The following is a 55,261-nucleotide window of genomic DNA, read 5'->3' on the forward strand; positions in this document are numbered from 1 at the left end:
TCACGGGCAGCATCCTGCATGCGGACCTGTTTGAAATTTCGATGGACAAGCCGATTCGAGTCAAGGTGCCGGTGCATGTGGTGGGTGCGGTGCCAGCCGGTGTGAAGGAAGGCGGTGTCTTGCATCACAATGTGCGTGAGCTGCACGTCGAATGTTTGCCGGCGGTCTTGCCGGATCAGATCGAAGTCGATGCGTCTTCCTTGGCCGTCGGCCAGGGTATCTACTTGAAAGACCTCGCCAAGCGTGAGGGAGTGCGGTTCCTGGATGATGCCGACCAGATGATTGTCAGCGTGGCGGCGCCGATTTCCGATGCCAAGCTGGAAGCTCTCTTGACGGCGGGCGCGGGCGGGCCGGCCGAGACGGAAGTTGCAGCCAAGGGGAAGGAAGCGGCTGAAGGGGCGGAGGCCGGGAAAGCCGGAGCTGGAGCGGCTGCGGGAGAAGCCAAGGGCGGGGAGAAGAAGGAAGCCGGCAAGGAAGCCCCGAAGGCTGAAAAGAAGGACGCGAAGAAGTAGTCACGGTGCGGCTCATCGTCGGGCTGGGCAATCCTGGTACGGCCTACGCTGGAACACGCCACAATGTCGGGATAGGAGTCATCGAGAGGGCCGCGGCTCGATGGGGCATTTCACTCACCAGGCGCGGCATCGCCCTTCGAGGGTCCGGACGGCTTGGCGCGGTTCGACTAGAGCTTGCCGGTACCCTCGACTGGATGAATCTGACAGGCCCGCCGATCAAGGGCCTGCTACGCGAATTCAAGCTCACCCCAGAAGACCTCATCCTTGTTCACGATGATCTTGATTTAGAGCTAGGACGCCTGCGGATTAAGCAAGGCGGCGGCCACGGCGGCCACAATGGGATTAAGTCGGTCATCGAGGCCTTGGGGACACCTGATTTTGTCAGGGTCAAGATTGGAATCGGTCGGCCTGCTCCAAGGCAGGATTCTGCCGACTATGTGCTGGAAGTATTCTCGAATGATGAAATTGAGGTCCTGACACCCTGTATCGAGCGTGCCGTGGATGCGTTGGAATGCCTGGCCCATCGAGGTGCGGCGGTTGCCATGAACCAGTTCAACGTCCGGGAGAAACCGACGGATGCGGATGCGCGATAGTGAGGTTGTGACTTTCGGGGCATCCTCGGGTTGTCGATTGCGGGCAAAATCTCATCACCCAGCGTCTAGTGCCGTCACGAGTCATCAGTTTACTCCGAGCAATATGAATAAGGCAGGTGCTGTGCACACAGTCTGCCCTAATTCCGCTGGATGGGATCTCCAGCTTTGGGTGTCGTAAGCCATTCATTTGACAGGTTCTTCAACGCTATGGTACCGTCACCCGTTCATCGCGCCAAATAGGCGCCCTACACCTTGCTCCCGACAGGTTCGGGGGCCTTTGTCCAGGAGGATCGCTGCATGGAGCTCTACGAGTCTCTGTTCATTATTCGTCCGTCCGTCTCCGACGAGGAGACCAAGGCGCTCATCGAGAAGATGAAGGGCGTTGCCGATAAGACCGGCGCGCAATTCATCAAGGCCGAAAATTGGGGTAAGAAGAAGCTCGCCTATGAGGTGCGGCGTGAGCGGAAGGGCACCTACGCCTACTTCTACTTCAAGGCGCCGAACAACACTGTCGGAGAATTGGAGCGGGCCTACCGGTTGGAAGACAACATCATCAAGTTCCTCACGATCCATCATGAAAAGGAACTGGTAGAGAGACGTCCGCTGGAGCCCACGGCTCAGGAGTCTGACGGTGGCCGGATTTAATAAAGTCATTCTCATGGGGAATCTCACCCGGAATCCCGAGTTGCGGTACACGCCGAACGGGACGCCGGTTGCGAGCTTCGGCCTGGCGGTGAGCCGCCGGTTCAAGCAGGGTGAGGATCTCAAGGAGGAAGTGTGTTTTGTCGATATCGTGGTGTTCGGCAAGCAGGCCGAGCACTGCGGGCAGTATTTAAGTAAAGGCAACGGGGCGATCATCGAGGGCCGCTTGCAACAGCGCCGTTGGGAAACGGAAGACGGCCAAAAGCGCAGCAAGCACGAAGTGGTCGCGCAGAGCGTGACGTTCATGCCCAAGCGGCAGGATGGCGGCGGGGCTGGAGGCGGCGAGGCGCCGGTCCACGATGATCCCAGCTATGAGTTCGACGAACAGGCATAATCGGGACGAATGAGGAGGCAGTGATGGAACGAAGCGGGAGTATGGGTGGCGGTGACCGGCGCGACAACGGTGGCGGAGGCGGGCGGTTGTTCCAGCGTCGGCGGCCTTGCCGGTTTTGTCTGGACAAGGCGCCGATCGATTTCAAGGATGCCGGTTTGCTGCGGAATTTTCTGACGGAACGGGGCCGTATTGTCCCGCGCCGGATTTCAGGAAACTGTATGGGCCATCAGCGTGAACTGACCGTGGCGATCAAGCGGGCCCGGCATATTGCGATCATCAGCTTTGCTGAGGAGAGATAGAGCGCGTGACGGAGCCCTGCGGCATGAAGGCGTGGGAGGATGGCGCATCGCCTGGAATCACGATGGATCTGCTCACACCAAATCTTGCAGACATTACGCCCGAAGGGTTGTCGCTGACAGGCGACGTCACCGGGGACGAGATCGGATTGACTCGCGAAGATACGATTCTGAGCGGGCCGCTGGCCGTCGGTTTGGACCTCACGAAGGTGGAGAATACCGTCTGCCTGACCGGGGTGGTCGAAGGCACCGCCGTACGGGAGTGTGTGCGATGCCTGAAGGATTTCGAGGAACCGGTCGCGTTTTCGCTGCGCGTGGTATTCGAGCCTGAACCCAAGGCCAAGCCCAAGGCGGGGCCTCCTGCGGCGAAGCGCGTTGATGCGCGAAAGAAACAGCCTGAGCCGGTTGAGGCGGAGGCTGAGGAGACGGCCGACGAGATTTATCACTATCAAGGCGATCATCTTGATCTGGCTCCGATGTTGCGCGAGCAAGTCATTCTCTCGGCGCCTATGCACCCCTTGTGCAAGGATGACTGCGCGGGGCTGTGTGCCCATTGCGGAAAAGATTTGAACGAAGGGCTCTGTCGGTGTCCGGTGGAGCCGGCGAGTAATCCGTTTCATGTGCTGCGGGGCTTGAAAACTGAACCGAAGTGACGCCGAGCCGAAGGCTCCGGCGTGTTGAACGTGGGAAGGAGTTGCCATGCCTAATCCGAAACATAAACATTCACGGGCCAGACGCGACAAGCGACGCACCCAGAAGCTGCGCATGACGCCCCCGGGCATGTCCGTGTGTCCACAGTGTCACGAGCTGAAGTTGCCGCATTACACCTGTTTGAACTGCGGGACCTACAAGGGCAAAGCCGTCATTCAGGTCGAAGAGTCGTAACCCGGATCGACGAGGAAGGGCCGCGAGACCGCTCGTGTCTCGCGCCCTAGTCACCCGTCCTGTTGTGCGCCTCGTCCGTCTGCGTTAAGCTTTCGGCGCAGTTCTGACCATTACGGGTGTCACGCGTGTTCAGCCAGCTATTCCAATTTTGAGCACATTATCCCGCATGAAGATCGCGCTTGATGCGATGGGGGGGGACCACGGTCCCGCGCCCTGTATCGAAGGCGCCCTCCAGGCCGCGAAAGAGCTTGACGTCGATGTCGTGCTCGTCGGCGACGAGGTGACGCTCAAGCAGGAGTGCGCCCGCCTCGGATTAGCGGATGCCCGCCTGACCATTCGTCATGCGCCTCAAGTCGTCGAAATGCATGAATCGCCAGCGACGGTCGCCAGGAAGAAACGCGACTCGTCGATCTGGATCGCAACTGAGCTCGTGAAGAGCGGCGAGGCCAGCGCCATCGTGAGTCCCGGCAATACCGGCGCAAGCATGGTCGCGTCATTTTTTGTGCTGGGCCTGACCAAGGGCGTCGAACGTCCGGCGATTGCCACCAGTCTGCCGACGCTCACCGGGGAAGCCATCATGCTGGATGTGGGGGCCAACGTCGATTGCACGGCGAAGCACCTCGAACAGTTCGGCTTGATGGGGAATGAGTACGGCAAGCATCTCTTTCGCAAACCCAATCCCCGCGTCGGTCTCCTGAGCATCGGTGAGGAAGACAGCAAAGGCAACGAAGTCACCAAGGAAGCGTTCAAGCTGCTAAAGGCCAGCGCGTTGAACTTCATCGGGAACGTCGAAGGACGCGACGTCTATAGCGGCACGGCGGATGTCGTCGTGTGCGACGGCTTTATCGGCAATGTCGCATTGAAAATTTCAGAAGGCGTGGCCGATACCATCAAGAAACTCCTGCTCAAGGAAATTTCCAGCTCGTGGCTGGGTCGGTTGGCCTATCCGCTCATTGCGACACCGCTGCTCAATTTAAAGCGCAGGATCGACTACGCCGAGTTCGGCGGGGCTCCGTTGCTCGGGGTCAATGGTATCACGATCATCTGTCATGGCCGGTCGTCGGCCAAAGCCATCAAGAACGCCATCAAGCGCGCCAAAGGCATGGCCGAAGGGCGTGTCCACGAGTTGATCCAGCGCGATATTGAAGACAGCCTCAGCGGTACCCCCCCCGTGGAGTCACCGTCATGAGGGCGCGTATCACCGGCACCGGTTCCTATGCTCCCGCTCGGATTATGACCAACGCGGACCTTGAGGGTTTGGTTGCCACGTCCGACGAGTGGATCCGCGAACGGACCGGGATTCGCGAGCGCCACATCGCCGCGACCGGTGAAGCCTGTTCCGACCTAGCGGTCCAAGCCGGCAAGCGCGCACTGGCCGCAGCCGGCGTGGCGCCGGCTGATCTCGATATGATTCTTGTCGCCACCTGTACGGGGGATTACCCCCTTCCTGCTACGGCTTGCCTGGTGCAATACCAATTGGGGGCGACTAAAGCGGCTGCCTGTGATTTGGCGGCCGCCTGTTGTGGCTTTGTCTATGCGCTGTCGGTGGCCGATGCCTATGTGCGCACCGGTATGAAGCATGTGCTGGTCATCGGGTCGGAAGTGATGTCGGCGATTACCGATTGGACGGATCGCAATACCTGTGTGTTGTTCGGTGACGGTGCCGGGGCAGCGGTCATCAGCGCAAGCGATGGCGAGCGGGGGATTCTTTCCACCCATCTGCGTTCGGACGGGGCGCTCTGTGACTTGATCGCGGTGCCTGCCGGCGGATCGAGACAGCCGGCGTCGGAAAAAGTCGTGGGCGAGCGTCTGCAGTATATCAAGATGAAGGGGAATGAGACGTTCAAAGTGGCCGTCCGATCGCTCGAGGAAATCGCCCGCGAAACGTTGGCTGCTAATCAGCTCACGATCGATGCGCTGGATTTGTATGTCCCCCATCAAGCCAACATGCGTATTTTGAATGCCGTGTCCGACCGGCTGGGTCTTCCCAAAGAGAAAATCATGTTGAATCTCGATCGGTACGGCAATACGTCCGCCGCGTCGATTCCGATTGCACTCGATGAAGCGGTCCGTGCCGGACGGGTGAAGGACGGCTCACTGGTGATGCTGGGAGCATTCGGTGCCGGTCTGACCTGGGCCTCGGCATTAATCAGGTGGTAGGGGGAAGCACCGGCTACGGTCCATTTTCAGCAACTTTTCCCGTTGACATTCCACGCCATTTCTAAGATATCTAGCTCCCTATGAATTCAGGAATCGGGTTGGTTTTTCCAGGGCAGGGTTCACAGTCGGTCGGCATGGGGAAAGCGCTCTGCGAGGCCCATCCGATCCTAAAAGAGGTATACGCCGAAGCCTCTTCCGTCCTGGGCTACGATAGCGCCGCGCTCTGTTTCGAAGGCCCGGCAGAGCGGTTGAATCTCACGGAGAATACCCAGCCGGCGCTGCTTGTGAGCAGTATTGCCGCGTTGAAAACATTGGACTCGGCGGGGCTCAACCCGATCGCGGTAGCCGGTCACAGCCTGGGAGAGTATTCTGCCCTGGTCGCGGCGGGGGGGCTCTCGTTTCAAGATGCGGTTGGGTTGGTGCAGAAGCGCGGTCGGTATATGTCTGAGGCCGTGGCGCCGGGAACCGGCCAAGTGGCGGCGCTGCTCGGGTTGACGCCGGATGTGGTGCGCGAGGTATGCTGTGAGGCGTCTTCGGTCGGTGTGGTCGCTGCCGCCAATTTCAATTCCCCTGGGCAGGTGGTGATTGCAGGAGAAAAAGCCGCAGTGGAACGGGCGATTGAATTGGCAAAGGGAAAGGGTTGCAAGAAGGCGATTCCCTTGCCGGTCAGTGTCCCGGTTCACACGCCACTGATGCAAACGGCGGCGGATCGCCTCGCGAAGGATCTTGCGGCGGTGCAATGGTCCGATCTCAAGATGCCGCTCATCAACAACGCCGACGCGAAGGCGATCAGCCGGGCCGCAGATATTCCACCCTCCTTGGTTCGCCAACTGCCCTCTTCCGTTCTCTGGGAGGATTCGGTCCATGCGATGGCGAAGATGGGTGTGACCACGTTTGTCGAAGTCGGGCCTGGCACGGTGTTGACAGGATTGATCAAGCGCATTGTGCCCGAGGCCAAATTACTGAACGTCAATGATCCGAAGTCGCTGGATGCCACGCTGCAGGCGCTGAGCGCGACGCATTCAGCCTGAAGTCTCACGTTAAACAAGGAACTCGGTATGTCATTGCAAGGACGAGTCGCGATTGTCACCGGGGCTGCCCAGGGTATCGGACGGGCCATTGCGGAAGCGTTGGCGCAAGCGGGCGCGGATATCGTGGTGGCGGATCTCGATCCCAGCCGCTCCGAGGATACGGTGAAGGCCATCGAGGCAGCGGGTCGGAAGGCGCTGAACGTGAAGGTCAACGTCGCCGATGCCAACGATACCAAGGCGATGGTTGAGCAGGTGATGAAGGCGTGGGGGAAGGTCGACATCCTGGTCAACAATGCCGGCATCACGCGCGACGGGCTGCTGCTGCGGATGAAGGAAGAGGATTGGAACCTGGTGATGCAGGTGAATCTGAACGGCACCTTCAATTGCACGAAGGCCGTCTTGCAGCCGATGACCAAGCAGCGGTATGGTCGCATCGTCAACATTGCCTCGATCGTGGGCGTCATGGGCAATGCCGGTCAGGCGAATTATTCGGCCTCGAAGGCGGCGGTGATCGGGTTTACCAAGACCGTCGGCCGGGAATATGCCAGCCGCAACGTCACGGTGAATGCCGTCGCGCCGGGGTTCATCGATACGGCGATGACGCACGGGTTGCCGGCGGATGTCAAAGAGACCTTGCAGAAGCAGATTCCGTTGGGACGGCTCGGGACACCGGCTGATATTGCGGCAGCGGTGCGGTTTCTTGTCTCGGAGGAGGCTGCGTATATTACCGGCCATGTTTTGCATGTGAATGGCGGCATGTTAATGGTATAGATGACAAGCGGGCTTCGAGAGGTTGGGCTGCAGCATATCCCCATGCTGTAGTGCAGGGTCAGTCACATTGGGGAAGGAGGTAGGCAGATCGATGGCAACTGTTGATGAGCGTGTGAAGAAGATCATCGCCGAGCAGCTCGGTGTTGAGGAAGATGAAGTGACTCCCGAAGCGTCCTTTGTGGAAGACCTTGGCGCCGATTCGCTCGATACCGTCGAGCTGGTGATGGCGCTCGAAGAAGAATTCGAAATCGAGATTCCCGACGAAGATGCGGAAAAGATCCTCACGGTCGGGAAGGCGCTGGACTACATTAAAGAGAAGGCCTAAGCAGGCGCATTTTCTATGGCTGATCGAACGACACGTCGCATCGTCGTGACCGGTTTGGGGCTGATCACGCCTCTTGGCACCGGTGTGGAGAAAACCTGGACCGCACTTTGTGCCGGGCAATCCGGGATCGGGCGGATTACTAAGTTCGATCCCACCGGCTATGATGCCCAGATTGCGGGCGAGGTGCGAGATTTCGATCCCGGGCGGTTCATCGAGAAAAAAGAAATCAAGAAGATGGACACGTTCATCCATTATGCCGTGGGTGCGGCCCAATTGGCGGTGGATGATGCCGCGCTGAAGGTCGCTCCGGAAGAGGCGACCAAGGTGGGGGTATACATCGGATCGGGCATCGGCGGCCTTGGCTCGATCGAGCACTATCATGACGTGCTCAAGGAGAAAGGGCCGGGTCGCGTGTCGCCATTTTTTATTCCGATGACGATCATCAATCTGGCCTCCGGCCAGGTGGCGATTCGTATCGGCGCCAAAGGACCGAACTCCTGTGCTGTCACGGCCTGCGCGACCGGCAACCACTGCATCGGTGATGCGTTCCGATTGATCCAGCGGGGAGACGCCGATGTCATGGTGGCGGGCGGCGCCGAAGCGGCGATCACGCCGTTGGGAGTGGCCGGGTTCGCTGCGGCAAAAGCCCTGTCGTTCAGAAATGACGAACCGACGAGGGCCAGTCGGCCGTTCGATAAGGATCGGGATGGCTTCGTGCTCGGCGAAGGCGCCGGCGTGGTCGTGCTGGAAGAACTCGAGCATGCGCGCCTCCGCGGTGCGCGGATTTATGCCGAGCTCATCGGCTATGGCATGAACAGCGACGCCTATCACATTACGGCACCGCCGGAAGAAGGGGAAGGCGCCGTTCGCTGCATGGAACTGGCGTTGAAGGACGCCGGTATTGCGAAAGATCAGATCGGCTACATCAATGCCCATGGCACGTCAACCATGGCTGATGCGATCGAGACGCGGGCAATCAAGCAGGTGTTCGGCGAGCAGGCCTATAAGATTCCCGTGAGTTCGACCAAGTCGATGACGGGCCATTTGCTCGGCGCCGCCGGAGGCATTGAGGCTGTGTTCAGCATTCTCGCGCTCCACCACGGGATACTTCCTCCGACGATCAACCTCGAGAATCCTGATCCGGCCTGCGATCTCGACTATGTTCCCAACAAGGCGCGGGCGGTTCCCATCAAGGTTGCGCTCTCCAATTCGTTCGGATTCGGGGGCGTCAATGCCTGCCTGATTTTCAGGCGTCTGGAAGCGTAGCGCGAGACTATGACACCGGCTTTACCAGCCGACTCCTCTCCCCATCCCTTCGAGTACCGCTTCAACAATCCCGCGCTGCTTGAGGAAGCGCTCACGCACAAGTCGTCTGTGAATGAGCGGAAGGGGGCCGCGCGTCCGCATAACGAGCGGCTGGAGTTTCTCGGCGATGCCGTGTTGTCGCTCATTATCAGCGACCATCTTGCCCGGTTGTACCCCCAGTTGAGCGAAGGTGCGCTTTCGAAGCTGAAGGCGACGCTCGTGAGTGAGTCCTCACTGGCTCAGGCCGCGCGCCGGTTGAAACTCGGCTCATTGCTGCGACTCGGACGGGGGGAGGAACGGTCGCAGGGGAGGGAAAAGAATTCGTTGCTGGCCGACGCGTTGGAGGCGGTGATTGCCGCCGTCTACTTGGACGGCGGGCTTGAGGCGAGCCGGGTCTTTACGGAGGGCGTGCTTGCATATGAACTCGCCCAGGCAGACGCACAGCAGGGGGCACCGGGCGGAGAGGATTACAAAACACGGCTTCAGGAATGGTGTCAGCAGCGATATGACGAGTTGCCCCGGTATGACACCGTTCGAGAGTTCGGGCCGGATCACCAGAAGTTGTTTGAGGTCGAAGTGCGGGTCAAGGGAGATCTTATGGGGAGCGGTCGGGGGTTCAGCAAGAAAGAGGCGGAGCAGATGGCCGCGCAGCAGGCACTGGAGCGGCTGGCGTCTTGAAGCCTGCCCGGTTGATCGCAATAGTCGGCACGTAATCCGGATAGGGAAGGAGGAGGGATGATGCAGAGACGATTAAGCGGGTTGTTAGGCTGTCTCGTATTGGCCTGGGGGATTCCGTTCTTTGTGATGAGTGGCATCGTGGCGGCTGCAGACAAGGCGCCTGCTCCGAAGGTAGAGGCACCCAAGGGGCCTCGTGCCATTATCAAGACCAAGTTCGGGGACATCGAGATCAAGTTCTACCCGGACGTGGCCCCCAAGCATGTGGAGAACTTCATCAAGCTTGCGAAAGAGGGGCTCTATAACGGGACGATTTTTCACCGGGTGATTCCCGGGTTCATGATTCAGGGCGGAGATCCCAATACCAAGGATTCGTTGAAGAAGGAATTGTACGGTCAGGGTGGACCGAAAGATGAAAAAGGGAACCCGATCCATGTGCAGGCGGAGTTCAGCGATACCCCGCACAAGCGAGGCATTGTCTCGATGGCCAGGGCCGCCGATCCTGACTCGGCAGGCTCGCAGTTCTTCATTGTGGTGGAGGACTCGCGGTTTCTGGATCGCAAATATACGGCATTCGGCGAAGTCACGAGAGGCATCGGTGTGGCTGACAAGATTGTGAATGTGCCGCGGGATGAGCGGGACAATCCGAAAGAACGCATCGAGATGACCGTGACCATCGTGGAGTAGCGGTTTCGTTATCACGCCTTCCTGCCCCGCATTTCCTTTCCGCTCCTCCCATTGTGATGGGAGGAGCGTCTGTTCTATCAATCCGTTCCCTTCCATGTGATTGAGGATTCCGTGATTCCGGCGATGCTGATGCGGCGCGAGTGCCCAAGACTCGGCGCTGGGGCAGAGGCCTATCGGCTAAATCCTACTTTGGAGGGGGAGCTTTTCCAGGGATGTTCTTGAGCGGGTGCCTCACAGTATTCTGAACTCATCCCGGTACGGCCAGTGATGGAAGGAGTAGGTCACCTGCCTGAAGGAACGACGCGCCGTATGTACCGTCGCGTGCAGACAGACTGCGAGGGCTGTATTTTGACCGCTCAGAGGGTAAGCCGGTGCTGTGTTCAAGACCTGTCGCTTAACGGGTTTCGTGTTCAGGTAGATATGGCTCTTGTCCCAGGCTCTTTTGTGATGGTGCGGATTTGGATTCTCTGCGGACTCAGCCGATTGATATCGATCAGGCGGTGATCCGCTGGGCAAGCAAGCATGAGGAGATCGGACTACAGGTCGTGGCGCTTTCCAACGGAGCGGACTTCCAACTGGCGCGGTTCGTGGAGCGGTTATTGGCGCAAGGGCCTGTGTCCGGAGGCATCCCGCACGCGAGCGGGGATCTCTGGTTCAATGGTGGTGCTGGCATTCCGGTCCATGCACATGCTGCTCGGGGGCAGGCGGAGGCATGAACGATTGGCCGGGCAGCACGATGTGCCCCGGTTCGTGTTTCTTCTTCAAATGGTCCGCGAGTTGAGGATGGTAGGTGGTCACATAGCCGATCAGTCCGTTGAGGAAACGCCGGGACTGGAAATCCTTCCCTGAAAAATCCGAGACAAACTTAATGGCGCGATCGAGGATCTCCGGTGCATTGGATGAATCCGCGATCTGTTTCGGGTTTTGCTTCTTGAAGGTCTCGTATTCCTTGACCAAGTGCTCAGCGAAGACCGGCATAGGTGCCGACGGCACGTGCAGGGGGCTGAGTGTGCGGCGAAGCCCCTGTATGGCAGCAACCACTTCGGCGTCTTGTCCGTCTCGCCGTCCCTGGAAGAAACTGAAGCTAATTACTTCAACCAGGTTGAAGAGCGCCACGGCTTGCTCTCCACCGAATTCACTCAGCTCCCGGTAGAAATCCCGCCGCACCGGCATGAACTGCTCACCCAGGCGCTTCTGTTGATAGTCGCTGCCGCTGTCGAGGTAGGCGCAGTCGGTGGGGCAGTTGACGCGCACGAGACGATGTTCGCCGCAGCAGGAGTTACAGATGAGCCCGCCCAGGGCCGGGCAGGGGCGCTTGCCTTTGCGTTGCTTGCAATAGAGACACTGGCTCATTTCTTGGGCGATCCTTCCGCTGCAGCCTTGGGAGGCCCCGCCGCGCCGAATCCATAGTCAGCGAGAGTCCGCCGGGTATCACGGCTCTTGCCCTCCGAGGGCGCTTCTAAGCCGTTGATTTCGGCCGTATGGGCATAGTGATAGGGGACGAGAATGAGGTTGTTGGCGCGGTCGATGCTGATGTCCGCGGGGGCCGGGAGATATTCCGCAATGACTTGAAAGTGATTGTCACGGGTCATCCGCCAGATTTTTCCTTTGGTGAAATCAGACACATACATGTTGCCCCACCGATCGAAGTCCACGCCGCTCAGATTTTGGAAACGGCTGGTAAAGAAGCCGTTCGAGACGAGTTCGGTCAACTGCCCTTCCGGCGTGATCTCCAGAATCCTGCCCTTCTCCCAACTGACGGCAATGATGTGACCGGTCCGCGGATGGACTGCGATTCCTGCCGGGCCAGCCAGGCGTTCGTCGTGTACCAGCAGGCTCACACGATGGTCAGCGGAGGAATCGATACGGTAAATCGCATTATTCGATTGATCGGAGGCGTACAGCATGCCGTTCGGTCCGGCCGTGACATCGGTGAGCGAGACGGGTGCTTTTGTCCCCTGAGGCGGGAAGGAGACCGTGACCAGGGATTTTCCCGTTGCCTTATCGAATCCCTTCAGTTGATCGAGATCGGCGACATAGAGCGTGTTCGCCAGCAAAGCCATGCCTTTGGGGGCATGCAGCATCATGTCGGAAATCCCGCCTTGAATGAACTTGAGGTTCAGCACTTTGCCTTCGGCGTCGACTTTCGTAATAAATCCGTTGTTGTCGCGGGCATCTGGATCCCCATTGATATTGGAGATGAAGAACTCTTTGCCCTGCGGATCGCTGACAAAGCTATTGGGCGATTCCAGCCCGGTAATCTGGGCGGCATCCGAGGTGGCCGGCCACACGAACAAGCTGCTTGCGATCACAATGGCCGCAAGGACGCTGTTCAATCGACTGTAAGCAGTTGGAAGGCTGTTCAAGATTGGATCATCAAGCAAGAAGATTACCGGCATCGTAGCGAACGGTGGAAGAGCCTGTCAAGGAAGGCGGAATGCAGCGAAAGGTCTGCGGTACGGGGTGCGAGACGAGGGGTGGGAAATGATCACAGGATCTCAATTCTTTTGCCTCTCGCCTGGTTCCTCGGTGCATGGAGAAGCAGAGCGTTGACTTGCATAAAAATGCCCTGCTAAGGTGCCATCGGTTTTCTAGCCAACCGCTTGAATTCAGGGAGGGAAATTGTGGGAGCACGACTCATTGACGGGAAGGCATTGGCACAGCAAGTTCGCGACCGGCTGGCGATTGAATCTGCGGCGGTCTTGGCAAAGACCGGGACCAAGCCGGGTCTCGCCACGATTCTCGTGGGTGACGATCCTGCGTCACATCAGTATGTGAAGAGTAAGCAGAAAGCCTGCGAGGCGGCAGGTATCTATATCGACGATTACAAATTGCCGGCCAATACCACGCAAGCGGATCTGTTGGCACTGATTGAAAAAAAGAACGTCGACCCAAAGGTTCACGGGATCTTAGTTCAGCTGCCCCTTCCCAAGCACATCGACAGCCGCGTCGTGCTTGAAGCGGTGTCACCGGACAAGGATGCCGACGGGTTTCATCCTTACAACTTCGGCCGGTTGGTCGAAGGCAATCCGGTGTTCGAGGCCTGTACCCCCAAGGGAGTGATCAAGATGATCGAGTCCACCGGTGTCGGCATTGAAGGCAAGCGTGCGGTGGTCTTGGGCCGCAGCAACATTGTGGGGAAGCCGTTGGCGCTGATGCTCTTGCAGCGCAACGCGACCGTGACGATCTGTCATTCCAAGACCAAAGATCTGGCGGCAGTCTGTCGGGAGGCGGAGTTGCTGCTCGTCGCGATCGGGAAGGCCAAGTTCGTGACGGCTGACATGGTGCGAGAAGGCGCGGTCGTCATCGACGTAGGAACCAATCGGTGGACGGATGGGAAGCTTTGCGGCGATGTCGATTTCGAACCGGTGAGCCAGAAGGCCGGCTGGATCAGCCCAGTCCCAGGTGGCGTCGGCCCCATGACGATTGCGATGTTGCTGGAGAATACGGTGGAGTCTGCCAAGAGAATGGCGGGGATGAAGTGAGGGAGCGCGGTGCGTGGCAGATTCTTTGCTCGCGCCCCGCGCGCACGGGAATGGGTTGTAGATGCGATCTAGGGCGGTGCTCGGTGCATGCGCGCAGGAGAACCTGCCACGCACCACATAGGGAGATGAGAAAAGAGAACAGGGCGGAGCGTTGGAGAGGATGGTTGAATGAGTAAGGAGCCACGACGGCTGAAAGAGGTGCTCGATCAGGGGCAATTTGCCGTCACGATCGAGTACAACCCGCCGAAGGGGACCAACATCTCCGGTGTGCTGGAGAATGCCAAGCAGCTGATTGGGCGCGTCCATGGCGTGAACGTGACGGACAACACGGCTGCCGTGGTTCGTGCCGGGTCTCTTCCCGTCTGCCGATTGCTGTATGAAATGGGCCACGATCCTGTCATGCAGCTGACCTGTCGCGACCGGAACCGGATCGCCATGCAGTCGGATCTCATGGGCGCGCACATGTTGGGTATCCGCAACATCCTCTGCCTGACCGGTGACTATCCGACCGTGGGAGATCATAAAGATGCGAAGCCTGTCTACGATCTTGATTCAGTGCAGGTCATGCAACTGGTGCAGGGGCTGAATAACGGCCGGGATATGGCGGGCAACAAGCTGGATGGATCGACCGCCTTCACGATCGGGGCGGCGGTGACGCCGGAGGCCGATCCGCTGGGTCCGATGCTGGCCAAGTTCGAAGTTAAAGTCAAAGCCGGGGCCCGGTTCTTTCAAACCCAGGCGATCTACAATCCGGATCAGTTTGCGGGCTTTATGAAAGCAGTGCGCCAGTACAATGTGAAAGTGCTGGCCGGCATTCTTGTGTTGCGGAATCACAAGATGGCCGAATTCATGAACGCCAATATTCCTGGTGTGTCGGTGCCGCAGGACATGATTGATGAACTGAAGGCTGCCGGAACGAAATCCGAGGATGTCGGGGTGGAGATCGCGGTACGGACGATCAATGCGGTGCGGCCGCATTGCGACGGCGTCCATATTATGGCGATCAAGGCCACACATCGACTGGCGGACATCATTACCAAGGCCCATCTCGGCTGATGACCATTCCTGAATTCCAACAGCACAAGCGTCAGAGGAAAAAGCTGGTCGTCGTGACGGCCTACGATGCGCTCTTTACCCGCATCCTTGAGCAGGCCGGGATCAATGCCATCCTGGTGGGTGATTCACTCGGTGTTGTTGTGCAAGGCCGGGCCAACACCTTGTCCGTTACAATGGACGACATGCTCTACCACACAAAGCTGGTGGCCGGTGCAGCCAAGCAGGCGTTGGTGATCGGAGACATGCCTTTCATGTCCTATCAAGCGAGCCAGGAAGAGGCGGTACGGAACGCCGGACGCTTGATTCAGGCCGGCGCCCATGCGGTAAAGCTTGAAGGGGGGCGGCCAATGGCCGACCGGGTAGCGGCGATCACGGCGATCGGCATCCCTGTCATGGGCCATCTCGGGATGACGCCGCAGTCAGTGAATCAATATGGCGGCTACAAAGTGCAGGGCAAAGCCAAGGATCGCGCGAAGGCGCTCTTAGAGGATGCTAAAGCGCTTGAGGCGGCTGGCGCGTTTGCTGTCGTGCTGGAAGCCATTCCCGCATCGCTGGCCAAGACCATCACGGGAGCGCTATCGATTCCGACCATCGGGATCGGGGCCGGACCCCATTGTGATGGGCAAGTGCTGGTCGTCTACGATTTACTCGGGATGTTCGACGACTTTGTGCCGAAATTCGTCAAACCCTACGCGCACCTGAAGGCTGACGCACTTCAGGCGCTTCAACGCTATAAAGCAGAAGTTGAACAGGGTACGTTTCCATCCGATTCCGAATCCTACCACTGACAAGTTGGTCGATTCCGACATGAGCAGAAGCAATGGCCTGGCTGGCCTGCGCCCCCTCGGGGCTCTGCGTGTGGCGCAGAAGGGGAGTTGGTTGAGCTCAATTCCGCTCATTGAGTCGAATAAGCGGCGCATAGAGCGTTGACCCAGCCACGCACTTCTGCAGATCTTCAGTCAGGCCGGCGACATCCACTCCCATATAGGATTCCGGTACTCTCTGAAGGCGAATCATGCCACGGTGCAGCAGATTGTGCGCCGCCTGAGGATTCTCCATGGACAGTTTCAGATTGGCTGCGGCGAGTTGAATGATGGCTTGGAAGAAGTTTCCCTGCTCGCTGTGGTGTCCGGCTGCATTCCAGAGTCCTTCGAAGACTTCATGGCATTCCCACCAGTACGCGTAGTTATAGAGGTCGATTCCGTGCAGGTAGTCGGCGGATTGTCTCCACTGGTCAGGAGGGAGCCGCATCGGCTTGTGCTCTTCTTGGCTGTAGAAATGGTCGCGAGGGATGTATCGCGGGTGTCGGTTTTTCCCTGGCACAAACCGGCAAGAGGGGAAGGGGCGATCAGAGTAGCGGGGCCACAAGGGAACGGCCGGGTACGGGTCAGTCACGGTCAAGCCGATCCGCGCACTCGACTTGATGGACTGTACGATCCTCCAGGCGAATCGCCGTCAACTGCCGGCCCCAGGCGCAGCCGCTATCGAGTCCGAGTAGATTCTGCTCAATGTGCAGGCCGAGCGCAGCCCAATGGCCGAAGAGGACGGTATGGTCGGCGTTGCGCCGGTTGGGGATGCGAAACCAGGGGAGGTGTCCCTGGGGAGCATTCTCAGGGTGGCCGGAAAATCCAGACAGGGCTCCTGCGGAGGTGCAGGTGCGGAGACGGGTAAGGGCACGGGTAATGGCGACGAGACGCTCATCTCCTCCCAGCTTCGGATCCCAGTGAGCCGCAGTGCCGTGATATAGCGCCTGGAGGAACGTCCGAAAGGCAGGTCCTGCGAGGACGACTTCGACCTCACGAGCCAGCTGCGCCGCCTCATCGATCGACCATTGAGGCAGGAGTCCCGCATGCACCATAAAGTAGGAGCCTTCACGATAGTGCAGCGGTTGCTTGCGTAGCCATTCTATCAACTCGCTTCGATCATCCGCTTCCAGCACATCGTGGATCGTGTCTTTCTGTCGCGGGGAAACGATGCCTTCCGCCACGGCGAGTAAGAACAGATCATGATTGCCGAGGACCACTTGAGCGGAAGGGCCCAGCTGTTTCAGGTAGCGAAGGACGCGCAGCGAGCCGGGACCTCGGTTGACCAGGTCCCCCGCGCACCAGAGACGGTCGGTGGTGGGATCGAACCGGATCTGCTCCAGCAATTGTTCGAGAGAATGGGCGCACCCCTGAATGTCGCCGATTGCGTAGGTCGTCATCGTCCTGTGGAGTACCAATGAATGGGTGAGGGTATCGCGGGCCTCCGCTAATTACAAGCGGAGGAGAGGACGGCGGAATGTCGCACGAAAGTTAGGGCTGAGGGTATCGGGCTTCGATCACGCTACGCAGTCCGCCCCGTGCGGCAAAGGTGCCGGTGACCTTGGCCCAGACCGGACGGCAGGATGTGACGATGTCGTGCAGAATACGATTCACAGCATTCTCATAGAAGATGCCAAGATTACGATAGGCGTGGATGTACATCTTGAGCGATTTCAGTTCAAGGCAGGCCTTATCGGGCTTGTAGTGGACGGTGATAGTGCCAAAGTCAGGCAGATTGGTTTTTGGGCAGATGGCCGTGTATTCGGGAATCTCGATCGTAATTTCATAGCCCTTGTACTGATTTGGAAATGTCTCGATCTCAGGCAGGGGAGCGGTGATGCCGCTCTTGGCATGTCGTTCGTTGTATCCGAGCCTGGTGGTGTCCGGTTTCCTTCTTGTCGTTTCACGTTTCACGTTTCGCGCCTCACGCCGTTGCTAGACTTGTTTCATCCAATCGGTCTGGCCGATTTTATCCAGTTCGATGAAGAGCGTTACCCAGGGACATTTCATCTCAGGGTATACTTCGCAAAAGCCGCCTTTCCGCACCCCGCCGCAGGGACCGTGTGCCATGAATTTGGGGCACTCGGCTTTGAGCGAGTTATCGGGGATCGGGGGACGCTTGTGAACGCCGCCGACGTGAGCGCCAGCATCGTCTTCACCGGGGATCAATACTCGAATAGCCATAAGGCCACAGTCTAAACGGATTGTGGATGATCGGCAATGCCACCGTGCATCTGTGACAAACACGGTCCCATCGAGATTCTTGGTCATGGTCACCAGTTTCGTTGCTTTTCCGCATGGGTTAGGGCGAATGGCCTATGGACGCAACGCTAATCTAGGCCTTCTTTCGGAGAGGGTGGGTCTTCTGAAAAGTTGCGTTGATAATCACGAAGTTATAAAATTTATGCAAACGATGCTAGATCGGCGTGGGGCCTGATAATCCATTTGACAGTCTTTTTTGGGCTTTGCTAGGATGGCCGCGGTCGAGTGGTCAGATGAGCAGGAATACGCAAGCCGACCATCCTCACGTCCTGCAGGTTGTACACGTTCATCGAAGGTAGGATGAATTCATATGCAACGGTTCTCCGTTGCAGAGACATAAGGGAGGTGCCGCAATGAGTCTCGATTATGTAAAGTTTTCCAACGGCTTTGAACGGTTTATGCCGAAAGAATATCGGGACATGGTTGAACATGGCCCCTTTGGGAAAAAAGTGTCTGTGTCGCAGATGGGAAGCTTCAAAGAAATTTTGGAAGAGCACCCCATGTGCGCCGGTTGTGCGATGACTCTGTTCATCCGTCTCGCAATGATCGCCGTCCCGAACCCTGAAGATACGATCATGGTGGGTACGGCCGGGTGCGGACGGTTGGCCATTTCGCAGGCGGCGATTCCCTTCGTCTACGGCAACTACGGTGACCAGAATGGTGTGGCCAGCGGGCTGTCCCGCGGGCTTCGTCTGCGGTTTGGCGATAAGCCCAAGGATGTGGTCGTCATGGCCGGCGACGGCGGCACCGCCGATATCGGATTCCAGCAAGTGTTGCACTCGTGGTTCCGCAAAGAACGGTTCACCACAATTATGTTGGACAACGAAGTCTATGGGAACACCGGTGGCCAGGAAAGCGGTATGACGAGCCGTGGTGCGGTGTTGAAGATGGCCCCCTTGGGGAAAAAGTTCGAGAAGATGGATATGCTGCAGATGGCGAAGGTAGCCGGGTGTGCCTACGTCGCAACCGTGGTCCCGAACAATCCGCGCCGTGTGGAGAGCGTGATTAAGAAGGCTGTATTGATTGCTCGCGAAGTCGGTTCGACTTACATTCAAGCCTATACGTCCTGCAACATTGAATATGCGATTCCGACCGACAAGGTGATGGAAGACGCGAAGAACGTCGAGAATGATCGGTACGCATTCTCTGAGTATGTCAGCGAAGAAGCGAAGCAGTACTTGGCTGAGCGTTATGGCTATAAGGAATTTCTTCCGAAGCCGGCCGCTCCCGCTGGTGCCATTCCCAACAAAGCATAAGCCTGACCGGTAAGGAGGATTGCCCATGGCAAAGCGTTTCAACATTCGGATGGCAGGCGTCGGGGGACAGGGTGTCGTGACGGGGTCGCACATCCTGAGCACCGCGGTCATCAATGCCGGCGGGGAAAGCACGATCGTTCCGTTCTACGGATCGGAAAAGCGCATGGCGCCGGTCGAGAGTTATGTGCGGGTATCCGATGAACCGATTTACGAGATCGGCGAAATCACGTTTCCGCACATCATCATCATTTTCCACCCGCAGGTCATTACGCATGGCAAGTCCTATACGATGCCGTTCTATTTCGGTTTGAAGGAAGATGGGGTTGCGCTGATCAACAACGATGGCCCGATGAACCTGCAAAAGGACCAGGCTCGCGAGTTGGAAGAGCGTCGCGCAAAGCTGTACTACTTCCCCGCGACTAAAATTTCCCTTGAGGTCGCAGGGATGGATCTTGCCACCAATATGGCGCTGATGGGCTGTATTGGAGCCATTACCGGGTTGACGACCATGGCAGGGTTGGAGCAGGCCGTGAAGGACCGGTTCCTCGGAAAAGGATTCGTCGTATCCGGCGGGACGGCGGCGTTGGATAGTGTGGTGGAGAGAAAGTTTAAGAAGAAACAGGAATTGATTGATAAGAACGTGGCCGTGATGCGGGCTGGGTGGAACTACGCCGTCGAGCACGGTTGGGCTGCTCCCGACGTGAAACGTGTGGATACCCCAGTCGCCGCCGCAGCTGCTAGTGCCTCATAGCGATACATAAGGAGTTCCCATGTATCTCGTAGCTGATATCAATGTTGAAATTTGTGCCGCAAAGAGTTGCAAGCTCTGCACGCAGTACTGCCCCGAAGCCAACACCATTCAATACAGTGAAGAGTTGGGGAAGGATAAGGGCTTTAAGTACGGATCTGCCTACGTGGCTGTTGATCGGTGTAAGGGGTGTGCGCAGTGCGTGTGGGTATGCGATAACATGGCCAAGAATAACGCCATCAAGATGATCATGATCGATCAATTACCGTTAGCCGCCATCACCGACAATATTACGTATGGCGACAAGAGCACGACGGCAGTTTTGGTAAGCCCTAGCGTCTGATCATTCGGCAAGAAAGGGGAACGGGCGTGGCAACAACGCAAGATACCAGAGAACGCATCATTGTACCGGGGCCTGCGGGCTTCCATCCTCCGTCAGCCGCTCAGTTGGGCGTCGCGCTTCCTGATCCCGGGCAGGGCCTCTATTACGGTCTGCTCGAGACAAACGAGGACAAGGTCATTGAGGAAATGGCCAGGAAGATGTTGACGAGTCCCAATGCCACCATTTTTCCGGGTCCGCTGGTGTTGTGGGCGTGGAATGAGCATGCGGTTGAAAAGGCGAAGGCCACGCTGGAAATTGCCGCCCAGATTCCGAACGTGATGGTTATCCCGATGCCGGATTATCGGCCCAAATATCCGAAGATCGATCCGGAAGAGGTCATCAATCCAAACCACCCGAATCTCACAATTTGGGGCAACAAGATTGAAGCCTGTATTTTCATCGGCGTGCATTGCCACTATGCGAATCTGACCCTCAAGATGATCCGTGCGGGCACGAATTGCTGTACGATGGCCATCTGTGCCGAGCAGGGCCACGAAGATGCCATGCTGACGATTCGCGATTCCGATGTGCTCAAGCTCAAAAAGACGGCGCAGATCTTCAAGCGGGTCCGTGAAGAAATGGGCATCAAGTTGCCGGAGAACGGCGAGAATGTTCGGTTTACCGGAACGCAGTCCAAAGTCCACGGTGGGAAAACGCACACCAACCCCATGACCTTTGCTCCGGTTGTCCCGACCGGAACAAGTGCATCGGCGTTCGGCCATTCGGCTGAGCAGATGAAACGCGAAGGGTAGAGGGTCGGTCACGGCGATATAGCCAAGAGGTGTAACTATGAGCGAAGCCGAAGTGAAGAGCAATCCGGGAACAAGTGTCGCGGCTCCAAAGGTGGAAGCGAAAAAAGATCCGCATGCCGAGGCCAAGCGACAACGGGTCGTCACCCCTGAGTACATGTTTCATGAAGCCCCCAGAACGAAAGAGTTTATTACGGGGAGCGAAGCCGCCAAAGAGGCCATTCGCCGGTCGAACGTCGATCTGGCGATCGCCTATCCCATCACGCCGCAGAGTGAAACGATGCAGTTGGTCGGCGTGCTGTACGGCGAAGGGTATGTGAAGGAATATTATCGTGGTGAAGAAGAAGTCGGCGTGATGGCCGCCATCGCCGGCGGCTCCCGTTCAGGCGTTCGGTGCTACACGGCGACGGCTGGTCCGGGCACGTTGCGAGGTCTTGAGGGTATTGCCTCTTGGCCCGGGCATCGCTTGCCTGCCGTGGCGATGTTTACCTGTCGTGTGGTCAATGCGCCATTGGCGATTCAGCCGGATAATATCGAAGTGGCCTATTTGCTGAATTGCGGCATGATCGTCTTTCATGCCGAGAACCAGCAGGATATGTTCGACTTTACGATGGCCGGGTTTGTGATCAGTGAGAAGAACGACGTCACGCTGCCCGTCGGCGTCTGCTGCGACGGGTTTTTTGTGACCCACGCCCGCGGATATGTCCGTATGCAGGAGCGAGGGATTAAGCTTCCTCCTCGAGAGCCCTGGCGCGGTGCGGTGCCCGTGTTGGATGCGGAGAATCCTCCCGCGCGTTTGTCACGCGACGCCCCGGTTCAAAAGTCGAACTTTATGGCGTACAACATTCACGCGGTCTGGCAGCAGGAAGTCTGGGCCGCGGTCGAACGGTCACGCAAGTACATCAATCAGTACATGGGCGGTCTGCTCACGGCGGAGAATGTCGAAGGTGCTGAGGCGGTCATCATCGCTTCAGGCAGCGCCGCAGCCCAGTCTCGCGAAGCCGTTCGCATCTGCGCGGAAAAGGGCATCAAGATCGGCTTAATCAAGGTCCGCTCGCTCCGTCCGTTCCCGACGCAGGAATTGCGGCAGCTCTGCGGCAATGCGAAACTGATCGTCGTCCCGGAGTTCAATTATGTCGGATGGCTGGCGAAGGAAGTGGCCACCGCGATTTACGGGTTCTCCAAGGCGAAGATCATCGGCGGACCGCGGGTGTATGGCGGTCAGTCGATGCCGGTAGAATTGATCGTGGACGAAGTCGAGTCCGGCTTGACCGGAAAGAAGTCGACCAACGTCGCCCAGTCTTCCGTCATGGGTGGCGCGGTTAATCAGGATGAAGTAGCGCATTTTATGCGCAGCATCTAAAAGGCACCGCGAGGTAAAAACGGAGAGCCCGATCCTTTTCAGGATCGGGCTCTTGCTTTTTAGCCGCTGAATCGAACGGGCCGGAATGAACGGGGATATGCTTCGGAGGGAGTGAAGGCCACACTAGCCCTGCAATTCGTCCTCGATCATATCCTCGCTGGCGGGCATGCCATACGCGACATACTTCGCATAGGAGAGGTAAATCCCGGCGCTGTCCCGCATGGCTTTAGACCCATGCGTCATACGGACCACGCGGTCCGATTCCGGCGGCTCGGTATTCTGAAGATAGAGCACATGTTCATGTAAGACCTGCGTGAAGCGCTCCATCGCCGATTCCACCTCTTTATAAGCCTGAAGAACGGGGTCATTCATGGTTGTCCTCCTCTCTATGTTAAGCATACATTAGGCCATGGTGACCTCGAACGGCAAGAGGCCCGCACGGCTCTCACCTTTGATTCTGCGCTCCATCGAGCAGGTGGCCGGCAGGATGCCGCGAGGTACCGGGAATCGCGCGGCGCTGGCCGTAGCCGAATTGTCGCGTCTGTTCACGAAGGACCGGTCGTCGCTCACCTCCGCCTACCTTGACGATCCGGCCCATGCCGGGGCGTATCTCCAATACTTTTTACCGGTGAACCTCTCTAAGATTCAGGTCCTGCTCGAGGAGATGCCTGAGGACTGGCCGGAGCACGGTCAGGGTGATCCGATCCGCGTACTCGATGTGGGATCTGGACCTGGCACCGGCGCCTTGGCTGTCCTTGATTGGTTCCAGCAACATCGGCCAGACCGTGTGAATGCTCTCTCGGTTGTCGCGGTTGATGCCTCAAGAAACGCTCTGAACCAAGCTCGAAATCTCTGGGATACCTATAGCCGGGAATCAGGGGCAGCGGACGCGAGTCTGACAACGTTCGAGGGAAATCTTGAGCGTAGCGTGAAAGGTTCATTGCTCGATCGCATGCAGCAGAGAGCGCCCTACGATCTGATTGTCATGGCGAATTGCCTGAACGAACTCTTTGCTCAATCCGCCGATCCGGTGGCGGCGAGAGTCGATCTCGTTACGATACTGCTGTCAGTGCTCGCCCCACATGGGAGTTTCATGATTGTCGAGCCGGCCTTGCGCGATACGTCGAGAGCGTTGCATCAGGTCCGCGATCGACTGGTTCAGGAGAAGTGCTGCACGATCTATAGCCCCTGCCTCCACGAGCAGAGTTGTCCTGCGTTGGTGAATCCGTTCGACTGGTGCCATGAAGAGCGCGCGTGGGAGCCGCCGCCTGTGATTCAAGAGATCGACGAAGAGGTGGGGTTTATCAAGGACGCATTGAAGTTCTCGTATCTGCTTCTCCGAAAAGATGGGCGGACCATCGTTGGCCGGAGACCTGATGTCTATCGCGTGGTCAGTGAATTGCGCGAGATGAAAGGGGAGAAGCGGGCCTGGCTCTGTAATGAGTCGGGGCGATCGGAAATCGGCCGGCAGGATCGGCTGGCGTCGCCGCAGAATGCCGCGGTTGATGAGTGGCATCGCGGCGCGATCGTGCAGATAGAGCGGGTGGTAAGGAAGGAACGAGAGGGAAAGGTGTCAGCGGTGGGACGAATCGAGCGAGATGCGGTGGTTGAGGTACTCCGGCCTGCCTGAAGTTGGCCGATCGGAATAGAACGGCGGCTGCGCATACAGGGCTGGAAGCCCTTCAGCTTCTGAGAGCAAGCGCTGTGTTCCTGTAATGATGACCTATCGGTAACGCTGAAGACTGTGAGGAAGATAGGATGTCGCTTAGGAGCAGGGAAGCATCACGTAGTGACTAGTCTGCTTCCGGTTCAGACGACCCGTGCTGGTGACTCACCCGATCCTCGTCGAACATCTCCGCCATTTCTTCGGCGATCATGTCGCGGTCGTTCGGCACAGAGATGAGAGGGATTTCCTTGCGGGCTTTTGGAGCCGGTTCGGACTCCGGCTGTTTTTTCTTGTCGCTCATGTTCATAGTATACACCACACTGGCTGAGTAATGGGGAGTTATTCGAACGCTTCCATGGAAGAGCGTTCGGGGAATTTCCGTTTACAGCCAAGGCAGGTGACGAAATAGATAGATTCGCGCACTGACATGGTCGCACGGAAATCCAGGCTCACGCCCCGATGGTTGCACTCTGTGCAAGAGATTTCTTTGAGTCGATAGGGAATATCCGGCTGTGTGCGGATATAAAAATCCATATCAGTATACACGGGGAAGCTGTACCGGCACTTCATGCAGACACCCCGCCATTCCCCATCCGGCTGCATAAACCGGCGGTCGATCCCAAAGCGGTCGCCTTTGCAGATGGCGCATTGAACGGAAGTGAGGCGCTGTTCGACTTCGTCGGGTGCAAGCCCTGGCATAATCAATTCTCCAGATCCGTGTATCCGCTGTCAGTATAGCGACTAGAGATTAATCGCTGCAACCTATCGGATTACCTTGACGATTCCAAGGAAGTGATTATACTCACACCAGTATGCATTTAGTTACCGATACGCTCTTACTCGGAAATATTGAGGATGCCCGCCAGCCGATGTCTGCCATTAAGGCGTTGTTGTTGGTGGCGGAGGAGTACACGATCGAACCTCCGGAATGGATTGAGTTTGAGAAAATTCCATTTAAAGAGTTCTCGGTCGTCGACCCGGCTCGTTTGGATCGGGCCGTCGCATGGCTGGAAAGCCGGTCTCCCGGAAGCCGGACGATGGTCTGCTGTCGAGTGGGAATGGGACGATCGGCATCGGTGATCATCGCCTACTTCTGCTGCAGTCAAGGGATGTCGTATGAGGATGCGGTCGCCTTCGTGAAGGCGAGGCGGCCTGGTGCGACACCGCTCCCCAACTTGCAGGAGACGATAGAAGAGGTTCTCAAGCTTCGGGCCCACCGGAGCGGTCGGGATGTCTGGCCTGCCCAGAAACCGCGAGTGGCTTGAGTTTGCCCCTGTCTCCTGGCATTGCGTTTTCCCTCCCTCTCATGGCCTAATCACACCCAATACAGCAATCTCCATTTGCCATGTTCCAAGGTCTGGGATGCCTGAATTACCTGAAGCCGAGGTAGCTGCGCGACAGATTCACGCCCGGCTTGTCGGGGGCCGCGTTGCCAACGTCGTAGTCGGCCGGCTCGATATCATTCGCGAGGGAGCAGCCTCCCTGGAATGGTATCCGGGCAGCGTCGTATCGGGAGTCGAGCGGTACGGGAAAAGTGTCGTCATTGAGTTCGAGAAGGGAGGGGCGTCGCGCTATCTGGTCGCCGAGCTCGGGATGACGGGCCTCCTGCTCTTCCCTTCTGTGTCCATCAAATTCCCGCAGCATGTGCATTTCACCCTGAGTTTCGCCGATGAGCGGACGCCTACGGTACGCTATTGGAATCCTCGTCGTTTTGGCCGGCTCTCCCTGCTGGATCGTGACGAACTCGACCGCTATCGTGTGCGCCGGTTTGGCTGCGACCCTCTTCAGGTGACCTGCGAAGACTTTTGTAAGTTGCTCCATTCCAAGCGGCGACGTCTTAAGGCGCTGCTGATGCATCAGCAATTCATCGCGGGCATAGGGAATATCTATGCCAATGAGATTCTTTTTCGCGCCAGACTTAATCCCAATGCCATTGCCAGTCGCCTCACCTCCCCTGCCGCGACGCGCCTCCATCATGTGATGCAGTCGGTTCTTCAGCATGCCATTCAGTGCGGAGGATCGAGCGTGAAGGATTTCTTTGCGCCGGACGGGACCAACGGACAATACAAACGGCACCATCTTGTCTATGGCAAAGAGGGCCTACCTTGTCCAAACCACTGCGGGCGGCTCATCCGGCGTGTGCAGAGCGAGCGCAGCTCATTTTTTTGCCCGAAGTGTCAGGCCATCCGGTCGTGATCGCGAGCACTTGATCCGATTTGTGCTAACGGTCTCGAGACCTGATGTAACCGAGTCAATTTCCTTTCCACGGGCTACGTGTTTTTTCTGGTACAGCCTGCATTCCAAAGCATACACCTGGCACAGTCGCAATCGGGTGTAGCCGTCCTTCTATTCCCAAGAGCACCCTGATCTTTCCAAGGTTCTGTGGGCCTGGCTCATATCCGCCCTTCGGTATGACAGATGCAGGGAGCTTTCCCCTTGGAGAACCGCCTCCCTCTGTCAGGCCTTGCCAAGCGGGGGTGCTCATCAGATCTGGTCCGCTGAAGGGAATGGGTCGTTCTTTTAGGCGTGACGCCGGGTCAAGTCAGTAGCGGGAGAGAATCACGAAGATCCTCTGCGAGGTACATTGGCTGGACCTTCTTGCCAGAATTTTGTAACCTCGGTTTTTTGCAGGGCCAATACAAACCTTAAGCAGGATATCGGGGCCGTGCCGATGGATCGGAGCGTGATGCCAATGCCGAAGGTCGAGACCGGAGCTCTTTCCGCACGGATACATTTTGACACCTTGGTCGGTGAAAGTGAGGTGTTCCTCCGCACAGTGGAAAAAATCCGGCTGTTCGCAAGAACGGGAGCAACGGTATTGATTACGGGTGAAACCGGAACCGGGAAAGAGCTCTTTGCGCGAGCCATCCATTATCACGGTGTAAGGAAGGGATATCCCTTTGTTCCGGTGAATTGCGGGGCATTGCCGGATGCCTTGATCGAAAATGAGTTGTTCGGCCATAGCAAGGGGGCCTACACGGACGCCGCGTCGGCTGAAAAGGGGTTGGTGGCGGAAGCACATGGAGGAACCCTGTTCCTCGACGAGATCGACGCGCTGAGTTTTCCCGCTCAAACCAAATTGCTCAGATTTCTTCAGCAGGGGGAATACCGTCCGGTCGGCTGTGCCAAGTCTGCCTATGCCGATGTACGGGTGGTGGCGGCCTCCAATGCCGACCTTCTGGCGTTGGTGCAGCAGAAGCGGTTTCGCGAGGATTTGTTTTATCGGCTGCATGTCCTGTCGGTCACCATTCCGCCGTTGCGCGAGCGCGTGGGGGATCTGCCGCTGCTGGCGACACACTTTGCCGCGTATTATGGCCGGACCCAGGGGTATGGCGCAGTGAGCCTGTCCGAAGAAGCGACCAGGAAGCTGCTTGCCCATACCTGGCCCGGCAATATTCGCGAACTTGAAGGCGTGTTGCAGCGTGCCGTCCTTCACAGTGGCGGAGCCGTGATCCAAGCTCATCATGTGGAATTGGCCGGGTCCATCGCAGCGGAGAAGGCGCCTGGCACGCTGAGTCAGGCAAAAATGGCGGCCATGCAGCAGTTTGAACGGACCTATCTCATCAACTTGCTCACGGTGCACCACGGCAACATCACCCATGCTGCCAAGGCTGCCGGCAAGGAACGTCGAACATTCCAGCGGCTCTTGATCAAGCATCAGTTGCATCGAAGTCACTTCGCGTAACCATAAGTCCCGTACCTCCTCTCCCGGCATGTGACAGAGTACGCAGGTGGAGGCCTAAAGTCCCTTTACCAGGGGCTGATCGAGCTGTCCATACGGACTGTGGCGCGCTCTCCTCATTGACCGCGGTCTCTGCACCGCAGCAGCTCATTCAGCACTTTGTGTGGGAATTGAAGCGAGTCCGGCCTGAAGTAGTGCGGCGACCCTGCCTCGTTCGTCAATAAGTATTTCCATCTAACCGACAGGAAACCCGTATTTTATCGAGCGGTCCACAGGGGCACGGCGTTTGCTGTGTTCAAGCGTACATTCAGAAAAGGCAGGGTGGAGCGTGGCGGAACAGGGCACATCCGGCGAGGTCGAACAAGCCGTCCGAACCATCCTGCGGCATCTTGTCGAACATCCGGATGCCAAGGATACCTTGGAGGGTATCGTACGGTGGTGGGGGGAGCCACTTCTTCGCACCGCGGAGGTCGAGGTGGTCCGTCGGAGCTTGGATGAATTGACGGATCGCGGGTGGGTGTCGGTCAGAACCGCCGGGACCGGTGTGCGCCTCTATGGACTGAACAAAGACCGTTTGGACGATGTGAAACGGTATCTTCATGGCTAATGTGCTCGCGATCCATTCGGTCGGAACCTCGCTGGCCGCGTATTTGCGCAATACGTATCCAGGTGATCTTCGTGCTGCGCATCCCTGCGAGTTCAAGCTCTTTGCCAGCGCGGAGATGGGGAGTACGGAGGAGCGCGGGACCACGTTATCGCTGTATCTCTATCGCATCACGATGAACGAGCATGTCCGCAACGTGCGCCGCACGAACGATGTGGTCGACAACGACACACCGCTTTCAGTCGATTTGCATTTCCTGCTCACAGTCTGGGCTGACAACGCGTTGGCTGAGCAGACGATCCTGGCCTGGGCGATGCGTCAGTTGCATCAACGCCCGGTTCTTGATCGATCAACGCTTTCTCCTGAAGCCGGGTGGGAATCGAGCGATGTGGTTCATGTCATCCCTGCGGAGCTGAGCCATGAAGATTTGATGCGCATCTGGGATGCGCTGGCCCCGTCCTATCGTCTCAGCCTGTCCTATATTGCGCGAGTGGTGCGGATCGATGCGGATCCTGTTCCCGGCGGGTTGCCCGTCGTGGCACGAAATTTCGTGGTGAGCGAGCCGGAGGCTGCTCGATGATGGTGGAGAGTCTCACCCGCCGGGTACTTGCCGCGCTTCGCGTCGTGGACGGCGTGACGGGACAGCCGATTCTCTCGCCGCTGTCCGTAAGCGGCGCAGGAACCCTCTGGGTGAGGAATCGGCGAGGCCTCTATGTTCTGACGGGGATGACGGGCCTGGAGGCGCACCAGGATGGGTTGATGGGGCCTCCGGCCACTCCGGCTGTTGGCAGCATGAGCGTCGTCGTGGATGTGCGTGATATGGGTTCCACCTACCTGTCTCGCCGGCAGACCATTCGGCTGCCGCGAGATCCCGATCCCGTCCATGCCGGCGAGAGCGGGTCCGTGTTTCGACCCATTGAGAGCCGGCTGTACCTGAGCCCATCGGCCCCGACGTCATCCGCATGGGCCGTCATCCGAGTGACGGTCGTGCGTGAGGGAACCGAGCAGGGATTGGGCGGCACATTGATTCGCGTGTTGCGTGCGAGCGATGGAGAAGTCCTTGCGCGCGGGATTTCCGATGGACGAGGTGAGGCGTTGGTTGCGGTGCCCGGCATTCCCGTCATGACCTGGGAGGATGCCCCCGGGCCGGTAATGGGAACGGAAGTGGATGTTCAGGTTGAAGTGGTATGTGATCCAGGAGGGGGCGAGGCGCCGGACCCGGACCAGCTCGAAGCGAATCGAGCAACGCTTCCGAATAGGCAGACGGCAATGAAGTTGACGTCAGGACGAACGGTCGTGCGGAAACTGACTGTCGCGATCCCCTAGCGGGGTGCGTAGTCGAGAACGGGAAAGGAGGAGCATCGTGCCAGAATATCTTGCCCCAGGAGTCTATGTTGAAGAGACGAGTTTTCGAGCCAAGTCGATTGAAGGGGTCGGGACCAGCACCACGGGATTCGTCGGCCCGGCGCGCAAGGGGCCGGTGGGAGGCACTCCGGAACTGCTCACCAGCTTCGGCGATTTCGAACGCATCTACGGCGGACTGGACAACCTGGAATATGGCACGAACTTCCTCGCCCATTCAGTCAGAGCCTATTTCGACAACGGCGGGTCGCGTCTGTATGTCACGCGGGTCTATGCGGCACCCGGTGGCGGCGATGGCCTGGCGAATTCCCCGGACATCGTGGCCGATGCCGATTCGACCCGCCGGGCACGCTGCGTGACGCGGTTTCCCGGTCAAGCGGGAAACGGCCATGTGACGATCCGGTTGCAGACTGCGCCGGCCACCAAACGCACCATGAACGCCGCTCCATCCGGAGCGATGGTCCGATCCGGTTCAGGCGCGGGGATCGTGTTTCACGTCAAGCAGAACGGCGCCTGGGTGGATTCGGCGGCAGGGACGCTGGATTTGAGCGGATTGGCCGACACGGCGGCTCCGAACGGCACTGCCGATTTTCTCAGCATGTCGGTGGTGGCGACGGATCGCGATGGTCATACCACCGGCTTTGACGATCTTGGATTCGACCGGAGCCACCCGCGGTGGATCGGGAACGTGCTGTCGGCGACGCCGTCACGCCGGAGTGATGCGTTGGAACAATGGCTGGCCGTCGAGATCGGATCGGCCGTGAGCGCGTTTGATTTGAGAGCCGGGCTCTTCGCGAGCGCCGATGTCTGGTCGCAGGCGCTGACCAACGGCAGCGACGGCACCGCACCGAATCAGGCCGCGTATGAAGCGGGGCTCAAAGAATTCGAGAAGATCGAGGATCTCTCGATCGTTGCCGCGCCGGGTTCGTCGGCCTATGTCGATGCGCAGGGTATCCTGGGCGCGTTGATCAGCCATGCGGAGCGGGCGCGGGCCTATCGCATTGCGGTCTTGGACACACCGGCCGGCAAAGCCGTGTCGGAAGCGAGGGAGATCCGGGGCCGCGTCGATTCCAAGTATGCCGCGCTGTACTACCCCTGGGTGGTCGTCAGCAATCCGTTGGCGCGTGCCGGCGATGCCAGCGTGCCGCGCGAACTGTCGTTGCCGCCATCCGGCTTTGTCTGCGGTGTGTATGCGCGCAACGACGTCGAGCGGGGCGTGCACAAGGCTCCGGCGAACGAAGTGGTGCGTGGCGCTCTTCGATTCGAGCGCGATGTGAATTTCGCGGAACAGGAAGTGCTCAATCCGCTCGGCGTCAATTGCCTGCGGTATCTCAGCGGACGCGGTTATCGGGTATGGGGAGCGCGGACGGTGAGTTCCGATCCGGAATGGAAGTACGTCAACGTGCGCCGCTACATGAATTACCTGGAAGCCTCCATCGATCGCGGGACGCAGTGGGCGGTGTTTGAACCGAACGGCGAACGGCTCTGGGCCAATGTCCGCGAAACAGTCTCGGCCTTTCTCTACAACGAGTGGGTGAACGGGGCGCTCTTGGGCGCATCGGCGAAAGAAGCCTTCTTTGTGCGGTGCGATCGCAGCACGATGACGCAGAGCGACTTGGATAACGGCCGCTTGATCTGCCTGGTCGGCGTGGCCGTGTTGAAACCGGCGGAGTTTGTGATCTTCCGCATCGGGCAGAAGACCGCCGACGAGCGGAACTAACCGGGACGAGGAGGACCCATCATGGCAGCACGGACGACCCCCTACGGGGCATTTAATTTCATCGTGAACATCGACGGACAGGAAGCCTTCGGCGGGTTTTCCGATGTGTCCGGCCTGAGCACCGACATTACGGTGGCCGAGTACCGAAACGGGAACGAGCGCGAAAATCACGTCCGCAAAGTGCCGGGGATGCACAAGGTGTCGGACGTGACCTTAAAGCGAGGCATCGTCAATTCCACCGATCTCTGGGCCTGGGTGAACGACGTCCGGCAAAACGGGCCTTCCGCCAAGCGGACGGTCGTGATCACGATGCTGGACGAGGCGCGCAATCCGGTGATGGCCTGGTCGCTGTCGCGGGTGTTCCCGATGAAATACTCCGGCCCGACCCTGGCCGCGAAGGGCGGCGGGGATGTGGCCATGGAAGAGTTGGTGTTGTCGGTCGAGGGGCTGGAATTCGAGCAGGTCGCCTAGCAGTCTGCTGAAAAAGACCGCCAGCGGCGTTCTCGCATCGCTCAGCGCCTCGACGTACTGCGAAGAGTACGCCTCGGTGCTTCGCTCGCTGCGGCCTTGCTGAACGGGTTTTTTGAGCAGCCTGCGAGGCGACAGTCGAACGGGACAGGATCATATGAACGGCATTCAGTTCGAGGAACAGTCTCCGGTTGTCGCCGTCGATCCGAATCGGGCGGACATTGCCTGTTTTGTCGGCTTTGTCGCCAGACGGGAGGGATCGGCCATTCCGCAATTCGTCCGGGACTGGATGGGCGAATACGGGTGGACTGCCGCCTTGCTCGGCCGTCCGGGATTCGACACTGAGGCATTGGACGACGTGCCGGTTCCAATCGACTCCTGGGAACTCTTCGATCGGTTGTTCCGCTGGGAGCGGCGCACCGGCGAGTCCAGCGGTGTCGCATATCTGGGCGCGGCCGTCCGTTCGTTTTTTGCCCAAGGGGGGCGCAAGTGCTACGTCGTGCGCGTCGGCGATCCCTGGGAGCGCGGCCTCGCGCGCCCCAGCCGTCTGGCGCGAGTCGATGACCTGATTCCGGGATGGGCCGCTGGCCAAGTGACGTGCACGCCGCTGGCCCGCACGAGTTGGAGCGGGGTGGGGCATCTCTTTGGATTGCCTGAAGTCTCGTATCTGTGCCTGCCGGACTTGGCCGAGGCGTTTGCCGTCGATCCGGAGCCGGCCACGGGTCCCGAGTTGCCCCTGTTGCCGGAGCAATTTGTCGAGTGCGGCGCTGAGCCGGCCGATCCTGTGGCAGGCGATCTGGTGCGATGGGCGACCGCGCCGCGATGCGATGAAGCTGCCGCTCGCGAGTGGGCGACGGCCGTGAATCTGTTGGGCGGGATGATTGCGCGGTGGCAGCGAGAGGTGCAGCTGGTACTGGCCTTGCCGCTGCCGAAAGCGGGGACGCAGATCGAACGGGATTGCCATGGATGGTTGAGCGATCAGGCTAACGGCATTCTGGACGCCGGATTGGTGGAGTCGAGTCGGCCCGGGGTTGCAAGTGCGTTCGTTCAATTGGCCTTCCCCTGGGTCCAGACATCCGGGTCGAATGCCCTCCCTGAGCGGCTGGAAAGCCCGGATGGAGTATTGGCCGGGGTGTTGGCCAGGAACGCGCTGATGCGAGGCAGTTTTCACAGCGCCGCCGGGTTGCCGCTTGTCGAGGTATCGGGAGTCTCGCCGGCATGGGGCGCCGAACATTTTGAGCGTCCGGCCGGCCGCGCGGGAGAACGAGGAACGCGCCGGCGGTCGATGGTCGAGCGCGTGTCGCTTCTCGGTCAGGCTCCGCGAGGATTTGTTCTGTTGTCCGACGTGACGACCAGCATCGACGAAGGGTATCGGCCGGCCTGCGCGAATCGCCTGGTCACGGCCATCGTGCGAGCGGCCCGTCGTGCCGGAGAAGATCTCGTGTTCGAGTCGTCCGGAGAAGCGCTGTGGGGACGGATCCGTGAGAGCTTACAACGGCTGCTGGCCGGTCTCTTTCAAGACGGGGCGTTGCGCGGCGCCACCCCGGCCGAGGCATTTCAGGTGCGCTGCGATCGCAGCACGATGAGCCAGAACGATCTGGATGCCGGGCGTGTGATCGTCACGGTGCAGTTCCAGGCGGCGTTGCCGATCGAACGGATCACGGTCGTGCTGGGGATGCACGAGGGCGGGCAAGTGTCCGTCCTGTCTTCGGGGAGCGCTGTTGCGTGAGCAAGGGCCGGGGATTGTCGGCGAACCATCGAAGGTGAGGCGATGCGGCTATGAATGGTACCCAAGATCCGCTCAGCCCGTTCCGTTTTCAGATCTCCTTCTCGGAGGAACCGCTCGGGGGCGGCGCCGCTTCCGTGTTGTCGTCCCTCGACGGAGGGTTCGCCGAATGTACCGGATTGGAGGCGACCATGGAGCCGGTCGTCATCCGGGAAGGCGGACGTAACTACGGCGCGGCCCAACGAGTCGGGCCGGTGAGCTTTGCCACGGTGGTGTTGCGGCGCGGCATGCTCCGCAGTCAGCACCTCTGGCAGTGGTTCGCCATGGTGACGCAAGGGGGCGCCTACGCGCATCGGCTCTCGCTGTCCATCGTGATGCTGGATCATGCCGGGGCTCCCGCAGTGACCTGGGTGCTGCGCCATGCCATGCCGGTGAAATTCAAGACGGCGGACCTCAACGCGAAGGCGTCGGAAGTCGGAATCGAAGAATTGCATGTGGCCCACGAAGGCTTGGAATTGGTCTCGTAACCGGAAGGCCCTGCCACGATGAGCGACGCACAGCGAGTGCAGAAAGCCGTTTTTACGCCGCAAAGCGGGCCGCAGCAGGGGCAGGCGATCACGGTGCATTTCAATCCGACCTCCCTGCAACTGTCGATCGCCAATACCTTGGGAGCCAGCGGCGAATCCGGCGACACCAAGCAGTATGTCACCGGGAGTTCCGCCACCCTGACGATGGAACTGACGTTCGACACCACGGATGTCGGGACCGATGTGCGTGTGGCAACGCAACGGATCGCCGCGCTCATGGAACCGGATGAGCAGCGGGTTCCTGCCATTGTGCGGTTCGAGTGGGGGACCTTCGTGTTTCAAGGGATGGTGCAGTCCTACCAGGAGACGATCGATTTCTTTTCGCCATCCGGCGTCCCGTTGCGCGCGAGGGTCAATATGAGCATGGCCCGACAGGAGTCCGTGTTTGCCGCGGACAGCGCCGGTTCCGGGGCTGGTGAAGACGGCGGGGATGGGGCGGTATTGTCTTTCTCTGCCAGTGCCGGCGTGACGGGGATCTCGGCCATGGCCGGTGTCGGAGACGTGGGCCGGGCCTTAGGTGTTGCGAATGGCTTGGAGACGTTACGGTTTACCAGTGGACCGGTCTCGTTGGGGACATCGGTCTCGCTCGGCGGTCCGGTGGCCTTCGCGTCCGGCGGGGCAGGCATAGGGATTGGTATTGGCGGCGGAGTCGGTGCCGGTGCGGGCATTGGCGTGAGCGGTGGGATCGGCGTCTCGGGCGGGGCCGGAGTTTCCATTGGAGGCGGCGCCTCGGCCGGGGTCGGCGGTGGGAGCGGTATCGGAGGAACCATTGGAGGATCGGCTTCCGCCGGCGTGTCTGCCACCCAGGGCGCCTTTGCCGGATTACGGACTGCGCCATCAGCTGGGTCGCCGCCTGCGCTGAATCCACGCCCGTTGTTTCCCCGCGCTGACTCGGTGGGACTGGCGACCGACCAGGGCGCGCAGTTCGGCGTGGGAGGCCGGGCTAGAGTGGAAGGCTCTGCCAGTTTGAGCACGGATGTCGGTGTGAATGCCAGTTTGGCATCCAAAATTCGGTTCGATGAGAGGTAGTCCATGGGCGTCGTGATCGATGAAGTCATTGCCGATGTGCAGCCGGAACCAACGACGGCGGAGAGTCGTCCGCAGGCGACGGGTCCCCGACAGCCACGACCGGATGTCGCATCGGAGTTACGCCGTTTGGCGTCCCGGGCGGCGAGGATCCATGCTGACTAGCAACCTGTGTGAAGGCAAACGACGATGAAGGTGTGTGCCCATGGGTGAACGTCCTATCAGCCCTACGGCGGTCTACAGCGCGAGGCCGACGGTCCGGATTGATCAGCAATCCTATGCCAAAGTCTCCGAGCTGCTGATCGGGATGGATGTCACCGAGCAGGAAGGCGGGCTCTCGACCTTACAGCTGCGGCTGAGCAACGTGGCGAGTGATCCCAGCGGCGGCGCGTCGTTTGCGTTCGAGGACGGGGCCATTGTCACGCTGGGGAAAGCCGTTGCGGTGTACGCCGGGCCTGGGTCGTCGCCGACGGAAATCTTTCGCGGCACGATCACAGGGGTGGAAGCGGAGTTTCGTGAAGAGGGGCCCCCGGAATTGCTGATTCTCGCGGAAGACGCGGCGCAACAGGCGCGCATGACCCGGCGCACGAAGACCTACGATGACCTGTCGCTCGCGGACCTGGCGCAGACGGTGGCCGATCGTCTGGGCCTCCAACCGGTCGTGACCGGCTTCCGCGATCGCCTCGGAACCTGGGTGCAGTTCAATGAAAGCGATCTGGCGTTTTTGCGCCGGGTGCTGGAGCGCTACGACGGCGATGTGCAGGTGGTCGGAAACGAATTGCATGTCTCGCCGCGTCAGGATGTACAGCGGGGGAACGTGGAGTTGCGCATGTACGGCCAACTCCGCAGCGTCCGCGTCCTGGCCGACCTCGCCCATCAAACGACAAAAGTCACGGTCGCCGGTTGGGACGTTGTGCAAGGATCGCGACTTTCCGCGGAGAGCACCGGCGCGCATCGCGGGCCAGGCGAAGGGGTGACCGGGGCCGAGCTCTTGAGTCGTGCATCGATTGACCGGACAGAGCACATCGGGCATCTGACTGTGCGGACTCAGGACGAGGCCCGTGCCGTCGCGGACAGTGCGTTCGACCAGCGGGCCCGCCGGTTTGTCTGTTTGGAGGGCACGGCGGAAGGCAATCCGACGATCCGCGTCGGGACGCATGTGACCATTGCCGGGATCGGGCCGCGGTTCAGCAATACCTACTATGTGACGAGGGCCAGCCATCGTTTTGATCTGGAAGTGGGCTACCGCACGCAGTTCGAAGCCGAATGCGCCTATTGGGGAGGACGGTCATGAAGGCCGGGAATCGGTTCGAGAGACAGTCCGGAGCCTGGACTGCCGGTTATCTGGCGGAAGTCGTGTCGGTCGAAGATCCCGATCGGCTGACGCGGGTGCAGATCCGCCTGCTCAATTGCGACGGGCTTGATGACCAGGACGGGCCGGTCTGGGCGCGGGTGGCCGTGCCCTTCGCAGGGGCCGACCGGGGGGCGTTTTTCCTGCCGGATGTCGGTGATGAAGTGCTGGTCGTGTTTCTGAACGGCGATCCACGCTTCCCCATGGTAGTGGGAGGCTTGTGGAACGGCAGCGACCAGGCGCCGGATTCCCTGCCGGGCAATCGTGTCGATCGCTGGACCATCACGGGTAAGGCCGGCACGAAGATCTCCATTGTCGAAGAGCAGAGAGGACAGGAAAAGATCGTCTTTGAAACGCCTGCGGGAGTGCAGGGGACGTTGACCGACGAGGCGGGTGGAAAGATCAAGCTGGAGGCCGCGGGCAATACTGTCACGATGGAGACGAGCGGCGTCACGATCCGGGCTGCGGCGAAGGTGACGGTGCAGGCCAGCCAGGTCGAAGTCAGTGCGGGCATGGTGACCGTCAACGCCGGAATGTCCAGATTCTCCGGCGTCGTCCAGTGCGACACGCTGATCACGAATACGGTGGTATCGGCCATGTATACGCCGGGGGCGGGCAACGTATGGTAACGCATGACGTCACCATCCAGGGGGCCGGAGCGGCGCCCGCGACCGGTCCGGTGATCCTGGAGCGGACGGAACAGGACTTTCTTCCCGCCGTCCTGGATCGTCTCTCGCGCGAACAGGGGTTATCGGACGTGATGAAATCGGCAGCGAACCATCGCGACGCCAACGGCGTGTTGAAGCTGTTTCAGCCGATTCATCGCACGTTTCATATCGCGTTGCTCGATGCCTCCTGTCTGAGTTTCGGCCGACCACGGCTGGATCCTGCGAAGATCGCCGGGGCCGGTTTGGTTGTCCGGCGTATCTCGACGAACGGCACGGGCGGAGAAGTTCGGGAAGCCTGGATGCAAGAGGATCGGCTTTTTCGGGGGTGGGTGCCGTTTCCCAACGCGGAGCAAGAGTCGCGTGACCCCGATCCGGCCTTCCGTCGCCCGGAGTTGTCAGCCGGGCATGTTGAGATCAACCGGCTGTTGGCCATGCAAGCCGGCCATGCGGTGAACCTTCGCGAGCAGCAGGCGCCGTTGTTCGTCGCGCCGCCGGATATCTGTCGTGCGACGGGGCGCACGCTTCTGTACGGGGTGATTCCCGTGACCAGTTCCGAGATGACTGAGTCGCCGACATTCCCCGCCTTTACTGAAAAAGATTTGGAGGGGCATCTCCACCGATATCTGACTGCCGGCGGCCCGCGGCCGCTCCCCTTTGCTGGATCAGCTTTAACCACATTGAATCCCGATGCCCCGGCGCTCGCCGATTTTATGGTGCTGCTCAAACAGCTGGCCATCGAGTTCGACGCCTTCGGCGAGACGGTATCGGCCCAGGCATTGTTCGCTGGGCTCAATAGCCTCGCGTTTACCCGGGAGCAGGGCACGATCAAGGCGGGGGATTTTCTGAAAGCTGCCTCCGCGGTGTTGTTGGAGCGGGATCTGTCCGGTGCCGCCTCGCAGACGATGCCGGGCGAATGGCCGAAGATGAGCGAGGCGCAGGCTTCAATGCTGGCCAAACTGGTCCTTGGGACAATGCAAACCCGCCTCTCCCAACTGGGCGGAGGACAAGGGCGGTTCGGTGAGGAAGGGCGCCGGTATCGCGTTCGCGCTTTTGTGCGCGTGAAACACGATGACCGTTGTCCTCCCGAAACGGTGTGGAGTGACTATAGCGAACCTTTCACGATTGCGCCCTGGTACGACAACAACGGGGCGCCTCCGGTGCAAATTTCGTTGCCGGACGTCACGGACAAAGGCTTTCTGAAACGGCTGAAGCCGAATGTCGCCTTTGCCCTGCCGGAAGGCCTCTTCAATCTGCTGCAGGGCGATGCCAAACAGTTGTCGGAGGGGAAAGGCAGCACAGGACCTAAGTTGGGCATCCAGTGGCTCTGCAGCTTCAGCATTCCGTTGATCACGATTTGCGCGTTTATCGTGCTGAACATCTTTTTGCAGCTCTTCAACCTCATCTTTCAGTGGCTGTTGTACATCAAGATCTGCATACCGATTCCGGGGAGGAAATCATGACACAGACAACGCTCCCGCGACCGCCCCTCGGCTGGCCGCTCCTGCCGCAGCCGGATGCCGAGGGGCTTCTGTCCTTTCCATCGTTGGAGGAGAGCGTCAGACAGGCGATCCGGGTCACTCTGCAAACGAGACCGGGCGAACAGTTGATGCGGCCCGATTTCGGCGCGGGGTTGAGCGAGTTTCTGCATGAGCCGAACACGCTGACGACGCGACGCCGGCTCCGCGACGCCGTGTCCGAAGCCCTGGGACGCTGGGAGGACCGCATCCTGCTTGATCGCGTGGATGTCGCCGAGGTGCCGGATGAACCGACTCATGTGCGGGTGGTCATCGGCTACCGGTTGAAACGGACGGGTGTCTCGCAACAGCTGGGACTCACCGTCGAGGTTGGAGGCTAACCGATGCCGATTCGCCCTCCAGCCCTCGACGATCGCAGCTATCAGGATCTGGTGGAAGAACTGCTGGCGCGGATTCCGGCGCATACGCCGGAATGGACGCACCCGCGGCCCGGCGATCCCGGGCGGACCCTCCTCGAGCTGTTCGCCTGGCTCACCGATACGCTGCTCTATCGGGCCAATCTGATTCCCGAGCGGCAGCGCCTGGCGTTTCTGCGCTTGCTCGGCGTCTCAATGCGGTCGGCCGTTCCCGCTCAAGGACTGGTCAGCCTGCAGATCGACGATGAGACGATGACGCAGGCCGTGGCGATCCAGGCGCGGGCCACGATCGAGAAGCCCGTGCCCTTCGAGACGAAGACGGAACTCACGGTGCTGCCGGTGACGGCCGAGGTCTTCTACAAGCGGCCTTTAAATGACGAGGAGCAGAAAGACTTCGCGGCGGTCGTTCCGGGTCTTCAATCGGTGTACCGGCTGGCGGCCTTGCCGACGCCTTATGTGACGACTCCGATCTTCGTGGACGGCGCGCCCGATCCGAACGGGTTTGACTTGATGACACAGACGGTGGATCGGTCGCTTTGGCTGGCGCTCCTCGCGCCAAAGGCGACCGCGCCGGACTTGCAGGCGCCGCTTGTCGGGCAGATCAGAGAGACGCTGGGGCGCAATGCAAGCGGCGGCCAGCAATTGCTCTCCATCGGCGTGATGCCCTCGATCGCCGTTCCCGCCTTGTTCGAAGACATCGGTCCGCGCGCGCGTATCCCGCATGTGTGGGAGATCGGCACGGTCGATGAGCGGGGCGAGCCAGACTATCTCACGCTGGATGTCGTAGCCGACACGACGGCGGGATTGACACGGCAGGGAGTGGTGCGGGTGGCGCTGCCGGCGGCCTCGCGGATTCGCGTGCCGAGCAACGATGTACGCGCCAATCTCAAGGCCGGGGTGGGCGATGCGCCGCCCCGGTTGGATCAACCCGACCGGGCTGCATGCCTGGTCGCGTGGATTCGCGTGCGTCCGACGTTGAAGTCGCTGCAACAGCTGGCGGTGAGCTGGGTGGGCATTAATGCGGTGGAGATCGATCAGCGCAAGACGCTCACCAACCGGGTGATCGCCCACAGCACGGGGGCCGCCGATCAGGAATGGCAGCTGCCGGGTCAGTCGGTCGAAGCGGAAACGCTGGCCATTCAAGTTGAAGAGAGCGGGCGCGGATTTCAGCCTTGGCAGAGAATCGACGATCTGGCCCTGGCGGGCCGGGATGCGACCGTCTACCAGCTTGACCGGGAAGCAGGCACGATCCGGTTCGGCGACGGCATGCGCGGCCGCGTTCCCGAAACCGGCATGAGGATCCGGGTTGCGGTGATGCGGGCCGGCGGCGGAGCGGCCGGGAATGTGCCCCCGGGCAGTCTCACCACCCTCGCGGCGCGCGATCTGCGCGGCGCGGTCGTCACGACCAAACTGAAAATGTCCCAGACCTTGCCCACCGACGGCGGCGCCGATGCGGAAACGCTGGCCGAAGCCGAGCGGCGCATCCCCGCCCTGTTCCGGCATCGTGATCGAGCGGTGACGGAAACCGACTATCAGGAACTGGCGGCCAGGACGCCTGGCGTGCGGATGGGACGTGTGGAGGTGCTGCCGCGGTTCAAACCCCAACAGCGGCGCTTCGAGGTGCCGGGCGTGGTGTCGGTGATGGTGATTCCGTTCAAGGAGGGGAGCGGCTTGCCGAATCCCCGGCCGGATCGGCCTTTCTTGGAAGCGGTGCACGGCACACTCAGTCCGCGCCGCCCGCTCGGAACCGAGCTGTATGTGATCGGCTGCGAGTATGTGCCGTTGGGCGTGAGCGTGGCGATCACGGTGAAGGATGGCTTCGGCGCCGGTGATGGAAGCGAGGCGTCTGCGGGGTCCGGCGGGTTGTCGCGCGAGACCGTGGTGGCTGAGGTGCGCGAAGCGCTTCGCCGAGCGCTCTGGCCCTTGGCTCCCGGCGGTGCCGATGGAGCAGGCTGGCCGTTGGGACGAGCCGTTCGCGATCGGGAATTGGAAGTGGTCGTCGCCCGCGTGCCCGGAGTCAGCGGCGTGGCGCCGGTCAATCTGTTTCAACGGCAGGGTCAGGACTGGAGCAAATTGCCGAGAGCGTCAGCGGACTCGCCGGTGCAGCTGACCTTGCAGCCCTGGCAACTGCCGGAGTTGTTGAGCGTGGTTGTGGTAGTGGGCGATGAGGCGCCGGACGATCTGCGCGGGGTGCCGAATCCCTTTGCGGATCAGGCGGGGGTTGCGGTGCCGGTGGTGCCGGACCTCTGTTAGCCCAGTTGCTGAAGCGGTAAGGATTTTGGGATGGATGCCAACGGGCTCAAACACTGGCTGCTTGCCGATGGGCACCACTGGCGGATCGAAGGGGATCCGCCGGATCTGAGCTATGATACGGTGCGCCGGCGCCTCCGGCTGGCCGGGCGGAGAGCGATCCCTTTCGTCGGCGACGCAGAAGCGGCGGTCGTCGAGGCTCAAGCCCTGTCCCGTTTGGAATTGGTCCCGGACACGATGGACCGGTTCGGGATGCGCGCATCGTGGGATGGGGCGGCGCAGGCTGTCGTCGCGACCGGCGCGCGACCGGGGCGGTTCCCGATCGTGCCGATTCCGACCGGGCAGGCTCCGTCCGATGTCACGATGGGCTATGACGATGTGCTGTACGTAGCGCTGGGCAACCGCATCCTGCTGCATGACACGCGTGACCGGTGGGCGCCGGTCTCGTTGGAGTCGGCAGAAGGGACCGCGTGGCGGCTGGCGGCGGATCCTTCCGGAGGGGTCTGGGTCCTGGACCGTGTCAGGCGCAGGATCGGCCGCGTGATCGGCTTACCCTTTCCGGACCGACCATCCGCTCCGTACAATCCCGACGTCGTCCGGCCCTGTTCAGAGAACCCTCATCCTCCGCACCTGCTCGATGCCGCTCAGGTGACATTTGCCGCCGACGAACAGCCGGTGGCGCTGGCCTGTCGCGCCGATGGCGTTGTGGCGGTCTTGATCTGGCTGTCCGGAGGAGAAGCCCGCGTCCGGTTATTTGATCCCGCCGGATGGCAAGGTCCCGCGATCACGCTGCAAGGCGCCCGTCGCCCTTACAGTGCGGCCTGGGTCGGACTCGACCGGCTGGCGGTGCTGGTGGTCGGGTTGCCGAATGAAGCCTTGGTCTATCCCATGCCGACTGAGGCGGCTCAGGCCCCGGACACTTCCGCCATCGTCGCGGAGCCGGTCGGCGATCTCTATCCTTTGACGGATTATACCGGCGTGCCTTTTGTGCATACCCTCAGCGATTCGCCTCGTTATCAGACGACAGACGGATCAGCTGGGTTGCATCCCATCTCGTTGCCATCCTTTAAGACGCAAGGGCAGGCCGTGAATGCCTCGCTGATCGACAGCGGGTCTTCGCAGACTGTGTGGCATCGGCTTTATCTTGAAGCAGAAATTCCGGCTGATTGCGACGTAGTGATTACCGTGGCGGCCAGTGACGAAGCAGTGCCTCCTGCATCAGAGGAGGATTGGCATCCCCATTGCTTCGGAGGCGCGAAGGGGCGACAAGGGCGCGTTCCGCAGGCGGCCTGGGTTTCCAGCCCGTCGGAAGTGCCCTTGTATCCAGGCCTGCTGAACTGCCCCTTGGTGAAGGATCGGGCGGGGCTGTTTACGGTGCTGATTCAGCGCGCTAATCGAGCGGTCACGCAGCTGAAAGGGCGCTATCTGTGGGTGCGCGTCCTATTCAGCGGCAACGGCCGGGCGACACCCGAAGTTGCTGCGGTGCGGGCCTATGCTTCGCGGTTCTCTTACAGGGACCGGTATTTGCCGGAACTGTATCGCGAAACGAAGTTCGGCGATGAGGCGGAGGCGGTACTCGCGCCCGGGCAGGTCGCGACGCCCTCTGATTTCCTGGAGCGCTTTCTCGACAACATGGAAGGGGTGCTGACGCCGATCGAAGACCGCATCGCGTCGGCCTATCTCCTGACTGATCCGCGGACGACGCCGGCTGAAGCTCTGGAATGGTTGGGCAGCTGGATCGGGGTGTCGTTCGATCCGGCCTATCCGAACGATCGCCGCAGGCAGCTGATCGCCTCGGCGCCGGAACTCTATCGTAAGCGCGGGACGCTGGAGGGCCTCATGCTGGCGCTCGACATCGCGACCGGCGGCGCGGTCACGAGCGGCGAGATCGTCGTGCTGGAAGACTACCGGCTGCGCCGCACCATGGGGACGATCTTGGGCGGCGATTTCGCGGACGAGGAAGACCCGCTGCTTGGCGGGTTGGTGGTCAGCGGCAATTCGCTGGTGGGCGACTCGTTGTTTCTCGGACAGGAAGAGCGCCGCGAGTTTCTGGCGCTATTTGCGGCGGACCTTGAAATGACGGCGCGAGAGGAGCGAGCGGTGGAGGAGTTTCTCGATCGCCTGGCCTTTCGGGTGACGGTCCTGGTGCACCAAGAAGTCGAGCCGCAAGACTTGGGCTTGATCAAGCGCGTGGTGAGCCTGGAGTCCCCCGCCCATGTGGCGGTGCGAGTGGTGACCGCCTCCGAGCCCTTCCTGGTCGGTGCTGCTTCGTTGGTCGGCGTCGATACCTATCTTGGCCCGTCCCAGCCGGTGCGGCCTGTGCGTGTCGGGCGGTCTCGTCTGGGACGGCGCGATGTCCTCGTGCACAGCCCGAGCCTCGATCCGCGGCTGGACACCCTCGTCCAGGCGGCGCCGCCGACGGCTGCACCGGCTCCGGTGGCGGATGCGGGCAGCGATCAGACCGTTGGCTTCGGCCGTTCGTTTCAGTTGGACGGGAGCAGGTCACGGGCGGCCGAGGGCCGCCGCCTCGTTCGATATGTGTGGGAATGGTTGGGATGACCGGGATCGGTAAGTTCATTCACATGAAAGGAAGCGACCATGGCGATTTTTGAGGCAGGCGTACCGATTGAGACGGCCGAGAATGCAATTTCAGTCGATGTGACGCCCAACCGGCCGCTGCCCATCGGCCGGCACATCTTTCAGTTGGAAGTCGTCGATGATTCAGGCAACCGTTCCGCCCCGGACCGGGTGGAGATCATCGTGCGCGACGAAGACAATCCGACGGCGGTCTTGGACGCGCCGGCCACGGTGCCGTTCGGCCGGCCCTTCCGGTTGAGCGGGCAGCGGTCATCCGATCCACCTCCCGGGCAAATCGCCCGGTATATTTGGACGCTCGTGCAATAGGAGTCACCTGTGGCGACGTTTAGACCGGGCCAGCCGATCATAACGGACCAACCGTTTATCGATGTGGATGCCGGCTTGTCCGTGGGGACCCATCGGTTTCAGTTGGTGGTGGTGGATGCACAGGGGAATCGGAGCGCTCCGGATATCCGGACGGTGACGGTGTTCAGGCTGACGATTCCTACGCCGACCGGCCCGATCGGTCCGGTGATTCCGATTGATCCCGTCAGCCCGACCAGCCCTGTGAGTCCGATCGATCCCACGATCCGGATCACGCCGATCACGCCGATCGGGACGATCACCGCCACGCCGATCCAACCGGTGCGGAGTCCGCAGGGGGCTGCGAAACCGCAAACCCGGAAACGTCCGCGAAAAGGAGAAACGCAATGAGTCTGGAACTGGATCCCCTGGCGAAAGCGCAAGCCCAAGGCGATTCGCAGGACCGTGTCTGGTACGCCACTGGGGTGTTGCTCGATGCGGAGGATTTTCTCGACGAGCAAACCTATCACCGGGGCAGGCTGGCGCGGGCGCTGGCCTATTTGTACGGCAGCGGAACGGTCGCGGGATTGCGTGTGGCCTGGGAGCCGGCCGTGGCGCCCGGCGCCGATCCGTTGCTGCCGGACGGGCAGCCCGAGCGGATCAAGGTCGAGCCGGGATTGGCGATCGACCGGCTAGGGCGGTTGATCGAACTGCCGCGTACGGTCTGTCTCAGGCTGAATCGCTGGTACGAGGCGCAAACCGACGACGATCTGGTCCAGGGGTTTCACGGCGCCCCCTTCGAGGGCGTGGTGGTCGATGTGTTCCTGACCTTTGTCGCCTGCGAGCGGGGAAAGACGCCGGCCTTCGCGTCGGGACCCTATGACGCGTTGGATCCGGTCGTGCCCTCGCGCATCCGGGACGGCTATGCCGTGACGCTGGTGATCCGGAAGGAGGCCGATCCCCCGGTGCCGGTCAATCAGTGGCCGGACGTGTCGGGCATCGCCGATCCGGCGACGCGCGCGGACACGATTCGCCAGACGGTCTTCGGAGCTTGGCGGGAGGGCACGCAGTGGCAGGAACTCGACGGCAAGCTGGCGCCGCTGGTGGAGCATGCGGCGGGACAGGATACGACGGCCGTACTGCTGGCGCGGTTGGTGCTGCCCGCCACGCAGGCCTCCGCGTCCGCCAGGCCGCAACGAACCGATGGAGCTTCCGTGAACGTGGATAACAACATCCGCCCGATCGTGTTCAATCCGGGACGGTGGGCGGGGGAGGAACGACATGTTTGACGCAAGCAAGGGATCACGGCGTGAAGTCATCGATCAGGATGAGCGGGAGCGGCTGCTGGCGTCGAACACGCTCTTCGTGGACACGCGCCGCCGGAGGCCCAAGTACTTCGACGGGCGGTTTCTCACCGCGCGGGATCTGACCAGGGATCAAACCTATTTCCTGACCAGGCAGGCCGATTTGGGCCGCTCGATGGGAGCGGGCGTGGTCACCGGATTGATGGTGGAAGAAGGCGAGACCGCGACCTCCCTCCACATTCAGCCGGGGCTCGGCGTGACGCCCAGCGGCGAGATTGTATCCGTTCCGTCGCGGTTGACGCTGGACCTGGCGGACATTCCCTCGGCGCAACGGCTGAATGCCGCGCTGGGGCTGAGCCTGCGGCCGCTCGATCCGGCCAGAAGCCGGTCGGGTCTCTTTGTGCTGGCCTTGCGGCCGGTCGAATTCACGGCCAATCCCATTGCCTCCTATCCCACCTCCATCACGGGGCCCCGTTCCGTCGAAGACGGCGAGATCATCGAGGCGACGGCGGCGACGTTGATTCCGTTCCCCGACGAAGGGGATGCGAGCGAATGGAACCGGCGGCGTTCCCGCGTCGCGCATCAGGTGTTTGTGGAGCGGGCGACACGCGGGTTGCCGGCCGGCGTGCTGCCCCTGGCGATGGTTGCGGTGGACCGCAACATCATTCAATGGCTCGATCCGTTCCTCGTCCGGCGGGAATTGGCCGTCTGGCAGGGCGAGGTGCTGGGCCTGGGATTGGGGACCAAAGCGTTGCGGTATGCCCAAGTGCAACAGTATGAAGCGCAGCTCCAGGATGTCTTGCGGGATCGCGGGACGCGCGGGCAGCGGTTCGCGGCGGCGGATCATTTCCTGGCCCTGCCGCCGGTGGGCCGTCTTCCGCTGGCCTCCATCGATCTGACCGATTTTTCGCAGATTTATTTTCCGCCGGAAATCGAGGTGGAACTCTCCGTGATTCCGGACGACGAGGTCCCGGTGTTGCTGGAGGAGAGTCTCATTCTGCCGCCGATCGATCTGACGCTCAGCGAGAACGAACAGGACTCGACGTCGGTGTTGATTCTGGTGCCGGTGGATCGCACCAGGCTGGATGAGTTGAAGGCCAGGCTGACGACGATTCGCCGTCCGTTCAAGGTGGCGGCCCCTGGTTTGGTGGCCAAACGGTCCCCGCTCGAATTGCTGCAGGGGCTGCGGTTACCGCGCCTGGCGCTGCCGACGGCGCCGGTGAGCAATCCGCAGGACGCGGCCTGGCGCGAGGCGGTACAACTGGCCGCCGGTGCCGCGACCGGCTTGCTTTGGTATGTGCGCCGCCGCAACCTCTCGACCAGTGCGGAGGGGGCTGGGACGGCCGTGCCCTTGTCATTGGTCGTACAGCCACCGGTCGGTCCGACCGGCCTCGGGGTCGCGACCGCGCCGATTCTTAGCGGGATTTCTCCGATCACGGATATCAGGCCGATCTCGCCGGTCGTCCAGCCAAGTCGTACGGCGGCGCCCAGCAAAGCTCGACGCAAGTCCACGCCGCGCAGAAAGGGGTGAGCGTATGATTGACCGTCTGGCTGAATCGCTCAGAGGCCGACAACCTGTCCGTCCGATTCAGCGGCCGTTCCCCGGCGAATCCGCTTTGGGGATCAGCCCGCCGCTCGATCGGACAGTCGATCCCCTGTGGAACAGGCGCGCCAACCTCTACACGGGGCGCAGTCTCAGCGACACCATTCTCACCGTCGAGCAAACCGGCCGGGCCGGTCATCTGGCGGCCAGCGGGGCCATGCTCTCAAGCGGGACGGTGCAGGGGCTGGACGTGGCCCTGGAGAGGAATCAGGGCGGCGACATTCTCGTGCTCTTGCCGGGATTCGGGCTGACCTCAACCGGTGAGGATGTCGTGGTGGCCACGCCGCAGCGGATTCCTGTCCAGGATATTCCTGTCATCGTGCCCGGCCTGGCCAGCGGTGATGCGCCGGTTGGACGCAGGCTTGGCGAGCTGTTGGCATCGGGCGAGCCGGTCGCCGGCGTGCTGGTCCTTCAACCGGTCGTCGTCGAGCAGGTGGTCGATGCCGATCCGACAGATCCCTGCGAGCAGGATCCGCAGAACTTCGCCTTCGAGGATTGGCAAATCGTGGACGGCTGCCGGCTCTGTTGCGTCCTGTGGGAGGACTCATGGGTGCCGCGTCCGGCGTTCGATGGTCAATGGCGCAACCGGCTGGCCCATACCTTGTTCGACTGGGAACAGCGCCATCCCTCGACTGAAACGCCTTGGAGCGCCGTCGGGTTGCCGATCGCGCTCGTCGGCGGGCAAGGGGGAGCGGTGTCTTTTCTGGATAGTGCCGCGGTGGTGCGGATGGGCGGCAAACGTCTCTTCCGGCAAGGACTGTTGGCGCAGGCCGGCACGCCGTTTGTGTGGCAGGCGCGCCTGCAGCAGTTCGCCGAACAAGTGGCCGAAATGCAGGCGGAGTCGGTGCCGATCTCGGCGATCGCGCAGGCCTGCCGGTTTCTGCCGCCGGCGGGACTTCTGCCGAAAGACGCGCTGACCGTTGGGGCTGTGGCCGGAAGTACCAGGCCCTGGACCAACCGGTTTTTCCCCCCGGGCTTTACCGCCGATCTTGCGCCGATTCCGGTCGAACAACTGGATGCGCTCATGACGGCCTGCGCCCCCTTGGCGCCGCTGGATATGACTCGTCCCGAGCGTGTGCGGGTTTTCGTGCCTGTTCCGCAATCCTCCTTCGAGCCGGATTTGCTGCGCGTGGCGCAGGTGGATCAGGAATTTCAAAACACGATCGACCGGTTTGTCGAAGTGCGCGGGAAGTGGTTGCGACGGCGCACCGATTTGCGTGACATCGCCAGCGCTTTCAATCAGGCGATCAGGGGCGTTCCGCTCACCTACGCGACTCCGGACCCGGAGGCGCTGGAGACGGAAGCGGTCGCGGACGATCCGTTGCTGGGGACTGAAGGGCCCTTGGCGCAGCCGGAGGCCACATATGGGACGACGGGGACCCGGACGCCAACCGGCGCACCGGCCTATACCGTGACGGCCTTTGAAGCCCTGCGAACCGCGCTGGACACTTCGACTCCGTTGAGCGACGCGGAGGTGGCGGAACTGCCGATGCGGGGGCTGTCCCCGTTCATCGAGTTTCTGGAAGGCAAGATCCGCCGGGCCAATGATTCGGTCGACCTGGGATTCCTGCAGATCCAGACCAATATCTACCGCATGCGCCAGTTGATGCTGGGGAGCGCCGCGGCCAGCCGGCTGGTCACGTCGCCGGCGCTGGCTTCGATCGCGCAGGGGGAAAGCGCGTTGGCGACCCGCGAGGACCTGGAAAACTTCCTCAAAACAAGCGGCGGCACGGTTCCCGGGTCTGGGCCGGTGCCAACCCGCGCCATTGACACGAGGGCCGGCGCCGCGTTCCGCACGGCAGCGCCGGAGGGGCCGACGCCACAAGGGGTGAAGGCGTCGAGCGCGATCCGCAGCGGGGCCGGGCTTTCGTCTGGCTTGTCGGGGGTGTCCCTCAGCGCAGGTCTCTCGACGGTGGCGGACAGCACGCTGGATCGCGGCCCGCAAATCGCCACTGTTGCAGGGATTGCGGGAACCCTTGAACTGGCGGCAACACCGTCGCTCGCGGAGATCCTCAAGGCGGAGTCCGGCGGGACGGTCTTGCGGCAAGGTCTCGTCGAAAAAACCGCGAATGTGCAGGACGTGTTGGAGCAGGCGCCGATCGTCGGCAAGCCGCTCGATTTCCGGACCGTGTCCGTCGCCGAACGGCTGAAGGAACCCCCGGCTCCCGAGGCCAAGAATTTCAGCGTCGCGGCAAAATTCGACGTAGTGTCGAGCTTGACGCAAATCGATCTGAATCTCGACGACGTCCGGATTCCCGGGTTCCTGGAGACGCGAGACGGCGTACGGATGCCGGTCGAGAAGACGGTCAAAGAGATTCGCGACGGCAATCTGGCCGGGCAGATTCTGCAAGGGGTGCACGATCCCGATCCGACGGACGGCGATGAAGGCGCCTTTTTCTCGGCGGGCGTTCGTGCCGTGGATCATGGCGTGGCGACGCTGCGGATCATCGAAGGCAGGATCGCCGGCTACCGCCAGGCGATCGCCCAGTGCCAAGCGGCGCTGACAACCTTGCGGAGGATGGCGGCACAGGTCGACCAGCGGCTGGGCGTGGTGGGCCAGGAACTGGCCGAGGCACGGCATGATGTGGGTGTCGCCCGTGCCTTGCTGGCGGAAGAAGCGGCCCGAGTGCAGGCCATCAACGACCGGCGTGAACGGATACTCCGCGAACAGGTGCCCTTCTATGCGTTTGTGCGGCCCCGCCAGACGGCCGCGCTGACCGACGTGCCGGTGCGTTCGCTGGATCCCGGACTGGCGGAGTCTCCCGTGCCGGCTTGCCTGGCCGGTCATGAGGACATGCCGCAGGAATTGCGCGCGATGGTGGCCCTGTTCCGGCAGGCGCCGGTCAAGTGGTTCCCGCGCTTCCCGGGGTTGCTGGAAAAGCTGGATCGCGTGGATCTGCTGCAGCGTACCATCGTGGAAGCGAAGACGAACGCGCAGGCCCGCACCGCCGTCGAGGATGGCCTGTCGTTCGCGGTGTCGTCTGGCGCCGTCGACCGGCTGGGGCAAAGCGTCAGCGGGGTCTATGCGGCGCAGCGCGCGGTGGTGGCGGAACGGCGCCTGGATCTCGTTCGCTTCGACGCCGGTGCGCTGGCGAGCGCCAGTTGGACTCAGACCCTGAGTCATGCGCGGGAATTGCTCTCGTTGGGCGATCTGTTGGAAGGGCGCCACGGGCAGGCCGATGTGACGACGCAGGCGTCGCGGGAACTGGCCGATATGACGAACGTGGGGGCCTGCCTCTATGCGCAGTTCGGCGCGGTGCGCCCCGTCCTGCGGCTGGAATGGGCAGAACGGCTCAGTCAGTTCGATGCGCCGGCGAATCTGCGCAACCTGTCGACCTTGCCCCGGTGGGGCGAGGTGGAACCCCTAGCGCGCCGGTCGATGCAAACGCTGGTGGATTGGCTCTATGGGCGGGTCGATGCAAGAAACACGGAGGCGGTCGGGCTGATGCACGATCTCATCCGGATGTGTCTCCTGCTGGCCAGCCATGCCCCAGTCAATCAGATTATCGCGGGGCACGTCAAACAGCCGACCACCGTGAAGCCCGGAAGCCGTGTGCCGCTGGTCATCAGCCCGGGCGCGGTTCGAGTCGGCATGCAGGTGTCTCTGTACGCCGGCACGCAGGTGGTCGCGCAAGGGCTGGTCGAAGATGTCGGCGATCGGCAGGCCGTCGCCCATGTCCTCCAGACGGCCCTCCCGGCGGTGACGCTGTCGGCGCAGGCCGTGGCGCATTTCAGTCAGACGGCAACGGCGTTCGTTCGCGCCCGGTGAGGTTGGCATGCCCGTTGATGCCGCACGTCGCATCAGAACCGCCCGGCTCAGGGGAAGCTCCGAGCCGTTGATCCGCCGCGGGGCACTGCTGCTGGAAGACGCCCTGCGAACGGCTTCGCTTCCGGGAACAGACCGTGAGCGGGTCTTGCTGATTCGATCTCTCTCGTTGGGCGTGCTTCGTCCGGAGAAAAGCGCGGCGTCGGTCGCGCGTCAACTTGAACAACGAGTCGCGGAGCTTGCACTCCATGCCGTCCATGGCGCTGATTCTCGCGCGGCGGACGCGCAGGCCGTGTTCTTTTATGATCGGCTCGATGCCGTGGTTTCATTGATTCAGCGGCTAGCGCAGGGCCATTCCAGTGATGGCGGGCGAGCCTGGTTTTGGCGTTCAGCGGTGCCGGGTTGGCGGCCTGGTGGGACGTCTGTACAAACCGGACGTGTGCTCCTCGGGTATCTGATCAATCTGGACACCGGTTTGCGATCGTTCGTCCAGGGCTTTCAGCGTCTCGTCGCATCGCGCAGCCTGGATGTGATCCTGCAAGCGGTGCAAGAGCAGGACGGGCCGATGTTGCTGCAACGATGCGGGTGGGGAGGCGCGGATTGGGCGTCGGGTTCCGTTTCGGGTGCCCATGCTGCGATCCGTGCCGTGCCGCTCCCGCGCGTCTGGCAATCTGCGCTTATCCCGTGGATCGCACGATGGGGGGCGTCGGATCCCAGATCCCTGTGGCTCGTTGCGGTGGCTGTGCAGAGCTGGCGTCCTGAGGGCGCAAGGTACTCGGAGGTGCTTAGCGAAGCACGGGCCCTGCTCCGGACGATAGCCGGTTCGATTCACGGCCCTCTCCCGGCGCCATCTCCAGATGACCCGTTTCTGCAGTCAGTATCCGCTGAAACAGGAGAAGCCGGTCATGCGGATGAGCCGGCGGTTCCGGAAGCGTCCCGTCAGCTGGAGGGCGTGCCGGTCTACACGCCTCACGCGGGATTCTGGTTCCTGATCCCGTTGCTGGTGCGAGCAGGATTCGGCCGCGCCATTCAGGACCATCCGGAATGGATCGATGCCCAGATGCCGCGGCGTCTCCTACGGTCGCTCGCGGAGCGGCTGGCGATTCCCCCGGACGATCCTGTGTGCCTGTGGCTGTCGGATGAAGCGGAGGTTGTTTCCGAACCTGTCGATCATGAGCGTGAGGGAATTGCGGGCGATGAGGTTGATGCCCTTATAGGCCAATGGCGAAAGGCTCTGCGGCGCTGGTGCCGGATCGAGGCCCGGCTGGGGCTGCACAGTGTTGTTCATCGTCCAGGATGGGTGTCATTGAGCAGGACCCATGTCGAGGTCCGGATGCCGTTGAGCGATATAGATCTCCGCATCCGTCGAGCGGGCCTCGATATCGATCCGGGATGGGTGTCTTGGCTGGGACAGGTGATCCGTTTTTCCTATGACGCCGAAAGGAGACCGCATGGGACCGGTGGAATCGCTGGGCGTTGAGGAAGCGAGTATGGCCAAGGGGTTCTCTCCCGGCCCTGCGGCGCACGACGAGCAGGAGCCGCGCGCCGATTCCTTGCCGATGCCGACCTTGCGTGTGTTGGCGTTGTCGGCAGCCGCGGCGCCGGCCGAGACCAATCCGGCCCTGAATCGTGAAAGCCCGGAATGGCTGTACCTGGCGGAGGCGCTCAAACAGGTCCCATCCGAGAAGACCCGGTGGGTGGAAGCGGTGCTGACAGCGCTGCAGGAGCCGGCACGCGAGGATCGCGCCCTGGTGCAGCTTGCGGCGGTCTTGTCCTGTACCGCAGTGGAGGTGATGGCAATTGTCCTGGCCGCGGCGGTCGATGAAGAGCTGATGGTGGGCCGCGCCCTGGCTTTTCTGCAAGCTCCCGTCGGCGGCGCCCGTCCGACCCTGGGGTTGCTGGCGGCTGCGTGCGCGGATGTGGTTGAGCCGGGACGACGTGTTCTCGATGTCCTGTTGACCGGAGCGGCGATCCGGAGCGGTCTTCTTGTGTTGAATGGCGATGACGGGCCCCTGCCGGAACGCGCGGTATCCGTTCCTCAGGCAATCGGGTTGGCGTTGCGCGGGTATGACGGCCTGTGGCCCGGGGCGACGATCGGTGTCGGCGCCGAATCGGAGGTGGCGCTGCCTCCGTCCGTTCTTGACTCGGCGACGCGGTATGCCCGGAGCGTGACGGCGGCGGCGCATCAGAGTCTCCTGATCCGGAGCGGATTCCTGGCTGAAGCGAAATCGGCGGCGGCGGCCATCGCTGAGGCCGTGCATTGCCGGCCTGTGTTCGTTGAAACGGATAAGCTTTCAGGCCTGGGGCCGTGGTTGCTGCTCCGTGGATTGCTCCCGGTTTTCGTGATGGAAGTGGCTCCGGGCGAGCGGAAGGGATTGCCGGACATTCCGGGTTATGCGGGCCCGGTGTTGGCGGTCACAGGATCGGAAGGTTCGGTCGAGCGCGCCGGACGCGCCGTGCCTTGTTGGACGGTGCCTGTTCCAACGGCACAGGAGCGTCAAGGCTTGTGGCATCAGGTGATCGGAGATGGCGACTCGGCCGGAGCCCTGGCGCAGTCCCATCGCCATAGCAGTGCGCGGATCCAGATCCTGGGCGCGCTGGCTCGCCGCCGGGCTTCGTTGCAGGGGCGCACCGATCCGGATGTGGCCGACGTGGTGTCCGTCTCGGTGACCGGAGTCGGGACGGGATTGGATACCCTGGCGGAAGCGTTGTGCGACGCGATTCCTGACGACGCCCTGGTGGTGCCGGCTTCCCTGCGGCGTGAGCTTGATGTGCTGGCTGTTCGCTGTCGCCTGCGGGAGGGGCTGGCGTCGCCACTCGGCGTGGCGGTGACGACGCGGTATCGTCCCGGCGTGCGGGCGCTCTTTGTCGGTCCGTCCGGCACGGGGAAGACCCTGGCCGCCGGGTGGCTGGCGACCAGGCTGGGCCTGCCGTTGTACCGTGTCGATCTGGCGTCGGTGACCAGCAAATATATCGGCGAGACCGAGAAGAATCTCGCCCAACTCTTTGCCCAGGCCGAGCGATCGGACGTGGTGTTGCTCTTTGACGAGGCCGATTCACTCTTCGGCAAGCGCACTGAGATCAAAGATTCCAACGACCGTTTTGCCAACGCGCAGACGAATTATGTGTTGCAACGGATCGAGTCCTACGACGGGATCGTCCTGCTCACGAGCAATAGCCGCAGTCGTTTCGACGGGGCGTTCTCCCGGCGGCTCGACGTGATCATCGAATTTCCTGCGCCGGGCCCTGAGGAGCGGCGGGAACTCTGGGTGGCGCACTTGGGGCCGGAGCATCGGTTGACGGCCTGTGAGCTGAATCGACTGGCCGCGACGGTCGACTTGGCCGGCGGGCATATCCGCAATGTGGTGCTGACGGCCGCGGTCGTGGCACAGGATGCCGGCCGTTCCATCGGCTTTGCCGATCTCGCGGTGGGCCTCATCGCCGAATATCGCAAGCTGGGGCGGCAGGTGCCGGTGGAGTTGATGAGGTCGGTGTAGGACGCAAGACATGCCTGCCGCGTTAGCCACAAAGCCCGAAGAGAAGAGGCGAGGCCGGTTGGAGACTCAGTCGATCGCTGTGTCTACACTGGATGCCGGACAGGGACTTGGTGCCTCCGCCGGTCTCCCGCTATTTCTCCAGCCCAAGCTCGCTATCAGCCAACCGGGTGATCCGTACGAGCAGGAAGCCGACCGGGTCGCGGACCAGATCCTGCGCATGCCGGAGCCGACCGTGCAGCGGCAATGCGCGGCCTGTTCGGCGGGTGGGCCGCCATGCCAAGCCTGCGGAGAAGAACGGATCTCATTGTCGCGGAAGCCGGACGGTGTGGCAGGGGGTGATGCCCCGGGATCAGTTCAGTCAGTCATTCGTTCACCGGGACAGCCGCTGGCTCCTGCCATCCGGACATTCTTTGAGCCGCGCTTCGGGCAGGATTTGAGCCATGTTCGAGTCCATACGGACGAAGAGGCGCAACGGTCGGCGCGGGACGTCAATGCCTTGGCTTATACGGTGGGCTCTCATGTCGTGTTTGGTGCAGGGCGCTATAACCCAGGCTCGTCGGAAGGTCGCCTGTTACTGGCTCATGAGTTGGCGCATGTATCTCAGCAGAGCACGATCATCCTGCCCTACAGGGATCCTAAATCCCCCCAAACATTTAACTTTGGGGCAGCTGACACTGTCGGCTTAGTAGAGGATTCTTTTACCCTAAAAAAGGATAAAGAAACTAAACCCTGGATAGAATTAATAACGGTTACGTTTGCTGCAAAATCAACGGACTCTGACGGTGAAGAATATTGGGTCGGATCAGGGGTGGCACAATACTACAACAATG

The 55,261-nt window shown here is 61.0% G+C and carries 58 protein-coding genes (2 of these 58 running past the window's edge); 49 read left to right on the forward strand and 9 right to left on the reverse strand.

Translation table 11 applies throughout. The annotated features are described in order from the left end of the window. From ACO9S2_RS10320 to ACO9S2_RS10390, 15 genes are all read left to right on the forward strand, one after another. Nucleotides 1-512, forward strand: the 3' portion of a protein-coding gene (locus ACO9S2_RS10320) for a 50S ribosomal protein L25 (RefSeq protein WP_423721931.1). The gene continues 256 nt to the left of window position 1, outside the view; 512 of the gene's 768 nt are visible here — the last part of the coding sequence; the start codon falls outside the window, past its left edge; it ends in the stop codon at nt 510-512. A gap of 5 nt (nt 513-517) precedes the next feature. Then, nucleotides 518-1,105, forward strand: a complete 588-nt coding sequence (gene pth, locus ACO9S2_RS10325) for an aminoacyl-tRNA hydrolase (RefSeq protein ID WP_423721932.1) — start codon at nt 518-520, stop codon at nt 1,103-1,105. Between the two features lie 297 nt (nt 1,106-1,402). Then, complete coding sequence (gene rpsF / locus ACO9S2_RS10330; protein ID WP_423721933.1) at nt 1,403-1,750, forward strand: 30S ribosomal protein S6; 348 nt, start codon at nt 1,403-1,405, stop codon at nt 1,748-1,750. Then, nucleotides 1,737-2,141, forward strand: coding sequence for a single-stranded DNA-binding protein (locus tag ACO9S2_RS10335; protein WP_423721934.1), 405 nt, complete (start codon nt 1,737-1,739; stop codon nt 2,139-2,141). Before rpsF ends, ACO9S2_RS10335 begins: the two co-directional genes overlap by 14 nt. A 23-nt stretch (nt 2,142-2,164) precedes the next feature. Further along, a complete protein-coding gene (rpsR, locus tag ACO9S2_RS10340; RefSeq protein WP_423721935.1) occupies nt 2,165-2,440 on the forward strand; it encodes a 30S ribosomal protein S18 in 276 nt (91 codons plus the stop codon). A 23-nt stretch (nt 2,441-2,463) separates the two neighbouring features. Further along, nucleotides 2,464-3,090 carry a YceD family protein gene (locus ACO9S2_RS10345; RefSeq protein ID WP_423721936.1) on the forward strand — a complete coding sequence of 209 codons (627 nt, stop codon included), beginning with the start codon at nt 2,464-2,466 and terminating at the stop codon, nt 3,088-3,090. A gap of 46 nt (nt 3,091-3,136) precedes the next feature. Next, complete coding sequence (gene rpmF / locus ACO9S2_RS10350; protein ID WP_053378488.1) at nt 3,137-3,322, forward strand: 50S ribosomal protein L32; 186 nt, start codon at nt 3,137-3,139, stop codon at nt 3,320-3,322. A 166-nt stretch (nt 3,323-3,488) separates the two neighbouring features. Continuing rightward, nucleotides 3,489-4,511, forward strand: a complete 1,023-nt coding sequence (gene plsX / locus ACO9S2_RS10355) for a phosphate acyltransferase PlsX (protein WP_423721937.1) — start codon at nt 3,489-3,491, stop codon at nt 4,509-4,511. Beyond that, entirely contained in the window at nt 4,508-5,482 is a 975-nt protein-coding gene (locus ACO9S2_RS10360; protein WP_423721938.1) for a beta-ketoacyl-ACP synthase III, read from the forward strand. The genes plsX and ACO9S2_RS10360 overlap by 4 nt, the downstream gene beginning before the upstream one ends. Nucleotides 5,483-5,562: 80 nt before the next feature. Beyond that, nucleotides 5,563-6,513 carry an ACP S-malonyltransferase gene (fabD, locus tag ACO9S2_RS10365; protein ID WP_423721939.1) on the forward strand — a complete coding sequence of 317 codons (951 nt, stop codon included), beginning with the start codon at nt 5,563-5,565 and terminating at the stop codon, nt 6,511-6,513. A 27-nt stretch (nt 6,514-6,540) separates the two neighbouring features. Further along, complete coding sequence (gene fabG, locus ACO9S2_RS10370) at nt 6,541-7,284, forward strand: 3-oxoacyl-[acyl-carrier-protein] reductase (protein ID WP_423721940.1); 744 nt, start codon at nt 6,541-6,543, stop codon at nt 7,282-7,284. A gap of 91 nt (nt 7,285-7,375) precedes the next feature. Further along, nucleotides 7,376-7,609: an acyl carrier protein gene (acpP, locus tag ACO9S2_RS10375; protein WP_423721941.1), complete on the forward strand. Its 234-nt coding sequence runs from the start codon at nt 7,376-7,378 to the stop codon at nt 7,607-7,609. Nucleotides 7,610-7,624: 15 nt separating this feature from the next. Next, nucleotides 7,625-8,875 (forward strand): beta-ketoacyl-ACP synthase II, encoded by a 1,251-nt coding sequence (gene fabF, locus ACO9S2_RS10380; RefSeq protein WP_423721942.1) that lies wholly within the window; start codon nt 7,625-7,627, stop codon nt 8,873-8,875. 9 nt (nt 8,876-8,884) lie between these two features. Beyond that, nucleotides 8,885-9,592, forward strand: coding sequence for a ribonuclease III (gene rnc, locus ACO9S2_RS10385; RefSeq protein WP_423721943.1), 708 nt, complete (start codon nt 8,885-8,887; stop codon nt 9,590-9,592). Nucleotides 9,593-9,718: 126 nt separating this feature from the next. Next, entirely contained in the window at nt 9,719-10,276 is a 558-nt protein-coding gene (locus ACO9S2_RS10390) for a peptidylprolyl isomerase (protein ID WP_423722495.1), read from the forward strand. 654 nt (nt 10,277-10,930) lie between these two features. On the opposite strand, the gene ACO9S2_RS10395 is transcribed toward ACO9S2_RS10390, so the two are convergent. Both ACO9S2_RS10395 and ACO9S2_RS10400 read right to left on the reverse strand, forming a co-directional pair. Next, nucleotides 10,931-11,629 (reverse strand): hypothetical protein, encoded by a 699-nt coding sequence (locus ACO9S2_RS10395; protein WP_423721944.1) that lies wholly within the window; start codon nt 11,627-11,629, stop codon nt 10,931-10,933. Further along, nucleotides 11,626-12,642, reverse strand: coding sequence for a hypothetical protein (locus tag ACO9S2_RS10400; RefSeq protein WP_423721945.1), 1,017 nt, complete (start codon nt 12,640-12,642; stop codon nt 11,626-11,628). Before ACO9S2_RS10400 ends, ACO9S2_RS10395 begins: the two co-directional genes overlap by 4 nt. 258 nt (nt 12,643-12,900) lie before the next feature. On the opposite strand from ACO9S2_RS10400, the gene folD reads away from it, so the two are divergent. The 3 genes from folD (at nt 12,901) to panB (ending at nt 15,605) form a co-directional block, all read left to right on the forward strand. Continuing rightward, nucleotides 12,901-13,761 (forward strand): bifunctional methylenetetrahydrofolate dehydrogenase/methenyltetrahydrofolate cyclohydrolase FolD, encoded by an 861-nt coding sequence (folD, locus tag ACO9S2_RS10405; RefSeq protein ID WP_423721946.1) that lies wholly within the window; start codon nt 12,901-12,903, stop codon nt 13,759-13,761. A 168-nt stretch (nt 13,762-13,929) separates the two neighbouring features. Then, nucleotides 13,930-14,817, forward strand: a complete 888-nt coding sequence (locus tag ACO9S2_RS10410; RefSeq protein ID WP_423721948.1) for a methylenetetrahydrofolate reductase — start codon at nt 13,930-13,932, stop codon at nt 14,815-14,817. Beyond that, a complete protein-coding gene (panB, locus tag ACO9S2_RS10415) occupies nt 14,817-15,605 on the forward strand; it encodes a 3-methyl-2-oxobutanoate hydroxymethyltransferase (RefSeq protein ID WP_423721950.1) in 789 nt (262 codons plus the stop codon). Before ACO9S2_RS10410 ends, panB begins: the two co-directional genes overlap by 1 nt. A 97-nt stretch (nt 15,606-15,702) precedes the next feature. Here panB and ACO9S2_RS10420 read toward each other — a convergent pair whose 3' ends face one another. From ACO9S2_RS10420 to ACO9S2_RS10435, 4 genes are all read right to left on the reverse strand, one after another. Next, complete coding sequence (locus ACO9S2_RS10420) at nt 15,703-16,068, reverse strand: DUF309 domain-containing protein (RefSeq protein ID WP_423721952.1); 366 nt, start codon at nt 16,066-16,068, stop codon at nt 15,703-15,705. A 136-nt stretch (nt 16,069-16,204) separates the two neighbouring features. Further along, entirely contained in the window at nt 16,205-17,020 is an 816-nt protein-coding gene (locus ACO9S2_RS10425) for a symmetrical bis(5'-nucleosyl)-tetraphosphatase (protein WP_423721953.1), read from the reverse strand. A 91-nt stretch (nt 17,021-17,111) separates the two neighbouring features. Further along, entirely contained in the window at nt 17,112-17,534 is a 423-nt protein-coding gene (queF, locus tag ACO9S2_RS10430; protein ID WP_423721955.1) for a preQ(1) synthase, read from the reverse strand. 21 nt (nt 17,535-17,555) lie between these two features. Then, the gene (locus ACO9S2_RS10435) at nt 17,556-17,804 is read right to left on the reverse strand and encodes a methylenetetrahydrofolate reductase C-terminal domain-containing protein (RefSeq protein ID WP_423721956.1); all 249 of its coding nucleotides are present in this window, start codon (nt 17,802-17,804) and stop codon (nt 17,556-17,558) included. A gap of 431 nt (nt 17,805-18,235) precedes the next feature. Here ACO9S2_RS10435 and ACO9S2_RS10440 point away from each other — a divergent pair, with 431 nt between their 5' ends. From ACO9S2_RS10440 to ACO9S2_RS10460, 5 genes are read left to right on the forward strand one after another with little or no spacing between them, the layout of a single operon-like run. Then, on the forward strand, nt 18,236-19,138 hold the full coding sequence (locus ACO9S2_RS10440) for a thiamine pyrophosphate-dependent enzyme (protein ID WP_423721958.1): 903 nt from the start codon (nt 18,236-18,238) through the stop codon (nt 19,136-19,138). Nucleotides 19,139-19,163: 25 nt separating this feature from the next. Next, nucleotides 19,164-19,889 (forward strand): 2-oxoacid:acceptor oxidoreductase family protein, encoded by a 726-nt coding sequence (locus ACO9S2_RS10445; RefSeq protein ID WP_423721959.1) that lies wholly within the window; start codon nt 19,164-19,166, stop codon nt 19,887-19,889. Nucleotides 19,890-19,908: 19 nt separating this feature from the next. Next, nucleotides 19,909-20,229: a hypothetical protein gene (locus ACO9S2_RS10450; RefSeq protein WP_423721961.1), complete on the forward strand. Its 321-nt coding sequence runs from the start codon at nt 19,909-19,911 to the stop codon at nt 20,227-20,229. Nucleotides 20,230-20,255: 26 nt separating this feature from the next. Next, complete coding sequence (locus ACO9S2_RS10455) at nt 20,256-21,020, forward strand: carbon monoxide dehydrogenase beta subunit family protein (RefSeq protein WP_423721963.1); 765 nt, start codon at nt 20,256-20,258, stop codon at nt 21,018-21,020. A gap of 37 nt (nt 21,021-21,057) precedes the next feature. Further along, nucleotides 21,058-22,380 (forward strand): transketolase C-terminal domain-containing protein, encoded by a 1,323-nt coding sequence (locus ACO9S2_RS10460; RefSeq protein WP_423721964.1) that lies wholly within the window; start codon nt 21,058-21,060, stop codon nt 22,378-22,380. 123 nt (nt 22,381-22,503) lie between these two features. On the opposite strand, the gene ACO9S2_RS10465 is transcribed toward ACO9S2_RS10460, so the two are convergent. Continuing rightward, on the reverse strand, nt 22,504-22,752 hold the full coding sequence (locus tag ACO9S2_RS10465) for a hypothetical protein (protein ID WP_423721966.1): 249 nt from the start codon (nt 22,750-22,752) through the stop codon (nt 22,504-22,506). A gap of 115 nt (nt 22,753-22,867) precedes the next feature. Here ACO9S2_RS10465 and ACO9S2_RS10470 point away from each other — a divergent pair, with 115 nt between their 5' ends. Continuing rightward, nucleotides 22,868-24,010 (forward strand): small ribosomal subunit Rsm22 family protein, encoded by a 1,143-nt coding sequence (locus tag ACO9S2_RS10470; protein ID WP_423721968.1) that lies wholly within the window; start codon nt 22,868-22,870, stop codon nt 24,008-24,010. 163 nt (nt 24,011-24,173) lie between these two features. Here the strand turns inward: ACO9S2_RS10470 and ACO9S2_RS10475 are convergent, their stop codons facing one another. Continuing rightward, nucleotides 24,174-24,347: a hypothetical protein gene (locus ACO9S2_RS10475; RefSeq protein ID WP_423721969.1), complete on the reverse strand. Its 174-nt coding sequence runs from the start codon at nt 24,345-24,347 to the stop codon at nt 24,174-24,176. A 38-nt stretch (nt 24,348-24,385) separates the two neighbouring features. Then, nucleotides 24,386-24,745, reverse strand: coding sequence for a hypothetical protein (locus tag ACO9S2_RS10480; protein WP_423721971.1), 360 nt, complete (start codon nt 24,743-24,745; stop codon nt 24,386-24,388). A gap of 170 nt (nt 24,746-24,915) precedes the next feature. Here ACO9S2_RS10480 and ACO9S2_RS10485 point away from each other — a divergent pair, with 170 nt between their 5' ends. From ACO9S2_RS10485 to ACO9S2_RS10605, 25 genes are all read left to right on the forward strand, one after another. Continuing rightward, nucleotides 24,916-25,311, forward strand: a complete 396-nt coding sequence (locus tag ACO9S2_RS10485; protein WP_423721973.1) for a protein-tyrosine phosphatase family protein — start codon at nt 24,916-24,918, stop codon at nt 25,309-25,311. 97 nt (nt 25,312-25,408) lie between these two features. After that, nucleotides 25,409-26,242 (forward strand): bifunctional DNA-formamidopyrimidine glycosylase/DNA-(apurinic or apyrimidinic site) lyase, encoded by an 834-nt coding sequence (gene mutM, locus ACO9S2_RS10490; RefSeq protein WP_423721975.1) that lies wholly within the window; start codon nt 25,409-25,411, stop codon nt 26,240-26,242. Between the two features lie 490 nt (nt 26,243-26,732). Then, nucleotides 26,733-27,731: a sigma-54 interaction domain-containing protein gene (locus ACO9S2_RS10495; protein WP_423721977.1), complete on the forward strand. Its 999-nt coding sequence runs from the start codon at nt 26,733-26,735 to the stop codon at nt 27,729-27,731. Between the two features lie 325 nt (nt 27,732-28,056). Continuing rightward, entirely contained in the window at nt 28,057-28,335 is a 279-nt protein-coding gene (locus ACO9S2_RS10500) for a hypothetical protein (RefSeq protein WP_423721978.1), read from the forward strand. Further along, nucleotides 28,328-28,912, forward strand: a complete 585-nt coding sequence (locus tag ACO9S2_RS10505; RefSeq protein WP_423721980.1) for a DUF4255 domain-containing protein — start codon at nt 28,328-28,330, stop codon at nt 28,910-28,912. The genes ACO9S2_RS10500 and ACO9S2_RS10505 overlap by 8 nt, the downstream gene beginning before the upstream one ends. Further along, nucleotides 28,909-29,658 (forward strand): hypothetical protein, encoded by a 750-nt coding sequence (locus ACO9S2_RS10510; protein WP_423721982.1) that lies wholly within the window; start codon nt 28,909-28,911, stop codon nt 29,656-29,658. The genes ACO9S2_RS10505 and ACO9S2_RS10510 overlap by 4 nt, the downstream gene beginning before the upstream one ends. Before the next feature lie 37 nt (nt 29,659-29,695). Continuing rightward, nucleotides 29,696-31,414 carry a phage tail sheath family protein gene (locus ACO9S2_RS10515; RefSeq protein ID WP_423721983.1) on the forward strand — a complete coding sequence of 573 codons (1,719 nt, stop codon included), beginning with the start codon at nt 29,696-29,698 and terminating at the stop codon, nt 31,412-31,414. A gap of 21 nt (nt 31,415-31,435) precedes the next feature. Then, complete coding sequence (locus ACO9S2_RS10520) at nt 31,436-31,885, forward strand: phage tail protein (RefSeq protein ID WP_423721985.1); 450 nt, start codon at nt 31,436-31,438, stop codon at nt 31,883-31,885. Between the two features lie 154 nt (nt 31,886-32,039). Next, entirely contained in the window at nt 32,040-33,611 is a 1,572-nt protein-coding gene (locus tag ACO9S2_RS10525) for a phage tail sheath protein (protein WP_423721986.1), read from the forward strand. 50 nt (nt 33,612-33,661) lie between these two features. Continuing rightward, nucleotides 33,662-34,135 (forward strand): phage tail protein, encoded by a 474-nt coding sequence (locus ACO9S2_RS10530; RefSeq protein ID WP_423721989.1) that lies wholly within the window; start codon nt 33,662-33,664, stop codon nt 34,133-34,135. Between the two features lie 18 nt (nt 34,136-34,153). Further along, nucleotides 34,154-35,224 (forward strand): hypothetical protein, encoded by a 1,071-nt coding sequence (locus ACO9S2_RS10535; RefSeq protein WP_423721992.1) that lies wholly within the window; start codon nt 34,154-34,156, stop codon nt 35,222-35,224. Between the two features lie 202 nt (nt 35,225-35,426). After that, entirely contained in the window at nt 35,427-36,515 is a 1,089-nt protein-coding gene (locus ACO9S2_RS10540) for a phage late control D family protein (RefSeq protein WP_423721994.1), read from the forward strand. Beyond that, complete coding sequence (locus ACO9S2_RS10545) at nt 36,512-37,201, forward strand: phage baseplate assembly protein V (RefSeq protein ID WP_423721996.1); 690 nt, start codon at nt 36,512-36,514, stop codon at nt 37,199-37,201. Before ACO9S2_RS10540 ends, ACO9S2_RS10545 begins: the two co-directional genes overlap by 4 nt. Further along, a complete protein-coding gene (locus tag ACO9S2_RS10550; protein ID WP_423721997.1) occupies nt 37,195-38,700 on the forward strand; it encodes a hypothetical protein in 1,506 nt (501 codons plus the stop codon). Before ACO9S2_RS10545 ends, ACO9S2_RS10550 begins: the two co-directional genes overlap by 7 nt. After that, a complete protein-coding gene (locus tag ACO9S2_RS10555; RefSeq protein ID WP_423721998.1) occupies nt 38,697-39,095 on the forward strand; it encodes a GPW/gp25 family protein in 399 nt (132 codons plus the stop codon). Before ACO9S2_RS10550 ends, ACO9S2_RS10555 begins: the two co-directional genes overlap by 4 nt. A 3-nt stretch (nt 39,096-39,098) precedes the next feature. After that, on the forward strand, nt 39,099-41,384 hold the full coding sequence (locus tag ACO9S2_RS10560; RefSeq protein ID WP_423722000.1) for a putative baseplate assembly protein: 2,286 nt from the start codon (nt 39,099-39,101) through the stop codon (nt 41,382-41,384). Between the two features lie 30 nt (nt 41,385-41,414). Continuing rightward, the gene (locus tag ACO9S2_RS10565; RefSeq protein ID WP_423722001.1) at nt 41,415-43,940 is read left to right on the forward strand and encodes a phage tail protein; all 2,526 of its coding nucleotides are present in this window, start codon (nt 41,415-41,417) and stop codon (nt 43,938-43,940) included. 39 nt (nt 43,941-43,979) lie between these two features. Continuing rightward, complete coding sequence (locus tag ACO9S2_RS10570; protein ID WP_423722003.1) at nt 43,980-44,285, forward strand: hypothetical protein; 306 nt, start codon at nt 43,980-43,982, stop codon at nt 44,283-44,285. Nucleotides 44,286-44,294: 9 nt separating this feature from the next. Continuing rightward, on the forward strand, nt 44,295-44,672 hold the full coding sequence (locus ACO9S2_RS10575; RefSeq protein ID WP_423722004.1) for a hypothetical protein: 378 nt from the start codon (nt 44,295-44,297) through the stop codon (nt 44,670-44,672). Beyond that, nucleotides 44,669-45,550 carry a hypothetical protein gene (locus ACO9S2_RS10580; protein ID WP_423722006.1) on the forward strand — a complete coding sequence of 294 codons (882 nt, stop codon included), beginning with the start codon at nt 44,669-44,671 and terminating at the stop codon, nt 45,548-45,550. Before ACO9S2_RS10575 ends, ACO9S2_RS10580 begins: the two co-directional genes overlap by 4 nt. Beyond that, nucleotides 45,543-47,096 (forward strand): hypothetical protein, encoded by a 1,554-nt coding sequence (locus ACO9S2_RS10585; protein ID WP_423722008.1) that lies wholly within the window; start codon nt 45,543-45,545, stop codon nt 47,094-47,096. The genes ACO9S2_RS10580 and ACO9S2_RS10585 overlap by 8 nt, the downstream gene beginning before the upstream one ends. Before the next feature lie 4 nt (nt 47,097-47,100). Then, nucleotides 47,101-50,937: a hypothetical protein gene (locus tag ACO9S2_RS10590; protein ID WP_423722010.1), complete on the forward strand. Its 3,837-nt coding sequence runs from the start codon at nt 47,101-47,103 to the stop codon at nt 50,935-50,937. 7 nt (nt 50,938-50,944) lie between these two features. Then, nucleotides 50,945-52,414: a hypothetical protein gene (locus tag ACO9S2_RS10595; RefSeq protein ID WP_423722012.1), complete on the forward strand. Its 1,470-nt coding sequence runs from the start codon at nt 50,945-50,947 to the stop codon at nt 52,412-52,414. Continuing rightward, nucleotides 52,386-54,431, forward strand: a complete 2,046-nt coding sequence (locus ACO9S2_RS10600; RefSeq protein ID WP_423722015.1) for an ATP-binding protein — start codon at nt 52,386-52,388, stop codon at nt 54,429-54,431. Before ACO9S2_RS10595 ends, ACO9S2_RS10600 begins: the two co-directional genes overlap by 29 nt. Nucleotides 54,432-54,441: 10 nt before the next feature. Then, a protein-coding gene (locus ACO9S2_RS10605; RefSeq protein WP_423722017.1) for an eCIS core domain-containing protein crosses the window boundary here: on the forward strand, nt 54,442-55,261 show its 5' portion. 359 nt of this gene lie beyond the right edge of the window; 820 of the gene's 1,179 nt are visible here — the first part of the coding sequence; the start codon lies at nt 54,442-54,444; the stop codon falls past the right edge of the window.

This window comes from Nitrospira sp. NS4 (assembly GCF_049546785.1).
Taxonomy (GTDB): Bacteria; Nitrospirota; Nitrospiria; order Nitrospirales; family Nitrospiraceae; genus Nitrospira_D.

What these genes read in the sequence shown, in the direction of transcription:
- rpsF (WP_423721933.1), top strand. Translation starts at nt 1,403, where the DNA reads ATGGAGCTCTACGAGTCTCTGTTCATTATTCGTCCGTCCGTCTCCGAC.
- rpsR (WP_423721935.1), top strand. Translation starts at nt 2,165, where the DNA reads ATGGAACGAAGCGGGAGTATGGGTGGCGGTGACCGGCGCGACAACGGT.
- ACO9S2_RS10345 (WP_423721936.1), top strand. Translation starts at nt 2,464, where the DNA reads ATGAAGGCGTGGGAGGATGGCGCATCGCCTGGAATCACGATGGATCTG.
- rpmF (WP_053378488.1), top strand. Translation starts at nt 3,137, where the DNA reads ATGCCTAATCCGAAACATAAACATTCACGGGCCAGACGCGACAAGCGA.
- plsX (WP_423721937.1), top strand. Translation starts at nt 3,489, where the DNA reads ATGAAGATCGCGCTTGATGCGATGGGGGGGGACCACGGTCCCGCGCCC.
- ACO9S2_RS10360 (WP_423721938.1), top strand. Translation starts at nt 4,508, where the DNA reads ATGAGGGCGCGTATCACCGGCACCGGTTCCTATGCTCCCGCTCGGATT.
- fabD (WP_423721939.1), top strand. Translation starts at nt 5,563, where the DNA reads ATGAATTCAGGAATCGGGTTGGTTTTTCCAGGGCAGGGTTCACAGTCG.
- fabG (WP_423721940.1), top strand. Translation starts at nt 6,541, where the DNA reads ATGTCATTGCAAGGACGAGTCGCGATTGTCACCGGGGCTGCCCAGGGT.
- acpP (WP_423721941.1), top strand. Translation starts at nt 7,376, where the DNA reads ATGGCAACTGTTGATGAGCGTGTGAAGAAGATCATCGCCGAGCAGCTC.
- fabF (WP_423721942.1), top strand. Translation starts at nt 7,625, where the DNA reads ATGGCTGATCGAACGACACGTCGCATCGTCGTGACCGGTTTGGGGCTG.
- rnc (WP_423721943.1), top strand. Translation starts at nt 8,885, where the DNA reads ATGACACCGGCTTTACCAGCCGACTCCTCTCCCCATCCCTTCGAGTAC.
- ACO9S2_RS10390 (WP_423722495.1), top strand. Translation starts at nt 9,719, where the DNA reads ATGAGTGGCATCGTGGCGGCTGCAGACAAGGCGCCTGCTCCGAAGGTA.
- ACO9S2_RS10395 (WP_423721944.1), bottom strand. Translation starts at nt 11,629, where the DNA reads ATGAGCCAGTGTCTCTATTGCAAGCAACGCAAAGGCAAGCGCCCCTGC.
- ACO9S2_RS10410 (WP_423721948.1), top strand. Translation starts at nt 13,930, where the DNA reads ATGAGTAAGGAGCCACGACGGCTGAAAGAGGTGCTCGATCAGGGGCAA.
- panB (WP_423721950.1), top strand. Translation starts at nt 14,817, where the DNA reads ATGACCATTCCTGAATTCCAACAGCACAAGCGTCAGAGGAAAAAGCTG.
- ACO9S2_RS10420 (WP_423721952.1), bottom strand. Translation starts at nt 16,068, where the DNA reads ATGCGGCTCCCTCCTGACCAGTGGAGACAATCCGCCGACTACCTGCAC.
- ACO9S2_RS10425 (WP_423721953.1), bottom strand. Translation starts at nt 17,020, where the DNA reads ATGACGACCTACGCAATCGGCGACATTCAGGGGTGCGCCCATTCTCTC.
- ACO9S2_RS10435 (WP_423721956.1), bottom strand. Translation starts at nt 17,804, where the DNA reads ATGGCTATTCGAGTATTGATCCCCGGTGAAGACGATGCTGGCGCTCAC.
- ACO9S2_RS10440 (WP_423721958.1), top strand. Translation starts at nt 18,236, where the DNA reads ATGAGTCTCGATTATGTAAAGTTTTCCAACGGCTTTGAACGGTTTATG.
- ACO9S2_RS10445 (WP_423721959.1), top strand. Translation starts at nt 19,164, where the DNA reads ATGGCAAAGCGTTTCAACATTCGGATGGCAGGCGTCGGGGGACAGGGT.
- ACO9S2_RS10450 (WP_423721961.1), top strand. Translation starts at nt 19,909, where the DNA reads ATGTATCTCGTAGCTGATATCAATGTTGAAATTTGTGCCGCAAAGAGT.
- ACO9S2_RS10460 (WP_423721964.1), top strand. Translation starts at nt 21,058, where the DNA reads ATGAGCGAAGCCGAAGTGAAGAGCAATCCGGGAACAAGTGTCGCGGCT.
- ACO9S2_RS10465 (WP_423721966.1), bottom strand. Translation starts at nt 22,752, where the DNA reads ATGAATGACCCCGTTCTTCAGGCTTATAAAGAGGTGGAATCGGCGATG.
- ACO9S2_RS10470 (WP_423721968.1), top strand. Translation starts at nt 22,868, where the DNA reads ATGCCGCGAGGTACCGGGAATCGCGCGGCGCTGGCCGTAGCCGAATTG.
- ACO9S2_RS10475 (WP_423721969.1), bottom strand. Translation starts at nt 24,347, where the DNA reads ATGAGCGACAAGAAAAAACAGCCGGAGTCCGAACCGGCTCCAAAAGCC.
- ACO9S2_RS10480 (WP_423721971.1), bottom strand. Translation starts at nt 24,745, where the DNA reads ATGCCAGGGCTTGCACCCGACGAAGTCGAACAGCGCCTCACTTCCGTT.
- ACO9S2_RS10485 (WP_423721973.1), top strand. Translation starts at nt 24,916, where the DNA reads ATGTCTGCCATTAAGGCGTTGTTGTTGGTGGCGGAGGAGTACACGATC.
- mutM (WP_423721975.1), top strand. Translation starts at nt 25,409, where the DNA reads ATGCCTGAATTACCTGAAGCCGAGGTAGCTGCGCGACAGATTCACGCC.
- ACO9S2_RS10495 (WP_423721977.1), top strand. Translation starts at nt 26,733, where the DNA reads ATGCCAATGCCGAAGGTCGAGACCGGAGCTCTTTCCGCACGGATACAT.
- ACO9S2_RS10505 (WP_423721980.1), top strand. Translation starts at nt 28,328, where the DNA reads ATGGCTAATGTGCTCGCGATCCATTCGGTCGGAACCTCGCTGGCCGCG.
- ACO9S2_RS10510 (WP_423721982.1), top strand. Translation starts at nt 28,909, where the DNA reads ATGATGGTGGAGAGTCTCACCCGCCGGGTACTTGCCGCGCTTCGCGTC.
- ACO9S2_RS10520 (WP_423721985.1), top strand. Translation starts at nt 31,436, where the DNA reads ATGGCAGCACGGACGACCCCCTACGGGGCATTTAATTTCATCGTGAAC.
- ACO9S2_RS10525 (WP_423721986.1), top strand. Translation starts at nt 32,040, where the DNA reads ATGAACGGCATTCAGTTCGAGGAACAGTCTCCGGTTGTCGCCGTCGAT.
- ACO9S2_RS10530 (WP_423721989.1), top strand. Translation starts at nt 33,662, where the DNA reads ATGAATGGTACCCAAGATCCGCTCAGCCCGTTCCGTTTTCAGATCTCC.
- ACO9S2_RS10535 (WP_423721992.1), top strand. Translation starts at nt 34,154, where the DNA reads ATGAGCGACGCACAGCGAGTGCAGAAAGCCGTTTTTACGCCGCAAAGC.
- ACO9S2_RS10540 (WP_423721994.1), top strand. Translation starts at nt 35,427, where the DNA reads ATGGGTGAACGTCCTATCAGCCCTACGGCGGTCTACAGCGCGAGGCCG.
- ACO9S2_RS10545 (WP_423721996.1), top strand. Translation starts at nt 36,512, where the DNA reads ATGAAGGCCGGGAATCGGTTCGAGAGACAGTCCGGAGCCTGGACTGCC.
- ACO9S2_RS10550 (WP_423721997.1), top strand. Translation starts at nt 37,195, where the DNA reads ATGGTAACGCATGACGTCACCATCCAGGGGGCCGGAGCGGCGCCCGCG.
- ACO9S2_RS10555 (WP_423721998.1), top strand. Translation starts at nt 38,697, where the DNA reads ATGACACAGACAACGCTCCCGCGACCGCCCCTCGGCTGGCCGCTCCTG.
- ACO9S2_RS10560 (WP_423722000.1), top strand. Translation starts at nt 39,099, where the DNA reads ATGCCGATTCGCCCTCCAGCCCTCGACGATCGCAGCTATCAGGATCTG.
- ACO9S2_RS10565 (WP_423722001.1), top strand. Translation starts at nt 41,415, where the DNA reads ATGGATGCCAACGGGCTCAAACACTGGCTGCTTGCCGATGGGCACCAC.
- ACO9S2_RS10570 (WP_423722003.1), top strand. Translation starts at nt 43,980, where the DNA reads ATGGCGATTTTTGAGGCAGGCGTACCGATTGAGACGGCCGAGAATGCA.
- ACO9S2_RS10580 (WP_423722006.1), top strand. Translation starts at nt 44,669, where the DNA reads ATGAGTCTGGAACTGGATCCCCTGGCGAAAGCGCAAGCCCAAGGCGAT.
- ACO9S2_RS10585 (WP_423722008.1), top strand. Translation starts at nt 45,543, where the DNA reads ATGTTTGACGCAAGCAAGGGATCACGGCGTGAAGTCATCGATCAGGAT.
- ACO9S2_RS10590 (WP_423722010.1), top strand. Translation starts at nt 47,101, where the DNA reads ATGATTGACCGTCTGGCTGAATCGCTCAGAGGCCGACAACCTGTCCGT.
- ACO9S2_RS10595 (WP_423722012.1), top strand. Translation starts at nt 50,945, where the DNA reads ATGCCCGTTGATGCCGCACGTCGCATCAGAACCGCCCGGCTCAGGGGA.
- ACO9S2_RS10600 (WP_423722015.1), top strand. Translation starts at nt 52,386, where the DNA reads ATGGGACCGGTGGAATCGCTGGGCGTTGAGGAAGCGAGTATGGCCAAG.